Origin of the sequence: Streptomyces sp. CBMA291 (genome assembly GCF_014596525.1) — a bacterium.
Taxonomy (GTDB): domain Bacteria; phylum Actinomycetota; class Actinomycetes; order Streptomycetales; family Streptomycetaceae; genus Streptomyces.
The window spans coordinates 1-47,873 of record NZ_MSJP01000042.1 but is presented as its reverse complement, the minus strand read 5'-3'; the positions used below and the strand labels follow the sequence as shown (position 1 = coordinate 47,873).

The 47,873-nt window shown below is 71.6% G+C and carries 41 protein-coding genes, 2 pseudogenes and 1 riboswitch; of the genes and pseudogenes, 28 read left to right on the top strand and 15 right to left on the bottom strand.

What is annotated here, in order from left to right; genetic code table 11:
- The first annotated feature begins 166 nt into the window (after window positions 1-166).
- The 4 genes from BU197_RS11965 (at window position 167) to BU197_RS11950 (ending at window position 3,918) form a co-directional block, all read left to right on the top strand.
- Window positions 167-544, top strand: coding sequence for a hypothetical protein (locus BU197_RS11965; protein WP_188268229.1), 378 nt, complete (start codon window positions 167-169; stop codon window positions 542-544).
- Window positions 541-1,932, top strand: a complete 1,392-nt coding sequence (locus tag BU197_RS11960; RefSeq protein ID WP_188268228.1) for a hypothetical protein — start codon at window positions 541-543, stop codon at window positions 1,930-1,932. The genes BU197_RS11965 and BU197_RS11960 overlap by 4 nt, the downstream gene beginning before the upstream one ends.
- Window positions 1,932-2,252 carry a hypothetical protein gene (locus BU197_RS11955; protein ID WP_188268227.1) on the top strand — a complete coding sequence of 107 codons (321 nt, stop codon included), beginning with the start codon at window positions 1,932-1,934 and terminating at the stop codon, window positions 2,250-2,252. Before BU197_RS11960 ends, BU197_RS11955 begins: the two co-directional genes overlap by 1 nt.
- Before the next feature lie 424 nt (window positions 2,253-2,676).
- The gene (locus tag BU197_RS11950) at window positions 2,677-3,918 is read left to right on the top strand and encodes a DUF4365 domain-containing protein (protein WP_188268226.1); all 1,242 of its coding nucleotides are present in this window, start codon (window positions 2,677-2,679) and stop codon (window positions 3,916-3,918) included.
- A gap of 330 nt (window positions 3,919-4,248) precedes the next feature.
- Here the strand turns inward: BU197_RS11950 and BU197_RS11945 are convergent, their stop codons facing one another.
- Window positions 4,249-4,575, bottom strand: a complete 327-nt coding sequence (locus BU197_RS11945) for a hypothetical protein (RefSeq protein WP_188268225.1) — start codon at window positions 4,573-4,575, stop codon at window positions 4,249-4,251.
- Complete coding sequence (locus BU197_RS11940) at window positions 4,572-5,789, bottom strand: Shedu anti-phage system protein SduA domain-containing protein (RefSeq protein ID WP_188268224.1); 1,218 nt, start codon at window positions 5,787-5,789, stop codon at window positions 4,572-4,574. Before BU197_RS11940 ends, BU197_RS11945 begins: the two co-directional genes overlap by 4 nt.
- Window positions 5,790-6,320: 531 nt before the next feature.
- Between BU197_RS11940 and BU197_RS11935 the strand changes: the two genes are divergently transcribed.
- From BU197_RS11935 to BU197_RS11925, 3 genes are all read left to right on the top strand, one after another.
- Window positions 6,321-6,986, top strand: a complete 666-nt coding sequence (locus tag BU197_RS11935; protein WP_188268223.1) for a hypothetical protein — start codon at window positions 6,321-6,323, stop codon at window positions 6,984-6,986.
- 127 nt (window positions 6,987-7,113) lie between these two features.
- The gene (locus BU197_RS11930) at window positions 7,114-7,827 is read left to right on the top strand and encodes a PE-PGRS family protein (RefSeq protein WP_411158477.1); all 714 of its coding nucleotides are present in this window, start codon (window positions 7,114-7,116) and stop codon (window positions 7,825-7,827) included.
- A gap of 106 nt (window positions 7,828-7,933) precedes the next feature.
- Window positions 7,934-8,674, top strand: a complete 741-nt coding sequence (locus BU197_RS11925) for a hypothetical protein (RefSeq protein WP_188268221.1) — start codon at window positions 7,934-7,936, stop codon at window positions 8,672-8,674.
- A 20-nt stretch (window positions 8,675-8,694) separates the two neighbouring features.
- Here BU197_RS11925 and BU197_RS11920 read toward each other — a convergent pair whose 3' ends face one another.
- Both BU197_RS11920 and BU197_RS11915 read right to left on the bottom strand, forming a co-directional pair.
- On the bottom strand, window positions 8,695-9,114 hold the full coding sequence (locus BU197_RS11920) for a VOC family protein (protein ID WP_188268220.1): 420 nt from the start codon (window positions 9,112-9,114) through the stop codon (window positions 8,695-8,697).
- 34 nt (window positions 9,115-9,148) lie between these two features.
- Window positions 9,149-9,799 (bottom strand): CatB-related O-acetyltransferase, encoded by a 651-nt coding sequence (locus tag BU197_RS11915; protein ID WP_188268219.1) that lies wholly within the window; start codon window positions 9,797-9,799, stop codon window positions 9,149-9,151.
- 624 nt (window positions 9,800-10,423) lie between these two features.
- Here BU197_RS11915 and cseB point away from each other — a divergent pair.
- The 5 genes from cseB to BU197_RS11890 all read left to right on the top strand — a co-directional run bounded on the left by cseB (window position 10,424) and on the right by BU197_RS11890 (window position 16,628).
- The gene (gene cseB / locus BU197_RS11910) at window positions 10,424-11,089 is read left to right on the top strand and encodes a two-component system response regulator CseB (protein ID WP_411158478.1); all 666 of its coding nucleotides are present in this window, start codon (window positions 10,424-10,426) and stop codon (window positions 11,087-11,089) included.
- A complete protein-coding gene (locus BU197_RS11905; protein ID WP_317452225.1) occupies window positions 11,086-12,381 on the top strand; it encodes a HAMP domain-containing sensor histidine kinase in 1,296 nt (431 codons plus the stop codon). Before cseB ends, BU197_RS11905 begins: the two co-directional genes overlap by 4 nt.
- 239 nt (window positions 12,382-12,620) lie before the next feature.
- The gene (locus BU197_RS11900) at window positions 12,621-12,875 is read left to right on the top strand and encodes a hypothetical protein (RefSeq protein ID WP_188268217.1); all 255 of its coding nucleotides are present in this window, start codon (window positions 12,621-12,623) and stop codon (window positions 12,873-12,875) included.
- 330 nt (window positions 12,876-13,205) lie between these two features.
- The gene (locus BU197_RS11895) at window positions 13,206-13,979 is read left to right on the top strand and encodes an ABC transporter ATP-binding protein (protein WP_188268216.1); all 774 of its coding nucleotides are present in this window, start codon (window positions 13,206-13,208) and stop codon (window positions 13,977-13,979) included.
- Between the two features lie 69 nt (window positions 13,980-14,048).
- Window positions 14,049-16,628, top strand: coding sequence for an ABC transporter permease (locus BU197_RS11890; RefSeq protein ID WP_188268215.1), 2,580 nt, complete (start codon window positions 14,049-14,051; stop codon window positions 16,626-16,628).
- Between the two features lie 225 nt (window positions 16,629-16,853).
- On the opposite strand, the pseudogene BU197_RS31465 reads toward BU197_RS11890, so the two are convergent.
- A pseudogene (locus BU197_RS31465) lies at window positions 16,854-17,177 on the bottom strand (aldo/keto reductase); the annotation flags it as partial.
- A 283-nt stretch (window positions 17,178-17,460) separates the two neighbouring features.
- Here BU197_RS31465 and BU197_RS11880 point away from each other — a divergent pair.
- The 9 genes from BU197_RS11880 to BU197_RS11840 all read left to right on the top strand — a co-directional run bounded on the left by BU197_RS11880 (window position 17,461) and on the right by BU197_RS11840 (window position 24,651).
- Window positions 17,461-17,862 carry a WXG100 family type VII secretion target gene (locus BU197_RS11880; protein WP_188268214.1) on the top strand — a complete coding sequence of 134 codons (402 nt, stop codon included), beginning with the start codon at window positions 17,461-17,463 and terminating at the stop codon, window positions 17,860-17,862.
- A 19-nt stretch (window positions 17,863-17,881) separates the two neighbouring features.
- The gene (locus tag BU197_RS11875; RefSeq protein ID WP_188268213.1) at window positions 17,882-18,187 is read left to right on the top strand and encodes a WXG100 family type VII secretion target; all 306 of its coding nucleotides are present in this window, start codon (window positions 17,882-17,884) and stop codon (window positions 18,185-18,187) included.
- Entirely contained in the window at window positions 18,187-19,956 is a 1,770-nt protein-coding gene (locus tag BU197_RS11870) for an RNase A-like domain-containing protein (protein ID WP_188268212.1), read from the top strand. Before BU197_RS11875 ends, BU197_RS11870 begins: the two co-directional genes overlap by 1 nt.
- 47 nt (window positions 19,957-20,003) lie before the next feature.
- The gene (locus tag BU197_RS11865; protein WP_188268211.1) at window positions 20,004-20,564 is read left to right on the top strand and encodes a hypothetical protein; all 561 of its coding nucleotides are present in this window, start codon (window positions 20,004-20,006) and stop codon (window positions 20,562-20,564) included.
- 60 nt (window positions 20,565-20,624) lie between these two features.
- Window positions 20,625-20,924 (top strand): RNase A-like domain-containing protein, encoded by a 300-nt coding sequence (locus BU197_RS11860; RefSeq protein ID WP_188268210.1) that lies wholly within the window; start codon window positions 20,625-20,627, stop codon window positions 20,922-20,924.
- 13 nt (window positions 20,925-20,937) lie between these two features.
- A complete protein-coding gene (locus BU197_RS11855) occupies window positions 20,938-21,594 on the top strand; it encodes a contact-dependent growth inhibition system immunity protein (protein ID WP_188268209.1) in 657 nt (218 codons plus the stop codon).
- A 348-nt stretch (window positions 21,595-21,942) separates the two neighbouring features.
- Entirely contained in the window at window positions 21,943-22,359 is a 417-nt protein-coding gene (locus BU197_RS11850) for a hypothetical protein (protein ID WP_188268208.1), read from the top strand.
- Window positions 22,360-22,819: 460 nt separating this feature from the next.
- A complete protein-coding gene (locus BU197_RS11845; RefSeq protein ID WP_188268232.1) occupies window positions 22,820-23,983 on the top strand; it encodes a hypothetical protein in 1,164 nt (387 codons plus the stop codon).
- On the top strand, window positions 23,980-24,651 hold the full coding sequence (locus BU197_RS11840) for a hypothetical protein (protein WP_188268234.1): 672 nt from the start codon (window positions 23,980-23,982) through the stop codon (window positions 24,649-24,651). Before BU197_RS11845 ends, BU197_RS11840 begins: the two co-directional genes overlap by 4 nt.
- Before the next feature lie 138 nt (window positions 24,652-24,789).
- On the opposite strand, the gene BU197_RS11835 is transcribed toward BU197_RS11840, so the two are convergent.
- Window positions 24,790-26,904 (bottom strand): tetratricopeptide repeat protein, encoded by a 2,115-nt coding sequence (locus BU197_RS11835; RefSeq protein WP_223183438.1) that lies wholly within the window; start codon window positions 26,902-26,904, stop codon window positions 24,790-24,792.
- A gap of 211 nt (window positions 26,905-27,115) precedes the next feature.
- Here BU197_RS11835 and BU197_RS11825 point away from each other — a divergent pair, with 211 nt between their 5' ends.
- Window positions 27,116-30,523 carry an AfsR/SARP family transcriptional regulator gene (locus BU197_RS11825; protein ID WP_317453384.1) on the top strand — a complete coding sequence of 1,136 codons (3,408 nt, stop codon included), beginning with the start codon at window positions 27,116-27,118 and terminating at the stop codon, window positions 30,521-30,523.
- 439 nt (window positions 30,524-30,962) lie between these two features.
- Here the strand turns inward: BU197_RS11825 and BU197_RS11820 are convergent, their stop codons facing one another.
- From BU197_RS11820 to BU197_RS11805, 4 genes are all read right to left on the bottom strand, one after another.
- A complete protein-coding gene (locus BU197_RS11820) occupies window positions 30,963-31,586 on the bottom strand; it encodes a hypothetical protein (RefSeq protein ID WP_188268207.1) in 624 nt (207 codons plus the stop codon).
- Window positions 31,573-32,871 (bottom strand): ABC transporter permease, encoded by a 1,299-nt coding sequence (locus tag BU197_RS11815; RefSeq protein WP_188268206.1) that lies wholly within the window; start codon window positions 32,869-32,871, stop codon window positions 31,573-31,575. The genes BU197_RS11820 and BU197_RS11815 overlap by 14 nt, the downstream gene beginning before the upstream one ends.
- Window positions 32,865-33,641, bottom strand: coding sequence for an ATP-binding cassette domain-containing protein (locus BU197_RS11810; protein ID WP_188268205.1), 777 nt, complete (start codon window positions 33,639-33,641; stop codon window positions 32,865-32,867). The genes BU197_RS11815 and BU197_RS11810 overlap by 7 nt, the downstream gene beginning before the upstream one ends.
- A 64-nt stretch (window positions 33,642-33,705) precedes the next feature.
- Complete coding sequence (locus BU197_RS11805) at window positions 33,706-34,032, bottom strand: hypothetical protein (RefSeq protein ID WP_188268204.1); 327 nt, start codon at window positions 34,030-34,032, stop codon at window positions 33,706-33,708.
- Window positions 34,033-34,618: 586 nt separating this feature from the next.
- Here BU197_RS11805 and BU197_RS11800 point away from each other — a divergent pair.
- The 5 genes from BU197_RS11800 to BU197_RS11780 all read left to right on the top strand — a co-directional run bounded on the left by BU197_RS11800 (window position 34,619) and on the right by BU197_RS11780 (window position 39,437).
- Window positions 34,619-37,207, top strand: coding sequence for an FG-GAP-like repeat-containing protein (locus tag BU197_RS11800; RefSeq protein ID WP_188268203.1), 2,589 nt, complete (start codon window positions 34,619-34,621; stop codon window positions 37,205-37,207).
- Between the two features lie 149 nt (window positions 37,208-37,356).
- Window positions 37,357-37,827 carry a MarR family transcriptional regulator gene (locus BU197_RS11795; protein WP_188268202.1) on the top strand — a complete coding sequence of 157 codons (471 nt, stop codon included), beginning with the start codon at window positions 37,357-37,359 and terminating at the stop codon, window positions 37,825-37,827.
- An 80-nt stretch (window positions 37,828-37,907) separates the two neighbouring features.
- Complete coding sequence (locus BU197_RS11790; protein ID WP_188268201.1) at window positions 37,908-38,318, top strand: VOC family protein; 411 nt, start codon at window positions 37,908-37,910, stop codon at window positions 38,316-38,318.
- An 8-nt stretch (window positions 38,319-38,326) separates the two neighbouring features.
- Window positions 38,327-38,785 carry a helix-turn-helix transcriptional regulator gene (locus BU197_RS11785; protein WP_188268200.1) on the top strand — a complete coding sequence of 153 codons (459 nt, stop codon included), beginning with the start codon at window positions 38,327-38,329 and terminating at the stop codon, window positions 38,783-38,785.
- A gap of 10 nt (window positions 38,786-38,795) precedes the next feature.
- Window positions 38,796-39,437, top strand: a complete 642-nt coding sequence (locus tag BU197_RS11780) for a glyoxalase (RefSeq protein WP_188268199.1) — start codon at window positions 38,796-38,798, stop codon at window positions 39,435-39,437.
- Between the two features lie 180 nt (window positions 39,438-39,617).
- Here the strand turns inward: BU197_RS11780 and BU197_RS11775 are convergent, their stop codons facing one another.
- From BU197_RS11775 to cobN, 5 genes are all read right to left on the bottom strand, one after another.
- Window positions 39,618-39,977: a hypothetical protein gene (locus BU197_RS11775; protein WP_188268198.1), complete on the bottom strand. Its 360-nt coding sequence runs from the start codon at window positions 39,975-39,977 to the stop codon at window positions 39,618-39,620.
- A gap of 140 nt (window positions 39,978-40,117) precedes the next feature.
- Complete coding sequence (locus tag BU197_RS11770) at window positions 40,118-40,474, bottom strand: GntR family transcriptional regulator (protein WP_188268197.1); 357 nt, start codon at window positions 40,472-40,474, stop codon at window positions 40,118-40,120.
- A 2-nt stretch (window positions 40,475-40,476) separates the two neighbouring features.
- The gene (locus BU197_RS11765; protein ID WP_188268196.1) at window positions 40,477-41,436 is read right to left on the bottom strand and encodes a DUF1648 domain-containing protein; all 960 of its coding nucleotides are present in this window, start codon (window positions 41,434-41,436) and stop codon (window positions 40,477-40,479) included.
- A 152-nt stretch (window positions 41,437-41,588) separates the two neighbouring features.
- Window positions 41,589-42,458 (bottom strand): alpha/beta fold hydrolase, encoded by an 870-nt coding sequence (locus BU197_RS11760; RefSeq protein ID WP_188268195.1) that lies wholly within the window; start codon window positions 42,456-42,458, stop codon window positions 41,589-41,591.
- 264 nt (window positions 42,459-42,722) lie between these two features.
- Window positions 42,723-46,388 (bottom strand): cobaltochelatase subunit CobN, encoded by a 3,666-nt coding sequence (cobN, locus tag BU197_RS11755; protein ID WP_188268194.1) that lies wholly within the window; start codon window positions 46,386-46,388, stop codon window positions 42,723-42,725.
- A 38-nt stretch (window positions 46,389-46,426) separates the two neighbouring features.
- Window positions 46,427-46,566: riboswitch (cobalamin riboswitch) on the bottom strand.
- Between the two features lie 584 nt (window positions 46,567-47,150).
- Between cobN and BU197_RS11750 the strand changes: the two are divergent.
- Window positions 47,151-47,873, top strand: a pseudogene (locus tag BU197_RS11750) (cobalamin biosynthesis protein CobG); the annotation flags it as partial.

The following is a 47,873-nucleotide window of genomic DNA, read 5'->3' as shown; positions in this document are numbered from 1 at the left end:
GCGCTGCCTGACCGGCAGCAACGGCTCGATCCGCCCCCACAGATCATCCGACACCACCCACGGAGGCCCCTTCCCCTTCCCCATAACCCGCTCAACGAGCAACCGAGGAAGGAGACATGGGTTCAACGAAGCTTTCTGTTAGCTCCTCTTAGGCGGCCCGACCGCCATGCGGCTCAACCAGCTTCCCGTGGATCAGGGCGGTGCCACCACGGGCGGAACGCTCGACTACAACACGGATTCCATCAACGGGAACGCGAACCTGCTGATCGAGATCGCGGGCTTCCTCCACGAAGGCAGGCCTGACGGTGATCTCGGAACCATGGCGCGCGCCCCGAGATCCCCTGCCGAAGTCGCCGCTCGAGTAGAGCGTTTCGGTCGGTTCGCCAACGATCAGTTCCTGGACACGGTCGCGCTTCTCGCCGCGCTCGCCACCCGTCTCAAGACCACTGGGACCGACTTCGTCGCCGTGGACGACGCCCATACCCGTCGCTTCCTCGACAACGTCCTGAGCGATGGCCAGTACGTGGCCCCGGGGGCGAAGTGACCGGCCTGAGCTACCGCAAGGACGTCGAGTTCCTCGAAGGCTGCAACCCCGCCCTCGTCGAGCGGAACGCCGACGAGTTCAAGCGCCTCCACGACATGCTGGTCGAGGTCGACGCACCGACCGAGCGCGCGGAGAAGCGGACGCACTGGCACAGCGAAGGCAGTCAGCACTACGTGTCTCGGCTCGCCGAGGCACGCAAACTCATGCAGCACATCGCCGAGGGCTACGGGCACGCAGCCGGCGCCCTGCGAAGCTATGCGTGGGCGCTGGAGACGGCCAAGAGTCACTACTCGGACGGCAAGGCCAACGAGCGCAGCCTTGCCGCCCTTATCGGCACCAAGGGCACCGCGATCACACGTGCGGCACAGGACGCCGAACCCATGCGCCAATGGGAGGACATGCGAGCCACCACAGGTGTCCTCGACTTCCTCGCCGAACTCACCATGGACGTCGACGACATCCGGGAAGAGGCGAATAGGCTCCACGATGCGGCGGGGGGCGCGTTCCACCTCGCTCGGACGACCGAGAAGGAAGCCCGTGACCTGTGCGTCCATGGACTGAAGCGGGCGTACGAGCTACTGCCCGAATTCCGCATGGGCTCCGTCCAGCGCGTGGACATCGTGGCGGCCATCGCGTCCCTGAGGAGCGAGGCCACGGAGGCCAGCGGCAATCCCCTCACACACCTGCCCGGTAGCCCACCGAAGCAGGACTACGCCGGAGGGATCGGCACCACCCCGGTCTCGCCGATACTTCACGACATCCGGACGCGGTTGTCCGCGCTGCCGGACGCAGAGGACAGCTACTGGAGTCCACCGTCGTCGAGCCAGGACCGGAAGGACTGGATCAGCGCGAACAAGGAGATCATTCAAGCCGCAGCGAAGAACTCCGGATTGCCGGCGGACGTGGTCGCCGGGATCGCTTGGCAGGAGATCGGTGGACAGCCCGGCATTCTCGACGACCTCACGGACACGATCCGCGAGCAGGCCGACGCGCCCTGGGGGCTGAGCCCGGTCGCCCCGGAGAACCTCCCGTGGCGCCTCGGCGGAACCCCGGACGAAACGTCCTTCGGCCCCATCGCCATCCAGGTGCGCCGCGGAGCCGAAGTGCTCGGCTACGACCCCCAGAACATGACCGAACAGCAGCGAGCCATCGTGGAGGAGTCCCTCCAGGACCCGGGGCAGAACATCTTCATCGCGGCGGAGTACCTGGCCCAGCTCAAGGCCGAGAGCGAGTTCGCCGACGTTCCCCCCGAGCAGATGACGCCCGAGCAGCGCCAGGAACTGGCGGCACGGTACAACGGTGGACCGTACTGGCAGGGCGATGACGCCCAGGCCTACGGACGGGCCTTCACCAGGAACCTCGACGAAGCCAAGGGAGCTCTCCAGTGATGTCCGATCGGCCCGACGCCGCTGGGGCGGCCGGTGATGACGGCTGCCTGCGGTGGGTCATGGCGGTCCCGCTGGTGCTCCTCCACGCCATCGCCGCATGGTTCGTGTACACGGCTCTCACGATCCGGCCCGCAGGCAGCTGGGACGACGAAGCACAGGCCGGGATCGAGTTGTCCTGTGTCCTCGCCATCGCCGCGAGCGGACTCGCCCTGCTGATCACTCTGCTTCCGTCGATCCGTCGCGCCATGGGCCCCTGGTGGCTCGCTCCACCGCTCCTCCTGGGCGCGGTCGCGACCGTCCGGTGGGCAGTCGGGGTGTGAGGACGGGGTCCGCGTCTCGTGCCCCAAGCGTGCCCTTCAGGATGGACAACAGCGGTCGACACGGGTGCCCAAGAGCTTGTGGGATGAGCGCCACCAGAGCATGTTCCCGCAGGTCAGAAGCGGGATGATCGAGCTGGGCGGCGGTGATTCCCAAGCTTATAGCGCTGGTTCGATTCCCGTCATCCGCTCTTCTACGAAGCCCCAGGTCAGGGACCTGGGCCTTCGTCGTTGTCCAGACCTCTCTAGGCGCGTTGCACCACCTCCGCACCGCGATCCCCCCTGCCCGCAGGCTGACATCGCTACCCCAGCGGCTCGACTGCCCACCCAGCCCCGGGGTGCGATGTCAGATGGGTGATGCAAGGTGACCGATGGCGGTGCCAGCACGGTCCGCCAGAGCAGACGAGAATCCTCTGGAGAGAGTGACATGCCGAAGATCCCCAAAGGGCGGCGCGTGGGGCAGGCCGCAGTGAACGCGCTGCGCACGCTGCTTGAGGAGCATGATCACATCGTTCAGGAGATATCAGGGCAGAACGACTTCGGCGAGGATCTCTACGTCACCTTCACCGATGAGGGCGCCATCACGAGCGACACGATCAAGGTTCAGGTTAAGGGCGGGGAAAGCTGGCGCCGAGGAAACGGCTACGCAGTACCTGTCGACCGACACGGAGACACCTGGGCAGAGGGGAACATCCCTGTCTACTGCGTGGTGTACGACCCCGACACCAAGAACCTGTACTGGGCGAACGCCACCCAACAACTACGCCGCTTCGGCCTCTTCAATCCCCCCCGCTTCATCGGCATCAGCCCCAACGCGGTGCTGAACGACAGCACCATGGACTCCTTCATAGCCCAGGCGCGCCGCTATGTCGGGCGCTACCGGGGTCGACAGGCTTTCCTCACCCACCTCGGGGAAATGTCCGGAACGGAATTTGACCCAGCAGATCACGTCCAGCACTTCGTCAACGGCGATGACGATGACCTCATTTTCTGGAAGCGTCCGGGTGACAGGCTGGCGACGCTGCTGCTCAGCGCTCGGGATTGGGAGCCGGCCTGGGTCACCCTGGAGTCGCTGATGCGCTCCGAGATCCCGATACCAGAGGAATTGAGCAACAGCGAGCCGGACCTCGATCTGTGGACCGCAGAGGAGCTGGAGTTGAACCGGTCCGAGACTATGTGGGTGGCTGCGTGCTTCATGTCCGCCCGGCAGGCTGACCAGGGTCCAGAGGATGGCCTCGTCGAACGCGCCGAGTGCAGTGGGTGCCCCAGTTGCACCGGAGAGGAACCCGAGGAGCACGGCAGGATCGAAGCCGACGTCATCCACACATACGTGCTCGATCGCATTCTCGACCGCATCGAAGCCGAACCAGACCTCATGCAACGCTCGATCCAGGCGATGCGAGAGGAGCTCGATCTGGAACCGGGCCTGGTCGCCGAACTCGGCTTCCTCGAAACCGAGCCGCGTGTCGTCCGCCAGGTGAACAGGCTCAGCAGGGCTACCACCGAGTCAGTGGAGGACATCGAGCCGGAGGCGTACCGGCTGGCCGTCCTCTACCTCATCCATACCATCTACGTTGGCGGCCCTTCACTTCCTCTCGAAGAACAGGTCCGAATCGTCTGGCGTATCCCCGAATCGACGACCTCCATGTCGCGGGAAGGTGCCCAATAGCCCACACCTGCTCTGCCAAGCAGAGGGCACATCCAGAGGCCTTGCTATGGGCATGCACGCCTGACGTCGATGCCAGAGGCCACACTGAGACCACGTCCGTGCCACAAGCTGCCAGTTGGAGCGGTTAACAGCGGTCACCAGCAGCCCCGGGAAGACGGCACCCACCTTGCCGTAACCAACCGTTTCCGCAGGTCAGCTGCTGAATGAAGACTCGAGCGCCGGGTGATTCCCAAGCTTATAGCGCGGGTTCGATTCCCGTCATCCGCTCTTCTACAAAGCCTCAGGTCAGGGACCTGGGGCTTTGTTGTTGTCCATTCTCCGAGCGACGCGTCAGCCGCGCTTCTGACGCAGGTGGCGGGAGGCAGCAAGGCATGAGGACAGCCATGTCGCCTCATTGCGATCGACGATCAGGTCGCCGACGGTGATCACTCCGCCCATCACGCTGCCGACCCGTACTGAGTGGTCGCCGACGCGAAACATCTGCCAGTCGGCGTCGCTGTGCCAAAACCGGGCGGTCTTCTCTCCCCGGCGCTGGGCAAAGACGAGCTCTTCTCCGTGCTCGTTGAGGAAGTAGCCGACGTAGTCCTTGCCTGTAATCACGCCACCGCACAGGCGGGCGAGGAGTTGTTCGATCCCAGGTCGGTTGTCTTCGGTCATGCCGTGGGCTCCTCGGTCAGGTCCTGATTCTGCTGCGCCGATGCGAGGGCCAGCATCCGGGCTGCTGACTCCAGCAGGGTCTCGTACGTGATCACTTCAATGCGTGCCGTGTGTGTGTTGTAGGTGCGGAGTGTCTCCGCGATGTCCTGGGGGGTGATGCCCCCACTGACAAATCGCGGGTGCCCGATCACAACCGTTGCCGAGGCTCTACGGGTATCGACTCCATGGTCCGCGAGGATGGCCTTGCGGTTCTCGTCCATGGTGCGGAGGTAGTTCTGCGCCTGCGACACCGCGTGGTGGGCCGCGGCACCCAACATGAGGTGGCCGCTGCGGCGAATCACCAGATCCTTGATGTTGGCACGCTTGAGTTCCACCACGTGAAGAGACCCATCACCACGCAGAAGCGGGATATCCAGAATCGCGTCTTCGGTGTACTGCCGACGTGCCAGTTCTGCCACATAGGCACCGCCGAAGATCCATTCCTGATTCTTCAGACGGGCGTGAAGGGCGCTCTCCGAACTCGTATCGTCCTCCACCACAGCACGCAGAGCGTCGAGACCCGCTCGCCGGGCCTTCAGCTCCAGCAACTGAGCGAGCAACCCCGCGTCGGCATCCGCGAGGAAGTCGCCCACCATCCGCGCTGCCTCGGTCGAGGCCGGTCGCGGCAGGTTCCTCAGGACCAGCTCCATGTGCCCGTACTGCTGGAGTCGCCTCCTCTCTCGAGTGGGCAGCCGAATCCCACCCTCCCCTGTACCGAGGCCCAAGTGGTCCACGGACAGGGCTATACCGCGAAAGAGGTCCCGTGCATCGGCCACCGTCGCCTCGGGGTTGTCCTTGGAGAGGGCGTCCAGAACAGCCACCGCTCGATCGGCGCCCATGGCCACCAGCCTGCGCATGCCTTCCTCGCTACGATGCCGAGCATCCTCGTCGTAGTAGTTCTCCAGGATTTCAAGGAACAGTTCGCCGCCGGCGTATGCGGCGAAGCGCTGGAACCGCTGCGCAAGAGCGAAGTTTCCGATCAGGAGCGATTCTTGGGCAACGTCTTCCAAGGCGTTCACCAACGGCCTGCCCTTGCCGTACCCGGTCCCGCCGAAGGCAGGACCCATGACGCTCAGCACTGCGTCGATGCGCTCCCGCACGCTCGGGTGCTCAGTGAGCTCCCGAGCCCCGCTGACCATCTGCCAGAGCGTGAAACCGGAACGGAATGTCGTCATGCGGTGACCTTAGGGGGAGGCACTGAAAACGGCGCCGGGTTGAGTAGATCGTGGCCGGACCGGCTCGAACAATCGAATCTCCGCAGGGTGGGGCCCTCCGCACTCCGCGCCCCAACCATGTCCCTGGGAGCGGTGAACAGCAGCCCCAGGTCCAAGACCTGAGGTTCCGCTGTTGTCCCGATCTGATGTCTCGCCCCGGCAGGAGGTGGTCACCGAGGCACCCGCGCGGCACCCAAGAGGGCGTGCCGCTACGTGCCACTAGAGACGGTGAACAGCAGTCAGCCGAGGACAGGACGAAGCGGCTCAGCCGCAGCCAGCGCAGAACGCTCGCGCAGGTGAGAGGCCATAAGTGGGCCCAAGTGCCGGGTGATTCCCAAGCTTGCAGCGCAGGTTCGATTCCCGTCATCCGCCTGGCTCGGCCGGTCCGGCGACGAAGCCGTCTTCCGTACCCTCCCTCACCCTCTCGGCCCCGGCCCGGGACGCGCTCTCGTCGCCTTCCCCCACCCCCGGCCGTCTCACTAGCGTGTACCCATGGACGAGTTCACCTGGGTGGGGGTGCGGGACCGGGTGCTCCGGCTTGCCGAACACCCGGAAGCCGGCGAGGTCTTCGGTGTGCTGGGGCATGGCTTTCGCCTTGGGACGGTCATGGACGAGGCGCAGCTCCGGGCGCTGGAAGCGGACCTGGGCGTCGGTCTGCCCGCGCAGTACCGCGGCTTTCTCCTACAGGTCGGAGCAGGTGGGGCCGGCCCCCACTACGGTCTGGTGACACCGTCCTTGGGCGACGACGGGTGGCAGTGGCGTGGCATCGGGCTCGCGCTCTCCACCCAGCCGACCACCGCCGAATACGCCGGACGGCCCTTCAAGGCTGAGGCGTTGCGGGACGATTTCGACGCGTTCGGCGCTCAGGAGCCCGAGGCGGAATCCTTCGCGACCGACGAGGAGTTCTTTCACGCCCACACCGCCTGGATGGCGCGCTACGAGGAGCTGCACGACGCGCAGGGAGCGGGCGCGGTGTTCCTCAGCGAGCAGGGATGCGGCTATACGTCGCTGCTGGTGATGACGGGCCCGTATCGAGGTGCCATCTGGGAGGATCTACGACCGATGGACCGGGGCATCGAGCCGACCGGGCACGACTTCGCGCACTGGTACCGAAGCTGGCTTGAGCGTACCGAGCGACAACTCGGTGTCCTGGGATAGCGGTCCCTTCAGGCTCAGCCGACCGCCCCCCGACCTCGCCCTTCCCCAGCTTGTGGCGCAAGTTCGCGATTCCCGCCGTCCGCCCACGGGCCGAGGCCGATCCCCAAGGAAACCACCCCCGGGCACAATGGGCGTCGTGGACGAGACCGAGAGCCGACCGCAGCCCCCGACGCCCGTGGATCTGGGGGCGGCGGTCGCCGTGCTCGCGCAGTTCCTCGACCAGCAGCCACTGACGGCGGCGATCGCCGCCCTGGAGCACCGGCTTCACGGGGCCGACGCCCGGCACGCGGCTGTCGCCGCCGCTGATGGTGGTGTCGGCGCCGAGCTTCTCGTCTCCGCGCTCACCGTCCGCGAAAGCCTCGGGCGGCTCAATGACCTCATCCATGCCGCAGGGATCATGCTCACCGTCCCTCATGTGCTCGATGAAGGCGAGACGATCGTCAAGCGGCCTTCCCTGGGAGCGGGCAACGACCCGAGTCGGCCGTACGATCTCGAAACCGACCAGCGGGTGGCGGAGTTCAAACTCGCCCGGTGGCGTGGCGCAGACGCCGCCCGCAAGCGCCAGACCTTCAAGGACCTGGCGATGCTCGCTGCCGACCGCTCCGGTCGGCAGGCCGATCTCTACGTCGTCGGCCCCGAACCCATCCGCTTTCTGCGCTCCAGCAACTCCACCGCCGCCTGGGCCCTTGACCGTTCACCCGGGGCGCTACGCACCTTCCACAGCGCCTTCGGGTCACCGGACGTCCCGATCCACGAGTTCACGGCCACGCACGCCCGGCACGTCCGCATCACCGACCTGCGCGGCATCCTCCCTCCGGCGGTCACGAGCCTGCTCCAGTGACATCCCGGGCCGGACGCTCCGCGGATCCCCGTCGATCTCCGCGGATCCCCGCCCGTCTCCTCAATCGCCCCCTGCAAGGCACGCCCCGTGGCTAGCGTGGGGTCCCATGACCGATGCCACGCCCTCCGGGGTGGACCTCGTGACGCGGCTGGACCGTCTGGAGTTACGTTTCCACTCGTCCGCCCCCCTCGTCGCGTCCGGCGCTCACGGCGATCCCGCGCGGCTCGACTGGAACTGCCGCGCCGTCCTGCCCCTGCGGGAACCGGGCGACGAGGAGGCCCTGGCGGAGAACGCGCGGCTGCTGGCCCCCGGTGTCTCGCTGGGCCTGTCGTCCCGGGGTGCGTACCAGGAGCTGACGATCCTCGACATGTCCGGCCTCACGCTGGACCTGTGGCGCATCGACGGCATCCTCGAATCGCTGGACTCGCGCGACGCGGGCTACGAGCACTTCGCCCCGCTCTTCGAGCAGACCGGTGAACTCGGTCTGCACCCCGAGCTGGAGGAAAGCCTCGTCAACGGCGACCAGGTCGTCATCATCGACCAGGTCCGGATCGCCCCCGCGTGGCGGGGACTCGGCGGCGTCGGCCGGTTGTTGATCGGCCACCTGCTCCGCTGGGTGGCCGGTCAGGCGGCGATCGTCGCGACCCATCCCTACCCGATCGACCTCCCGGACGGCGACCGGGACGACGCCGCGCGGGAGGCCCGGGAGAAGGCCGTCGTCCAACGCACCTGGCAGTCCCTGGGGTTCACGCCCTTCCGCGAGGACCTGTGGGTGATGCGCCCGCACGCGCGCGATCACGACGATGCCGTCGAGCGTCTGGAGACCGCGTTCGCCCCGTACCTCTGAATCCTCGTACTGTCGAGAACCTATCCTCGTGATTCTCCCGCCTCCCGTCTCTCCGGTGCCAGCGTGCGCAGTACGTCGAACTCGTTGCCCTCCGGGTCGGCCATCACCACCCAGCTGCGGCCGGGGCCCTGGCCCACGTCCACTCGGGTGGCGCCCAGGGCGAGCAGGCGGGTCACCTCGCCCTCGGTGCTGTCGTCGATCGGGCTGACGTCGAGGTGCAGCCGGTTCTTCACTGTCTTGCCCTCGGGCACCCGGAGGAAGACCAGGGTGGGGGCCGACTGGCGGGCCCGTACGTCCTCCACCGTCGGCGTCCACGAGCCGATCTCCACCGCGTCCTCCGACCGGTCGATCACCGTGAAGCCCAGCACCTCGCACCAGAACGCCGCGAGCCGCTCGGGGTCGTGGCAGTCGACGGCCAGTTCGGTCCATCTGCTTGTCATATCGCTCCTTGGGAGGGAAAACGGTGGAAGGCTTCTACGCCCGCGCCGGGGCCGCCTTCTCCAGGTCGTCGACGCTGCCGGACATCAGGGTGCGGACATGGGCGGTGATGTGCTCGGCGGGCCAGTCCCACCAGGCCACCGCGAGGAGCCGGGCGATGTCCCCGTCCGCGTACCGGGTACGGATGAGCCGGGCCGGGTTGCCGCCGACGACGCCGTAGTCCGGGACGTCCGAGACGACCACGGCGCCCGTCGCGACGATCGCGCCGTGGCCGATGCGCACGCCGGGCATCACCGTGACACCGTGGCCGAACCACACATCGTTGCCGACGACGGTGTCACCGCGCACCGGCAGCCCCGTCAGCAGGTCGAAGTGATCGGCCCACGAACCGCCCAGAATGGGGAAGGGGAAGGTCGAAGGGCCGTCCATACGGTGGTTGGCACCGTTCATGACGAACCGCACGCCCGTGCCCAGCGCGCAGAACTTCCCGATGACCAGCTTCTCCGGCCCGTAGTGGTAGAGCACATTGCGCGTCTCGAACGCGGTCGGATCATCCGGGTCGTCGTAGTACGAGTACTCCCCGACCTCGATCAACGGCGAGGTGACCAGCGGCTTCAGCTGGACCACCCGGGGCTGGCCGGGCATGGGGTGCAGCATGGTCGGGTCGGCGGGGACCAGTGGACTCATCTCTATGCCTCCTCGGACTCATCCGTGTTTTCTCTTCGACGTACGAGATCCCTGTACGGGGGCCCGCTCGGGTGGTCCTTGGCCTCTGTCCTCCGACCCGGGGCCAGGCTCGGGTCAGCCTGGACGCGAGCGGGCACTGTCGACAAGCGCTTTTCCTGGCCACCCCGTGTATCCACCCCGTGTATCCATCGCGTGTCGGGCAGCGCTCGGGACCGTATCGGAGGGGAGCCGGGAGGGCGGGCCGTGCGGGACTTTCGGGGGAGGGCGCACCTGGTCTCATCTGGTCTCACCTGGGGTTTCTCTTGGGTTCGAGGGTGGCGGCGGCGGTTTCCCGGGGTGGCGGCGGCACGGAGGGGTGTCCGCTCTCTGCCGTATTGTTCCGGTCGTGGCGTGGCCGCGCCCGCGACCGGTGTACGGGGGCCAGGGTCCTCCGCCCCCCTCGCACGAACAGGAGCCGCCCTCTTGTCCTCGCCCGACTCCCCCGAGCCCCCCACCCCATCCGGATCAACCGGCTCAACCGGCCCATCCGCCTCAACCACCCCGACCGGCTCGGCCGATTCCTCCGCCTCCCCCGCCTCCACCGCCTCCACCGCGCGCGTGCTCCTCGTCGAGGACGACGATCTGATGCGCCGGTCCTTCGCCGTCGCCCTGGAGCGTTACGGCTACGAGGTGCGGGTCGCCGCCGACGGGCTCGCCGGGCTCGAAGCCTTCCGTGAGCACCCCTTCGACCTGCTGATCCTCGACGTGATGCTGCCCGGACTCGACGGGATCGGGCTGTGCCGCCGGGTCCGGGAGACCAGCCTGATCCCCGTACTGATGATGTCGGCCCGGGGCGACGGGCTCGATGTCGTCGCGGGTCTTGAGGCGGGCGCCGACGACTACGTCGTCAAGCCGGTGGAGACGTACGTCCTGGTGGCCCGGATGCGTTCGCTGCTGCGGCGCGCCACGTACGCGCCCGCCGCCCGGGGTGGTCAGGCCACCGGCGGGGACCGGCCCGGCGACCAGGACGTGCTGGAGTTCGGGGACCTGCGGATCGACACCGCCGGTATGGAGGTCTTCGTCGCGGGCCACCCGGTCGCCCTCACCCCGACCGAACTCAAGCTCCTCCTGGAGTTCGCCGCCCACCCCGGCGTCGTCCTGGAACGCCACACCCTGCTGCGGGACGTCTGGGAGTACGGCTGGGACGGCGACAGCCGCGTCGTCGACCTGTGCGTCCAGCGGCTGCGCCGGAAACTGGGCCGCGACCGGATCGAGACGGTCCGGGGCTTCGGATACAAGCTCCGGCGGTGACCGTGCCCGCCACCCGTCGGCCCCGGCCCCGGCCGCCCCGGCCTTCGCCCCCGCGCCGGCCCCGCCGCACCTCGCTGCGCTGGAAGATCGCCGCGCTCGCCGCCGCCACCGCCCTGCTCGTGGTCGCGGCGGTCGGCGTCCTCGTCCATCTGTGGACCGCGCACGACATCCGCTGGCGCGGCGAGGCACGGGCGTTCAACACCGTGTACGCGGCCATGGACGTCTACCGGCGCACCGGTGTCCTCACCGACGGCGCCCTCCTCGATCCCGACGACCTGCCCGCCGCCCTGCGCGACCCGGCCGACGCCGCCCGGCACACCGCCTACGATCCGCACGTCGAGGGAAACGTGGGGCCGAGCGCCTGGGCCGCCCAGCGGACCGGCGGACCCGGCAGCCCCGTCCTCGCCGTGCAGATCAACCTCGGCCCCGACCACGCCAACCTCTCCCGGCTCGACGCGGCCATGGTCGTCGCCTCGCTCCTCGCGCTCGCGGCGGCCACCCCCCTGGCCGTGTACGGCGCCGGGCTCCTCGCCCGCCGACTCGGCCACGTCGCCGAGACGGCGGCCCGGATCTCCGCCGGGGACCTCGACGCCCGCTCGGGGCCCACCAAGGGCGACGACGAGGTCGCGGACATCGCCGCCACCGTCGACCGGATGGCCGACACCCTCGCCCAGCGACTGCGCACCGAGCGCCGGTTCACCGCCGACGTGGCACATGAACTCCGCACCCCCGTCGGCGGGTTGCTGGCCGCCACCGACCTCCTGCCGCACGGGGAGACCGAGGACCTGCTGCGGGCCCGGATCCGCGACCTGCGCGCCCTCGTCGAGGACCTCCTGGAGATCTCCCGGCTCGACGCGGGCGCCGAACAGCCGGTCCACGCCCGGGTCCCGCTCGCCGCCGTGGTGACCGACGCCGTGGCCCGTACGGGGTTCGAGGCGGAAGTCGTCGACGTCACCGGCCAGGGCCCGACGCGGACCGTGGAGACCGACCCCCGCCGCCTGGAGCGGATCATCGGCAATCTCGTCGTCAACGCCCACCGGCACGGCGGCGCCCCCGTCCGGGTCACCGTCGACGGGCGGACGGTCGTCGTCCGCGACCACGGCCCCGGCTTCCCCGCCGACCTCCTCGCGCACGGCCCGCGCCGCTTCCACACCGGCGCCCGGGAACGCGGTACGGGCCACGGCCTCGGACTCACCATCGCCTTCGGCCAGGCCCGCGTCCTCGGCGCCGACCTCCGGCTGTCCAACGCACCGGACGGCGGCGCCGTCGCCACCCTGCGGCTGCCCGGCTGAGGTGAGGGGGGCGGATCCGTCGTCCGGTCGGTACACGGTGGACGGTGGAGGTCGGAGGTCGGAGGTCGGAGGGCCGTGCACGGTGGACGGTGGAGGTCGGAGGGCGGTACACGGTGGAGGTCGGTACACAGTGGAGCGGCCCCCGATACACCGTGGCCCAGGCCCCGATACGTTCCTCCGGCACTCTTCGACGTACACCCGGAGCGCACCCTGAGCGCACCCGAACCGAGGAGGTCACCATGAACCCGACCGACCGCACGGCCCCCGCGAGCCGCACGCGGACCGTCTTCCTCCAAGCCGTCCGGGGCATCGGCGGGCTCACCGCCCTCGTGTCCCTGCTGCTGATCGTCGGCGCCCTCACCGCGAACACGGCGGCGGGCGAATCGGGCCAGCCCGCCGGGGTGCTCGGCGTCATCGGCCTGTTCCTCGGCGGAACGCTGCTGGCTGTCGGCGTACTCACCCGCCTCGTCCTCGGCCAGGCCGACCGCCGGTAGGGCCCGCCGTGAGAGCCCACGGTCCCGGCCGGTAGGGCCCGCCGTGAGAACCCGGCGCCCCGCCGGCAGGGCCCGCCGCCCCCGCCCGTAACAGCCGGACGCACGCGCCCCTCCTGCCTCCAGGGCCTCCCCCACTTGGGGAGGCCCTTCTCGCGCACCCCGTCTCCCCACCCCCGTACCCCCACATCCCCACCCCCACATCCCCGCCCCCCTCTCCCCCGTCGCACGACCGGTACACACCCGAGCGGGCGTCGATACGTGGTCGCCCAGGTGCCGATACGTTCCCCCGGCACGCTGCTCGTGCGCTTTCCGTACGAGCAGAGGAGCACCATGTCCGCCGACCTTCTGTCGCCGCCCCCGATGACCGGCATCGCGGCCGCCACCACCGACCTGTCCAAGGTCTACGGCGAGGGCGACACCCGGGTCGTCGCCCTGGACCGGGTCGACATCGCCTTCCGGGAAGGCGAGTTCACCGCGATCATGGGCCCCTCCGGCTGCGGCAAGTCGACCCTGATGCACTGCGCCGCCGGGCTCGACTCGCCCACCTCCGGCTCCGTACGCATCGGCACCACCGAACTCGGCGGCCTCAGGGACCGACAGCTCACCCAACTGCGCAGGGACCGCGTCGGGTTCATCTTCCAGGCGTTCAACCTGCTGCCGACGCTCACCGCCCTGGAGAACATCACCCTGCCGCTGGACATCGCCGGGCGCCGCCCCGACCGGGAGTGGCTGGACCGCGTCGTCTCCATGGTCGGCCTCGCCGGGCGTCTGGACCACCGGCCCGCGCAGCTCTCCGGCGGCCAGCAGCAGCGCGTCGCCGTCGCCCGCGCCCTGGCCTCCCGCCCGGCGATCGTCTTCGGCGACGAGCCCACCGGCAACCTCGACTCGCGCGCGGGCGCCGAAGTCCTCGGCTTCCTGCGGGACTCGGTGCGCGCACTGGGCCAGACCGTCGTCATGGTCACCCACGACCCCGTCGCCGCCGGATACGCCGACCGCGTGGTGTTCCTGTCGGACGGACGCCTCGTCGAGGAGATGGCCCGCCCCACCCCGGACCGCGTCCTCGACCTGATGAAGAGCCTGGGAGCGCGGTCCCACGACGGCTGAGCCGCCCGTCCCGGCCGCCGCGCCCCGTATCCCGCCCCGGACACTCCCCCAAGGCCCTGGAAGACCCCCATGCTGAGAACAACCCTGCGCAACCTCCTGGCCCACAAGGCCCGGCTGGTCATGACCGTGCTCGCCGTCTGTCTGGGGGTCGCGTTCGTCAGCGGCACCCTCGTCTTCGCGGACACCACCGCCGCCGCCCAGCGCGCCGCCTCGTCGAAGAGCTTCGCCGGGATCGCCGTCACCGTCACCGAGAAGGCACCCGAGCCCGGCGCCCAGGACGGGCCGCCGGTGAGCGTGCTCGACGACGCGCTCGCCGCGAAGCTGGCCCGGGTGCCCGGCGTCGCCGCCGTACGCCCCTCGGTCGACGGCTCGGCGACCCTGAACGCGGCCGACGGCACCCCGCTGCGCGCCGGGCACGCCTGGTCGAACCTGGCCGCCGCGTACGTACCCGGCGAGAACGGCAAGGACGGCGAGGACGGCGAGGACGGTCGCCATCCGCTGGCGGAAGGCCGCGCCCCCACCCGCGCGGGCGAGATCGCCGTCGACACCGGTACCGCCGAAGCGGGCGGGCTCCACATCGGCGACACCGTCACGCTGGCCACGGACGGCCCGGTCATGACCGCGCGGCTCGTCGGCCTCGTGACCACCGAGGACACCCGGGTCACGGCGGGCGGCACCCTCGTCCTCTTCGACAAGGCGACCGCGCAGAAGCTGTTCTCGACCCCCGGCCACTACACCGGCATCGACCTGTCCGCCACGCCCGGCACCGGCGCGCACACACTCGCCGACCGGGTCACGGCCGTCCTCCCCGCCGACCGCGCCGAGGCCACCACGGGCCAGGCGCAGGCCGCCCAGCAGGCCGTCCTCGTCGACACCCTGACCCGGGGCTACCAGAAGATCCCGATGGTCTTCGCCGGAGTCTCCCTCTTCATCGGCTCCTTCCTCATCGTCAACACCTTCACCATGGCGGTGGCCCGCCGGAGCCGCGAGACGGCCCTGCTGCGGGCGATCGGCGCCACGCGCCGCCAGATCTCCCGCTCGGTGCTCCTGGAAGCGTCCGTGGTCGGCCTCATCGCGTCGGCGGTCGGGTTCCTCCTCGGTCTCGGCATCGCGGCGGCCCTTCCCCACGTCCTCGGCACCGACGGGAACACGCTGCCCACCGGCCCCCTGGAGATCGGCCCGCGCTCGGTCGCGGCGGCGCTCGGCGTGGGCGTCGGCGTCACCGTCCTCGCCGCCTGGCTGCCCTCGCGGCGGGCCGCGCGGACCGCGCCCGTGGAGGCGATGCGTACGGCCGAACAGCCGCCCGCCGCCCAGCGGTTCCGGCTGCGGGGCGCCGTCGGTCTCGGGCTCCTCGTGCTCGGCGTGGCCTGGCTGGTCTCGCTCAGCGACGCGAAGGACGCCTCCGAGGAGAACCTGCGGAACGCCCTGACCGGCTGCGGTCTGCTCGTCGCCGCCCTGATCGCGCTCGCGCCGCTGCTCGCGCCGCCGGTGATCCGGCTGTCCGGACGGCTGACCGGCCGCCTCGGCGTCACCGGCCGCCTCGCCCGCGAGAACGCCCTGCGCGACCCGCGCCGCACCGCCGCCACCGCCGCCACCCTGCTCCTCAGCACCGGCCTCGTCACCGGGCTCGCGGTCATCGGGACCTCCACCGGTCAGGCACTCGACCGGCAGGCGGCGGCCGGTCTCGGCGCGGACTACGTCGTCGGCACCCGCTCCACCATGACGGGCATCGACCCCGACGCCGTACGCCGCCTCGCCGGGACCGAGGGGGTGCGGACCGCCACGGCGATCACGGACTCCACCGTCTTCACCGGCGCGGGCGTACGACAGATCTCCGGCGTCGACCCCGCCACCGTCCGCGACACCATGAAGCTCGACTTCGTCTCCGGCTCCGTCGAGGGCCTGGCCCCCGGCCGGATCGCCCTCTCCAGCTCCCTCGCGCGGGAGCACGGAGTGACGACCGGCGGGCTGCTCGACGTAAGCCTGGGCCGCGCAGGCGAGTTGGCCAAGTACGAGATCATCGGCGTCTACCAGGACAACCCGGTCGCCCGCGACGCCCTCGGCGACCGCACCGAGGTCGCGGAACACAGCTTCCTGCCCGGCTCGGTCCAGCGCGTCCTGCTGCGCACCGACGGCACGACGAGCAAGGCCCTGGAGACCCGGCTGCGCACCGCCGTGGGCGAGAACCCGCTGCTCACGGTGCAGGACCGCGACCAACTCGTCCGGGAAGCCGCGGGCACCATGGGCGACCTGCTGAACGTGATGTACGGGATGCTCGGCATCGGTGTCGTCATCAGCGGGCTCGGCATCGTCAACACCCTCGCCATGTCGGTCGCCGAACGCACCCGGGAGATCGGCGTCCTGCGCGCACTCGGCATGGACCGCTCCGGCGTCCGCCGCATGATCCGCCTGGAGGCCCTGACGGTCGCGGGCTTCGGCACCCTCCTCGGCCTGGCGGACGGCCTGTTCGGCGCCTGGGCGGTCGGCTCCCTCGCCAACGGCGCGATCGACCAGTACACCCTGGTCCTCCCCTGGGGAACCCTCCTCCTCGTCTGCCTCCTCTCCCTCGCCATCGGCACCCTCGCCGCCGCCGTCCCGGCCCGCCGGGCGGCATCCCTGAGCCCGCTGGAGGCGGTCGCGGTCGTGTGAAGGAGCCGGGACCGAGGCCCCCGACCGGCGATCCGCCGTGCCACACCGTGCCGGTAGAGGCGGTCGACGGCGGTCGACACGGGTTCGCCCGGGCCGTCCACCACATCCCGCCCGACGGACGTGTCCGCAGGCCGTAGCCCATCCATCGGGCCTCTTGAATCGATGAAGCCCCAGGTCGGCGACCTGGGGCTTCATCGACGCCGACGGCGCGGCGGCGATCGAGGAGGTGCCGGGGATCGCGGGGACCACCGGTGACCGGGCCATCGTCCAGGCGGGTTCGACCTGGGCCGGGGTGGCTCCGTGCCGGGCTGCGATCCGGGCGAGCGGTTCGGCCGACTCGGGGCGGCCCAAGGGTTCCAGGGAGAAGAAGGGCACGAACGCGATGCCCTGCCGGGAGCAGGCGTCGAGGACGTCCGGGTCCCGGCGGTGGAAGAGGCCGTACATGTTCTGCCCCGCCGCCACCGGAGCGATCCACTGCGCCCGGGCGAGTCGGCCGGTGGTGGTGTCGCTGAGGCCCAGGTGCCGGATGTCCCCGATCCTCGGGACCACGCGCAGCGGAGGCGAACAACTGGCAGCTCGGTGCCATGGCGACGAGAGGCACCGTGACGCCGCTGGGCACGGCCGAGCCGGTACGGCGCGCGGGCGCCCTCGGCGAGCGGGTGAGGCCCGGCGGGCGCCGCCGGGCCGTCCGGCGGTGCTGCCGCGGGCCCTTCGATCCGCCGCATCCCGGCTGTCTCGCAGCCCCGCGCCCCGATCGGCATCGGTCGCGCCCTAGGGTGGACAGCCGCACGCGGGTACGCGCGGGCGAAGGCACGGCGAGCGGGGGCTCAGGATGCGGAACGCCGATCTGGACGTCTCGGGGGACGACCTCGGCAGGCTGGCCGGCGACCTCGACGCCATGCAGCGCCATCTGGAGCGGCAGACCCGCCGTATGGACGAGGTCGTCGACAGGATCGCCGCCGGCTGGCAGGGGCCCACCGCCACCGCGTACCGCTCCCTGCACCGCGGTGTCGCCGAGGACGCCGTGCGCATCCGGCAGGTGATGGTCCTCCTCGAAGCGGCCGTGCGTGCCTCGCGCGACGGCTTCACCGAGCAGGAACTCGACACCCTGGCCCGGATCCGGCGGATGCAGGAGAGCGAGGACGTCTCCGCCGCGGCCCGAGCCCTCACCGCGCCCGACCGGGCCGCCGGAGCGGACGCCGACCAGCCACAGAGCCGCATTCTGGACATCTGAACCACGGGGGAACAGCACCATGCCGGACGAAGACCGCATCACCGTCGACTTCGCCACCCTGCAACGCCTTTCGGGAGACCTGGAGGACATCCTCCGCGTCCTCAACGAGAAGCTGGACGGTCTGTACGGGCGGGCCGCCAAGGTCGTCCTCGGCTGGGACGGCGAGGCCCGTGAGGCCTTCATCGACGAGCTGGACAAGTGGAGCCGCTCCGCCGGTGACCTGAAGGCCAGTCAGGCCTGGCTCCACGAGGTCGTGACCAAGGGGCACCTCAACTACGCCGCGGCCAACAGGTCCGTGCTCGAAGGCTGGGGAGGCGGCGCCTGATGGCCGGCCCGTCCACCGCCGCCCAGTCGCCGGGCGGCAGCGGCACCATCGACGTCAAGCCGAGCGACCTCTGGTCGGTCTCCGGGCGGGTCGCCGCGCAACAGGACTTCCTGGTGCGCGGGGCCCACAAGCTCCTGTCGGAGCTGCGCGAGTACCCCGACGCCGGAGGCGCCGGCACCGAGGCCCGGAAGTTCGCCCAGGCGTACAAGAAGATCGGCGACCGCTGGCTGGAGGTCTGGGGCAAGTCCGTGGTCAGCGTCGGCGGTGTCGCCGTCGGATTCACCGAGACGGCCAACGCCTACACCCGGGCGGACGCGGCGGCCAACCCCAAGCCCGGGGTCGCCCCCGAGCAGCGCCCCCGCCCCGCGGTCATCGACACGGCCCCGAAGTTCGGCTCGACACCCGACATCAAGTGGGGTGACGACGACGGCGGCGACGACATCCTGCGCGGTGCGATGGAACTCATTCCCGAGATCGTCCGGGACGTCCTCCAGCCGCTGTGCAAGCACGTGTTCCGGGTCGGCAGGGTGGCGGACGTCCACCCCTTCCCGCAGCAGCACTACCTCAACTCGCTGTGCCACAGCTGGATGAACGTCTCCATCTGCGCGTCCTTGGGGGCGGACCAGCTCACCCAGGCCGTCGGCGCCATCACCAACCACCAGCAGGCCGACTGGGAGGCCGCCATGCGGACCTTCTGTAGCGCCCTCTGGGGCGGGACCGCGTGGGGAAAGCAGCGGGACGGCTACCAGTGGGGGCAGACCGCGAACTCCGGACCGGGCACGCCCCGTCTTCCCACGGGCAGCGAGCCCGTCCTGGCCGTACTCAAGGACACGGCCGACGGCATCGCCACCATCCTCCGCGAGTACGCCGAAGCCGCCGTCGACCTGAACCACGACGTCGCGGAGGAACTCAAGCGCGCCATGCTGAAGGCCGCCAAGGAGATCATCGAGGACCTGGAGAAGCCCAAGAACCCCAAGGACCTCCTCGGCAAGGTCACCTCGGTCATCGGCAAGGGCGCGGGCCTGCTCCTGTCGTTCGACGTCAAGACCGTGCTCAACATCGACACGGCCAGACTGAACCGGATCGTCAACACGTACACGGGCATCCTGGACGGGCTGACCACCCGCGTGGAGGCGCTGAAGGGACCGCTGGACGAGGCGTACCTGAGCGCTCCCAAGTTCGAGGCCGGCGTCGCCCGTGCGCACGGCTTCGGCACGCGGGCCCTGGAGGAGTTCAAGGACTCGCAGGTCTGGCTGAGGATCGACTCGAACGGCGACTACGACCTGAACCTCGCCGCCAACGAGTACATGGGGGACGGCCACACCCTGGACAAGCACGTCGGCAAGACGGACGAGCAGCTCGCCCAGCGCCTGCGCGACCAGCAGTCGGGCGGTCCGACGGCGGCCTGGCCGCACGGCAAGCCGATGCCCAGCGGCTCTTCCGCCTTCCCCGACTACCAGCGGGCGGAGGAACTGACCGAGTACAACCTCAACAAGAACAAGGCGGACATCCAGGCATGGATCACGGGCCCGCCTCCGCCGTCCGACGGCGACGTCAAGTCGTTCTACGGGACGGCGCCCCCCGGCGAGACCAGCGGCCGCAGCGTGAGCAAGCAGCCGGTGGACCCGAACGACCCGCTGTCCGGGTACAAGCAGGGCGGTATCAACGCCAAGGCGTACGACGTGACCGGCATCGACACGCGGATCAGGTACGACAGTAACCGCACCCCGCCGTTCACCGTCATGACGTCGATGCCCTCCAAGTCCTAGGGCGTGACCCGCCCTGGGCCCCGCCCGCCGAGAAAGGCCAGCACCACATGTCCGTCGACCAGACCTCCTGGGAAGCCGCGGTACGCCACCTGTACGAGGACGCGTACCCCTACGACGCCACCGGCCCGCGTCGCCACGAGAACTGGGTCCTCGACGTCCTCGCGCTGATGGCCCGGGCGGTCCCGGATCCGCGGGGCTGGGCCGGTCTCGACGAGGCCGCACGGGCCCCGGAGCGCGAGGAGTTCCCCGCGTACCCCTTCGCCGTCCATCCCCCGGAGTACGTCGCGCGTCGCCTCAAGGAGATCGACCGGAAGAGTGCCGAGAACCTGCTCCTGGCCCTCACCGACGACCGCTGCACCCTGTCCAGCCTGAGGCGCTTCACGGAGAGCGAGGAGGAACTGCGGAACATGGCACGGACGATCCTCGCGCGTTACGGGGACGACGCCACCTTCCACACCAACGTCGGCAGGGGCGACACCCCCGGCGCGCTCGACTTCACCGCGGAGGGCTTCGCGTACAGCCCGCTGAGCGTCCACTCGGAGGACTGCGGCCTGGTCGTCGTCTCCGACACCGAAGTGGGCGTGTTCTGGAACTTCTCCGACTACTGATCCGGCTGCCGTCGGCCCGTACAAGCACAGCACCCGACCAGGTGCTTCGAGAGGAGCCCCGTGCTCACCCGTTCCGCTTCCTATCCCGACCGGGAGACCGCCCGGTGGGCCACCCAGCAGGTGGTGACCGCCAACGAGCAGGCCATCCACCGCTGGCTCGCGCAGGGCACCCGGGCCCGTCTCGCCATCGAGGCCGCCTGGCCCTCCCGCGAGGAACCCGTGGGCCGGGTCCAGCTCGAAGGCGACCTCCTGGCCGGGCACGGACCCGTCGACGTCCGCGCGGCGCGCGTGGTGCTGCGCCGAGAGCCGTCGAACCCGCACGGCTTCGTCGTCCACACGACCGTTCCGTTCTACCTGTAGAGGCCGCCCGCACATGTCCACGAAGCCCCTCGAACACGACCGCAGGTACGGCGAGCTGGACCAGGTGATGCGCGCGTACCTGGGGCAGCCGGCCGACGACACCCCGGAGCGGCGCAGCCGGGCCCTCGACGCCTACCTCCGGCACACCTGGCACACCCGCCCCTCGGCCATCGCGGAGGCGGAGCGCCAGCTGCGCGAGTACAGCCGCAACCCCCCGGGGCCCATCCGGCGGGAGCTGGGCGAGTTCTACGCCGTCCCGGACACCGGGATGCCCCAGTCGGAGATCGGTGGCTGGCTGACGGTACTGGCCGATCGGCTGAAGGCGAGCATCGAGGAGGGCGACGTCCCGGAGCCCGCGTCCCCGCAGACGCGCTGGGAGTGGCACGCGCGCTTTCCCGAGACCGCGCAACTGCTCGGCGGCTGGTTCTCGCAGGACATCGTCGACGAGTTCCCCGACCACGACGCCGCCGTCGCCGACTACGCCGCCACCACCCACCGCCAGCTGGTCGCACGCCTCGTGGGCGAGCTCCACGAACTGCTCGCCCTCCCCCTGGACGAGGCCGACTACGCCCTGGCCGCCGCCGAACTCGGCATGGAGGTCGGCCCGCCCGAACCGTTCTCCTACGGCGCCTGGTTCCAGTCGGTGGCGACGACGCTGTCCGACGTCTGACCCGCTCGCGGACTCCGGCTCCCGGCCCCTTCCACGCGGAGAACGGGCGGCTGCCGGCCCCCATGCCCGGCCGGGCATGGGGTGCAGCACGGCCGGGCCGGCGGGGACCAGCGGACTCAGCTGTCTCTCCTCGGGTTCGTCCCCGTGCTCTCGGGCTCGGCCGTCTCTCCTGGGGCCGGCCCGCGCCTTCTCCGCTCCCCGCGCGGGGCACAGCCCGGACGCGTACGGGCGCTGTCGACAACCGCTTTCCCGGGCCGTCGGCGCGCCCCGAGCCCGTCGGACCCCTGTGGCGTTCCCCCCTGCGGCCCTAGGGTGTTGCCCGTAGGACACCGACCCAGGGAGCCCCGCATGGACCCGATCACGGTAGCTGCCCTCACCGCCCTGGCCGGCAGTGTCGCCGGGGACTTCGGGCATCAGGCGTGGCAGGGGCTCACCGCCCTGGTGCGGCGGCCGTTTCGGCGGGGAGCGGCGGGGGACGGGGAAGTCGTCGGCGTCAGTTCGGGTGAGCTGGAGGTCGCCGAGCTGGAGAGCGACCCGGCCGATCCGCTGCGTGCCCAGGCCCTCGCGACCGCCCTCGGCGTACGGGCCGCCCTGGACGGGGAGTTCCGTGCCTCGCTGGAGGAGTGGTGGCGGGACACCCAGAGCGGTACGCCCGACGCCGAGGTGCACAACAGCATCAGCGGCGGAACCCAGTACGGTCCTGTCATCCAGGGCCGTGACTTCTCGGGTCTCACCTTCGACACGTCCAAGGACGAGGGGCACTGACGGCCGGGTCCGTCCTCCCCCCTCCTTCTCTTCCCCTCCTCCCCTTTCCCTTCCTCTCGTCGGGCGTTCCGAGTCCCCGCGCGTGACCATCACCGCGCGGCGCGTCGGCCCGTAGCCCGTACCGTCGAGCCGCCCGGAGACCGGCACCTGGAGCCCGGCAGGGGTCTCCGCGTGCCCGGAACCCCGTCCGTACGCATCGCGCTCCGGGCGCCTGCTCCCCACCCGTACCGGTGTCACAGCCATGCCCTCGGCCGGTCGGAAACCCGCAAGGTTCCCTCAAGGCTTCGTCGAGCCTTCCGTCTCCCCCTACGGGAATTCCCTCGACAGAAGCATTTCCGGGCACTCAGAGAGAGGCCATCGGGGGGCCACCATGTCCGCGTTGAGTACGACCACTGCGAGCAGGTTCGAAGCCGCCGCCCCCAAGGAAGGCACTGCCGAGTCACGGCAGTGGCTGACCTTGGTGGGCCGCAAGAAGGTACTGGCGGTGATCCATACAGTGACGTACGGGAAACGACTGCTCGACGTTCTCTCCTTGCTGGAAGCCGACTTCCGGGTCCAGGTCTTCTTCACGGCGCCGCCGCACGACTTCGGTGACGGCGTGGCGGCCTTCCTGGCACGGCTGGGAAGCGTGGTGCTCCCCTGGGAGCAGGCGACCCACATGACCTTCGATCTCGCCCTCGCCGCGGGTCCGCGCGGCGTGGAGCACATCGACGCCCCGCTGATCACCCTTCCGCACGGGGCGAACTACCTGAAGAGAATCACCGAGGGGCCGCACGCGGGCGTCGCGGGGCTGCGCAGACAGGACCTCCTGCCCGGCGGGCGGCTTCCCGCCGCCGTGGGCGTGCCGCACCACGCCGATCTGAGCGAGCTGGCACGCAACTGCCCGGAGGCCCACCCGCTGGCCCATGTGATCGGCGACCCCGTACACGACCGGATCACCGCCAGCCTGCCGCTGCGCGCCGCGTACCGCCGCGCGCTCGGGCTCGGTCACGGGCGGAAACTCGTCGTCGCGGTCTCCACCTGGGGAGCCCACTCCGCCTTCGGCCGGTTCGACGCGCTGCTGCCCCGGCTGATCGGCGAACTGCCGCCGGACCGCTACCGTACGGCGCTGCTCGTCCACCCCAACGTATGGGCCGGCCACGGCGCCTACCAGGTCCGATCGTGGCTGGCGCACTGCGACCACCGGGGCATCGGAATCGTGCCGCCCGAGGCCGACTGGCGCAGCATCCTCATCGCGGCCGACTGGATCATCGGCGACCACGGCTCGGTCACCCTCTACGGAACGCTCACCGGCGCACCGATGCTGCTGGCCACCTCGCCCGAGCAGGAGATCAATCCCTCGTCGCCGGCCGCGGCCCTGGCCGCCCACGCCCCGGCGCTCTCCCCCACCCATCCCCTGGCCGACCAACTCGCCTACGCCGCCGAGGAGTACCGTCCCGAGGACTACGCCCCGATCCGGTCGCGCATCACCTCGGAGCCCGGCCGGTTCAACCGGAACATGCGCAGGCTGATGTACGACCTCCTGGGGATGGGCCAGCCCGCGCACGAACCCGTCACCCTCCCGCTGCCCGAACCGCCTCCGCCGGGCGCATGGGACCCGGCGCGCGGGGAGGCCTCGGCGTGAAGCGCTTCGTCGTGGTCGAGGCGGGCCTCTTCCCGAAAGTCCTGCGGGCCCGCTGCGCGGGCATGACGCTCAGCGTGCGGCTGAGCCCCGCAGAACGTCTCCCCTGCCCGCCGGTCGCGGCCCCGGGCCCTTCCGTCGCGGCTGGTCGCCCGTCGGACGTGGCCGCGGGCCCCGTCGTCACGCCCCTCGCCGTCAGCCCCTCTGTCCTCGTCGGCCCTTCCGTCGTCGACGAACACCTCGTGGTCGACGTGGACGCCTGCCGGAGCGGCTCCCTTCTGGAGTGCGCCGACGTGCTTCAGGGCAGCCGGGCCCATCCGGTCGCGCGCGCACTGCGCCGACTCTCCGACCTCACCGCCGCCCACCCGACGTGCGGTCTCGCCGCCGTGCCCCTCGCCGTGGACGGGGCCGGAGGCGCGAGCGGCTGGGCCCTCGCCCACGGCTCCGACCGGCCCGTGGTCCTCATCCCGCACTGGCCCCATCAGGCCCACGGGTTCCACCAGCACCATGGACCCGTCCGGCACCACTGGCCCCATTGGTCTTCGAGGCCCCAGCGGTCACGCCGGAGCCTCGAAGACCACACCCTGCTGCCGTCGTGCGTGCACGCCTGGCTGGTGGCGGGGCGCTCGCTGCGGGAGTGGCCACACGCCACCGTCGCACGGGCCGCCTGACCCGTACGACCGGAGTCTTCAACCGCGCCGCCCGAACCGTACGACCAGGGTCCTCGCCCGCGCCGCCCGAACCGTACGGCCGGAGTCCGACCCGCACGACTGGGCCCCTCGGGCCCGGTTACCCGTCTCAAGCCCTGTTCACCCACCCCCGTCGAGCCTGCGGGCATCGGCGGGGCTCGTGGTCTCGAAGAGGGTGCGGGCGCGGGCGCGGAATTCCGCCGCCCTCGTCCCGTCTCCCTGTTCCGTCGCGCTGTCGCTCAGCATCTCCAGCGTGCGGGCCTGCCAGAAGGCCGCTCCCGAGCCGGTGAAGACGGCCAGGGCCTCGTGCATCCTCGCCATGCCCGCCGCGTAGTCACCCGTGCGGACGACGGCGCGGCCCAGGAAGGCGAGGGCGCGGGCGGCGTCGTGGGGGTCGTCGACCTCGATCATCGTGGCGTGGGCCCGGGTGAAACAGTCGACGGCCTCGTCCGGGGTGCCGGCCGCGAGGGCGATCTCCCCGAGGGTGGTCCGGGCGAGGGCCGCGCCGCGCGGGTAGCCGCACTCCTCCCATACGGCGATGGCCTGGTTCAGGTGGGTCGCCGCCTCGGCGGGCCGTCCGGCCTCGCGGTGGCACGCGCCGATGCCGAGGAGCGCCTGCCCCTCGTCCCGCCGGTCTCCGGCAGCGCGCGCGGCCTGGAGGGACTGCCGGTACCAGTCGACGGCCTCGTCCGTCCGGCCCGCGGCTCCCAGGCCGATGGCGCCGGAGTTGAGCATCTGCCGTTCGGCTTCCCCGTTCCCGGCCTGCCGGGCGGCCTCCAGACCGATCGTGTGGGCCTGGATCCAGTCGCTGTAGTGGCGCAGGCGCAGGAAGAGGGGCCAGAGGGCGTCCACGAGCATCCAACTCGTGTCGTACCACCCCTTGTCGGAGGCGAGCCGTACGGCGTCGAGCAGCTGGGCGCGGTGGGTGTCGAGCCAGCCGAGTGCTCCGACGTCGTCCGCGAACGGCGGCGGGAGCACCGGCTCGTACCGGTAGCATCTCGGGAGGGTGAACTGCACCGGAGTCAGCCTCTTCTGCGCCTCCGTGGCCGTGTGCAGGCACCAGTCGCAGAAACGGCGCAGCGCCTCCTCGCGTACGGCGTCCGAGTCGTCCTCCATGGCACGTTCCTGCGCGTGGATCCGCAGCAGGTCGTGGAACCGGCAGGTCTCCGGGCCGACGTCCTCCACGAGGTTCGCCTCGACCAGCTCGTCGAGACGCCGTTCCGCCCACTCCAGCGACTCTCCGCAGGATGCCGCCGCGATCATCGCGTCGAAGTGGTGTACGGGAAGCAGGCCGAGCGTTCTGTACAGGCGTGCGGCCTCCGCGCTCAGTACCGCGTACGACGCGTCCAGGGCCTTGCGCACCGATGTCGCTCCCTCCACTTCGAGCGCGGCGAGTCGGCCGCCGCCCGTACCCCGCGCGAGGGCGTCCGCGAGCGCCCCCACCTTCTGTCTCGGCCGGGTCGCGAGCCGGGCCGACGCCAGGCAGACGGCGAGAGGGAGGCCCGCGCAGAGGTCCACCAGCCGGTGGACCGAGGGGAGTTCGACCTTGACGCGATCCGCGCCGATCCCCCTGGTCAGCAACTCGACTCCGGCGTCCCGGCCGAGCGCGTCGAGCTGGTGGAACCCCGCTCCCTGCATGCGGAGCCCGGTCAGTCTGCGGCGGCTGGTGACGACCACGAGCCCGTTCGGCCCGCCGAGCAGCAGCGGCCGTACCTGGGTGGCCGTGAACGAGTTGTCCAGCATGATCGCGATGCGCCGGTCGGCGGTGAGGGACCGCCACAGGGAGGCCAGTTCGACCGCGTCCGCAGGCGGTGGCCCGGCACCCAGGGCCCGCAGGAACTGGCCGAGGATCTCGGTGGGACCCACCGGTTCGTCCGAGGAGTGCCCCCGCAGGTCCGCGTACAACTGCCCGTCGGGGAACTCCTCGCTCAGCGAGCGGAGCCAGCGGGACACCAGGGTCGTCTTCCCTATTCCGGCGGGGCCGCTGACGACGATGAGCGACGATCCCGCCGCGCGCAGACCGTCGAGCGCGGCGAGGTCGTCCTTCCGGTCGGTGAAGTTCGCCGGTACGGGCAGCAGCTGGCGCGGAGACGCGGGACGCGCGGGGGCCGTCGGCGCCGGATGGACATGAATGCCGCCGTGCACCTCACGGGCCTGGACGGTGGGGCCGTACAGTCGCGCCTCGCCGCTGATCTCATTTCCGTGGGGCCCTTGCGAGGCCATGCTCGAAGTCATCTGTCCGCCTCGGAGATCGATTACCCATTTCCCGAACTCACCCGGCTTCTACCCAGGCTTATGGGAAGTCGACCATCGGTCGAACACCAGCCGGGACAGGATCTTGCCAAGCAGCCTCCCCGCTATGGAGAAATTCCTCGGGGGATGCGATGCTCGACGCCCATCCCACGGACCAGCGGGGGCGCGGGTGGAAATCCAGATTCTCGGACCGGTGGGGCTGCGCCTGAACGGGCTTTGGCTGGCACTCGGTTCGGACAAAGAACGGCTCTTATTAGCCGCACTCGCTCTTGACGCGGGGCGGCCCGTCGCCATCGACGAACTGATGGAAAGGCTGTGGGACGGCGATCCTCCCGCACGCGCTCGCGAGAACACGCACACCTACGTCTCACGTATCCGACGACGGCTGAAGGTCGCCGGTTCGGGTCCCGGAGTGCCCACCATCGACGGGAAGGCACACACCTACACCCTCTGGACCGGGGACGCCTCGGTGGACCGGCAGCGGTTCCGGCACTTCGTCGACGCGGCGTTCGCCGGCGAGGGTGACGCACATGTGGTGGACCTGCTCTCCCGGGCGGAGGATCTGTGGCAGGGCGAGGCGCTCGCGGGACTTCCCGGCTTCTGGGCGGCCACCGTGCGGAGCACGCTCGCCGAGTCCCGGCTGAGCGCCACCGCCTCGCGCATCGCCGCCGGGCTGCGGCTCGGCCGGTTCGCGGAGCAGGTCGGCGAACTCTCCGCGCTCGTCGCGCGGAACTCCGGTGACGAGACCCTGATCGGACAGCTGATGCTCGCGTACTACGGCAGCGGGCGCTACGGGGACGCTCTCCAGCTCCATCAGCGGGTCCGGCAGTCACTGATGGTGGAGTACGGAGCCGTTCCCGGGGCCGAGTTGGAGCTGATCCACCGGGGTGTACTGGACCGCGTACCGGCGCTTGAGCTGGCGCACGGGGGTGGCCCCGGGAGGGCGGGCGTCCGGGGCGGGAGGGCGGGCGAGGGCATCGGCCGGGGCGGGGGCTTCGGCCGGGGCGAGAGCGAAGGCCGGGGTGAAGGCGTCGGCCGGGGTGAAGGCGTCGGCCGGGGCAAGGGCGATGGGCTTCCGGCCCACCCTCCGTCGGCCCACCCGCCATCGCCCGCGCCAGCCGCCCCGGGCCCCCGGCTCTCACCGGCGTACCCGCCGGCGGTGTCCCCGGCGGCCCGGCACGCAGGGGGTGGGCAGGGGGTGCGGAGCCTGCCCCAGCAGCCGGTGCTCGTCGGACGGCGGGCCGAGTTGCGGGCGCTGACCTCGGCGGTCTCCGGAGCGGGGGCGCACGGGGGTGCGGTCGTCGCCGTGGAGGCGGTCAGCGGCATGGCGGGGGTCGGGAAGACGGCGCTGGCCGTCGCCAGTGCCCATCTGCTCGCGGAGCGGTATCCGGACGGGCAGCTGTACATCGATCTGTGCGGGCATTCGGCCGCGAAGGAGCCGTTGACCACGCGGGCGGCGCTCGCGTCGCTGCTGCGGACGCTCGGGGCGCCGGCCGCCTCCCTCCCCTCGGACCTCGAAGGTCTGACCACCTTGTGGCGGACCATGCTGGCGGGGCGCCGGATGGTCATCGTCCTGGACGACGCGGCCGGGCCCGAGCAGGTCGTCCCGCTGCTGCCCAGCGGTTCGCCCTCGTTGACGATCATCACGAGCCGCCGTCATCTGACCGGGATCCCGCAGGCGCTCTCGGTGCCGCTCGACGCGCTGCCGAAGGAGGACGCCGTGGCGCTCTTCCGCAGCTTCGCGGGGGAGGAACGCACCCGTGACACGGCGGAGACCGCGCGAATCGTGGGCTTATGCGGCTTTTTACCACTGGCTATAGAGCTCGTGGCGCACCGGTTCCGAGCCCGGACGTCCTGGACGCTGACCATCCTCGCGGAGCGGCTCGCCCGAAGTCCCGAGCGGCTGACGGAGATTCGCAGTGCGGACCAGAAGCAGGAGATGGCGCGGGCCTTCGATCTCTCCTACCGCACGCTGACCCCGGTGCAGCAGACCACGTTCCGCTTCCTCGGGCTGCATCCGGGGCCGGAGTTCACCGCCGACGCGGCCGCCGCCCTGCTGGGTCTCCCGCAGGACACGACGGAGCGATTACTTGAAGGGCTCCTCGCGTGTCACCTGCTCGGGGAGCCCGTACCGGACCGCTATCGCTACCACGACCTTCTGCGTGAATACGCCCATGGCCTGTCCATGGCGGAGGACGACGAGCGGGAGCGCCGTCAGGCGCTGGCCCGCCTCACGGATTTCTATGTCGCGACCGCCGTGCTCGCGGATCGCGTGGCGTTTCCCCGCCGGATACGCCCGGCCCCGGCGCTGCCGCTCCCGCCGGCCCTCCCGTCCTTCCCGGACTCCGTCGCCGCGCGGTCCTGGCTGGCCGCCGAGCGGGGCAGCCTGTTGGCCGTCGACGCCCTCGCCCGGCGGGACGGCGCCTCCGGGACGGCCGCCCGGCTCGCCGGCTGCCTGGTGGAGTTCCTCCAGTCGGAGTGCCACTGGCAGGACGCGCGGAAGCTCCTGCGACGGGCGATCGCGCACTGGGACCGCACGGATGGCGACAGGACAGCGCTCTGCCGCGCGCTGATCGACCTGTCGGCGGTGCACGCGAGCCTCGGGGAGTACGCGGAGGCGGCGGAAGCGGGAGAACGCGCGCTCGAACTCGCGCGGACGCTGGGCCAGGAGCCCGCCGAGGCGGAGGCGCTGCGCGTCCTCGGCATGCTGAACTGGCATCTCGGCGAGATGCGGAAGGCCCTGGTCCTGCTCCAGAAGGCCTATGCCATCAAAATGCTTTCGGGAGATGTCTGGGACAAGGCACGCAGCCGCAACAACATCGCGGTGACGATGCTGCACCTCGGGGAACGCAGCCAGGCGATGGGGCATTTCCGCGGGGCGCTCGCGGGCCTTCGCGAGGTGGGTGACGAAATCACCTCCGCCAAGACCCTCAACAATATCGGTGAATTGCAGATGCAGGCCGGAGAGGTGGCATCGGCTCGCCGCTCCTTCGAGGAATCCCTCTCCTTCCTTGAGGCGGGCGGAAGCCGATTCGACCGTGCGACGGTGCGGAGAAACCTGGCCGTGGCCCTCACGGAGTCGGGTGAATCAGAAGAAGCACTTGTCATGCTCGGGGCAACCCTTTCGGAGTTCCTGTCCCTGGACGACCGCAGGGGTGTGGCCGACACCCTGGTCGGCATGGGCGAGGCCCACTGGCGGCTCGGGAGGGCCGAGGACTCCACCCGGAGCCTCCTTGAGGCGCTGGAGATCGCGCAGGACATCGGGACGGCTCGCCACGAGGTCCAAGCCCTGCGCCGCCTCGGACGCGCGGACTTCGCCGAGGGCCACCTGACCCTCGCGACGGACCGCCTGCGCACCGCCGTGGCCGTCGCCGCCCGCATGGACGACCTCGAAGAGGGGATACCCGCCCGGACCCTCCTGGCGGAGGTGCGACTCGCGGCGGGTGACATGAATGAGGCGTGCATGACATTACGAGAGGCGCTGGAATTGGTTCGCGATCGAGAGCCAGCCGATGCGCGCAGAATCAGCAAACGACTCACCGAAATAGAACACCTGGCCGACGCGAAGATATACCCCCATTCCCCCCGCCATACCAATTAAGGGAGCATATCCAATAGGCATATGCGTACGATGCCACATCGCCCGTTCGATTCTGCTAATCTGCGCCCTCCAAGATCCAATATCGAACACGGAGGGACCATCCGCACGTGCTCAACTTTCCGGCAGCCACCGCCGCCTTTTGCTGGGTGAGCTGCATCATGTACCTGGGCAGCCCTTTCGCCGCGACCATGCTGTAAGCAGGCACTCGAACAACCCACGCCGGCAGGAGCCCTCGGCACGAGCGAGCACCCACTCGCGCCGAGGGATTCCCCACGATCCGCCGGGCCCGCCCCCTCCTCGCCCCGGCCCCGGACACCCCCTCCTGCTCCGTCCGCAACGCCACCGCCGTCCGCGTCCCCGTGGCCCACACGGCAGGGAGCAGGGGGCCCGAGGTCGCCGCCCGGGTGCGGACGGGCGAAAGGCCTGGTCAGGCCCAGGGTCACCGGGGGCGGTACCGGCAGCCGCCCCGCAGGAGGGCCAGGCGCCAGGGAGTGGCGGCGGTCGCGGTGGTTCCGGAGGTCAGGGCGGCGGTCGCCAGAAGCCAACTCGCCAGGTCCCCGGCCGGGTTCGCCGTCCAGTCCCACCAGCCGAGCGGGTACCAGATCAGGAGCAGGGCCGAGGCCAGCGGGAGCGCCCAGCCGAGTTGGGGACCGAGCAGTCTGAGGGAGACCAGGGCGAGGCCGAACCAGATCAGCAGGGATCGTACGAAGACGGCTCCCTGGTCCGGCCCTGCGGCGAAGGTCTCGGTGGCGAATGAGAGGAAGCAGGTCCACAGCGTCAGCGCGCCGCAGTACACGGTGCGGAGGCGGTACGCGGCCCGCGTTCCGGTCTGCTCGTGCGCCGCCATCGCCCCGCCGAGCGCGGCCGTCAGGAAGACCGCCGACAGGAGCGGGAGTTCATGACGGTAGGGGATGCCCGCGGCGAGGCTCGCGCTCCCGAGGGAGGGCAGCGCGATACGGGCGCCGCCGAAGAGCGCGGACAGGACGGCGACGACCGCCGTCCCGGCGAGAACCGGTACGGCCCGGTGGAGGCGCGCGTAGCGCAGCAGGTCACCGCCGTACATCGGTCTCGCACCAGTCGTCCTCGCGGATCCGGGCGCGTTCCCCCGCGACCCACCTCCGCTGCTCCTCGGGCCTCATCCGCGCCGCCTGGCCGGCCTCGCGCTGCGCGGTGGCGACGCCGGTGAGGTGGAGTCCCTCGTCCGCGACGGCCGGGTCCTCTCCCGTGGCCCGGTACTCCAGCCACATGTGGAGGTTGTCGATGGCCTGCCACGCCCGCTGCTCCGAGCGCGGGGGCCTGCACCAGCCGACAGAGGTGGTGAACACACGATCGGCCATCGCGAAGGCGGCGGTACGCACATGCCCTTCCGTGATGTCGAAGCCCCGGTCTCCCCACGACGTGCGAAGCAGCCCGAACTCACGGAATTCGTCCGGCACTTCGACCCAGGGTTCACCGGTCCCGCCGAGCCGCTGGGCCATTCCGGTGAGTTCCGGCAGGTACTTCCGGTGCTCGGGCCAGACGCAGACCCGGGGGGACTTCCCGTCCGCGCGGGCGCAGAGCGGTTCGACCGCCGAGGCGGGGCGCTCCTCGCGCAGTTCGCCCGCGTAAGGGGCGGCGGTGAGCGCCGCGACGGCGCCGATGGCCGCGAGGAGGGCGATTCCTCTGGTCCGCGCGGGGAGATTCCGACGGGGCGCCCGGCGCTCGGCCTTCCTCGTCAGCGGCGGTGCGGTGACCGCCAGTACGGCGAGGGCGAGGGCCACGGCCAGACGGACCGCCAGCGGCAGGAGGCGCAGGTGCACGTCCGGCGGCCCGGCGAGGACGTTGAACTTGAACGGCAGCGACAGCATGCTGATGAAGCAACCCATCGCACAGACGACAGGGGTGAATCCGGGCGAGGGCCACCAGCGGCCGGCCAGATGGCCCACCGAGGCGAACACGACGAGGGTCGAGGCGCCGAGGAGCAGATAGGACGGCCACAGGAAGCCGGGCCCCGCCTCGCCGAGGGAGACGGCCGCCGCCGTGAGGCACCCGATGCCGTACGCGAGGAATCCCAGGGTGAGGGTGGCGGCCAGCCTGGCGGCCTCGACGCGCCAGCCGGGGCGGGCGGCCGCGAGCAGGAACTCGGGCATGCCCGCCTGGGAGGCCCGCCCGGCCTGCCAGGCGGAGACCCCGGCGAGGAGCGGCCCCAGGAAGAGCGTGACGATCTGGGCCGCGACGCTCGCCTCCGGCCAGACCCCGATCCAGTACCGGGAGCGCCCGAAGAGGACGGCCAGATCCACGGCGATCATCAGGGGGAAGGCGGTGAGCAGCGGGGACCTGCGGACCTCGATGCGGTAGGTGCTCAGCATGCCGCCACTCCGGTCGGTCCGCCCTTGCTCAGCACGGTCATGTAGCCGCGTTCCAGCGGGCTGTCCCCCGGCGCGGTCGCCGTCGCCCGGTCCGCGAGTTCCTGCGGTGTCCCCCGGTGCACCACCCGGCCGTCGCCGAGTACGAGGACGGTGTCGCAGGCGGCACCCACGTCCTCCACGAGATGCGTGCTGAGGACGACCGCCGCGCCCGCTCCGGCGAGGGAGCGGATGAGCGCGCGGAAGTCGAGCCGCTGCGCGGGATCGAGGCCCACCGTGGGCTCGTCGAGCAGGAGCAGGGAAGGCGAGCCGACGATGGCGGCGGCGATCCCGGCGCGCCGGAGCATGCCGCCGGAGAGCGACTTCATGCGGTCGCGGGCCCTGTCGGCGAGTCCGACGGCGTCCAGCGCTTCCCTGGTCGCCGGCCCGGCCTTCCCGGCGGGGACCTCGCGCAGCCACGCGCAGTAGCGGACGAAGTCGGTGACGGAGAAGGACGGGTAGTAGCCGAAGTCCTGGGGCAGGTAGCCGATGCGGCGCCGGGCCTGCCGGACGTCCCGTTCACCGGTGACCGGCCGCCCGAAGAGTTCGAGGCCTCCGCTTCGCGGCGGCGCGATCGTGGCGAGCGTGCGGAAGAGCGTCGTCTTGCCCGCCCCATTGGGCCCCAGCAGTCCGGTGATGCCCGGCCGGATGGTCAGGTCGAGGCCCTCGATGACGCGTCGGCCGCCGTATCCCTGTGTGAGTGCCGTCAGCCTGGCGACAGGAGCAATGGTCATGGTGAATCCCCTGGAGTACGCGATGGGCCCGCCGCACCGACGGGCCCACCACCACATGTGCGGACTACTGGTACACCTTGGTGCTGTTGATCTTGAAGGTGCACTCGTAGGAGTCGTACTTGCCTACGTAGCCGTTGGAGAGCTTGGTGTAGTGCTGGGTGTCGAGCTCGTAGTTGCAGTCGTAGTTCGTGAACCAGCCCTTGTACCGGGAGGTATCCGCGTCGTAGCAGTACCCGTGGCCGGACGTCGAGTACCAGTATCCTCGGCAACCCGCCTGCCACGTGCTCTCGTTGTAGGCGCTGGAGAGCGGCGCGGTAAGACCGATGGCCGCAACCGCCATCGCCGCGACGACAGCGCCCTTCGCCGCCTTGGTGCCGGATATACGAGCCACAAAGAAACTCATTTCCCCCCCTGGGGTACGAAGTTGCCGCCCCTGCCGAGGCGTTGACGCCAATGCGTCTCCCTTCATCCAAGGTGAAGCAAAGATCCGCTCCCTTCACCCTCAAGCTGTGGACCGCCTTCAGATCAGTCCGCTTTGGGGGGATCCAGATACTTTCATGCGGCCGATTTCCACCGAGCCATCGCTCACTTCTTCGACAAACGTGAAGCTGCTCACCTTGCAGCCGTCAGAAAGACACGTCAATGTGTCAGATCGCCTGTCCACGCCTCCGTCCGTTTCCGGCTCGGCGCCACGGACCTCGATCGTCCGGCTTCGACAGGTCCTCCCGCCGAAACGGCGAGGACGGCCCCGCCGCCCGCACCCGGGCCCCTCCCCGGGCCTTCGCCATCCGGGCTGGTCAGGGCAGCGATAGGTTCAGGGGCTCGTGGAGATCGTCGACGGCCGGTGGCCGCGGGCCGATGCCCTTCGGCTCGCGAGCGCCGGTCGGCACGGCTTCTTCCGATGCCCTCTCAGCAGCCAGGAAAGGCAGTCCTCTTCCATGTCCCGTACCGCATCCGGCTCCCGTAGAGCGAGGGGCGTGGCGACCGCTCTCGTTCTCGGGCTCGCCGCCACCGGGCTCTCGCTGACGCACGCGAGTGCCGCCGAGACCGTCTATCCCACTTTCGCCGCCGCCTTCGACAACGCGGGCATCGCCACCGAGGCCGATCCGGGTGCGGCGGACCTCGACGGGGCGGGCAACAGCCTGTCCGCGAACACGCTCGACGCCGCCGGGTGGACCCAGGGGGCCCGCGTCACCATAGCGGGCACCACCTACACCCGGCCCGCCGTGGCCCCCGGCCAGCCCGACAACATCGTCGCCGACGGCCAGCGGGTCCCCGTCACCGGTTCCGGCAACGCCCTCGGCTTCCTGCTCACGGCGACCGGCGGTGCGGTGTCCGGCTCCGGCACCGTGCACTACGTCGACGGTACGAGCCTCCCGTACGAGCTGAAGGACGTCGGCGACTGGAAGGACGCCGGCAAGAAGGTCTCCGCCGCCCTCGTCCTCGGCCGGTCGGCGCGCGAGACCGCGCCCGTGCAGCTCTTCGCGGTCACCGTGCCCCTCGCCGCGGGCAAGGCGGTCTCCTCGGTCACGCTGCCCGCCGCCTCCGGCGCCAAGCGTCTGCACGTCTTCTCGATGGCCGTCCGCAGCACTCCCGCAGCGCCCAATGGGGCTTCCTGGACCGGCAGTTGGTCCACCGCCTACACCGACGCGCGGTCCACCGCCATGGGGGCCGCCGAGACGCTGCCCGCCTACCCTGACTGGTCGAACCAGACCATGCGGATGGTCGTCAATCCACACACCGGCGGCAGCACCATCCGGCTGCGGTTCGCCAACACCTTCTCCCCCGAGCCGGTGAAGCTGGGCCACGTCACGGTCGCGCGGCAGTCCGCCGGGGCGGCGGCCGTCGCGACGCCGGTCACCGCGACGTTCGGCGGCAGCCAGCAGGCCACCCTCCCGGCGGGCGGCGAGATCGTCAGCGACCCGCTGCCCCTGAGCGTCACAGCGGGCGGAAACCTGCTGGTCAGCTACCACCTGCCCGGCACGGTGAAGGTGGCTCCGCACCACGCGTACGCCCTGACCACCTCGTACACCACCGCCCGGCTCGCCGGGGACCAGAGCGCCGTCGCGGCGGGCGCCGGCTTCGTCAAGAAGCTCTTCTTCTGGAGCCTGGTCAGCGGCGTCGACGTCGCCACCCCCGGTACCCCGGGGACCGTCGTCGCCCTCGGCGACTCCCAGACCGACGGCGCCCACAGCGAGTCCGACCTCAACCGGCGCTGGCCCGACTACTACGCGGCCTTCCTGAACGCCAAGCCCGGCGCCCCCGGCGTCCTCAACGCGGGCATCAACGGGAACCGCCTCACCAAGGACGTGGACGGCGGAGCGGGGCCCAGCGCGCTCACCCGGCTCGACCGTGACGTGTTCGCGCAGCCGAACGTGCGCGAGGTCGTCCTCTACGAGGGCGTCAACGACCTCCTGTTCGAGAACCCCTCGGCCGCCACGGTCATGAAGACCATCCGGTCGATCGCCACCGAGGCCCGCGCCCGGGGCATCCGCGTCACCGTCGCCACCATCCCGGGCTTCTCCGGCTATACGGTGAAGCCGTTCGTGCCCTTCCGTGTCCTCGACTCGCTCCGGCAGGAGGTCAACGAGGAGATCCGGGCCGCGGCCAAGCCCGGTGCGAACGGCGCGCCCGCCCTCATCGACGACGTCGTCGACTTCGACCTCGCCACGAAGGACCTGGACGACCCGTACGCCATCAAGCCCTCGCTCGCGAGCGTCGACAAGCTGCACTTCACCAGTGCGGGCACGGAGCTGCTCGCCCGCACGCTGGCCGACCGGACCGTCCTCACCCCGCTCGCCATGGGCGAGACCACGGCCGCCGACTTCGACGGCGACGGCGCGTCCGACCTGATCGCCCGGCACGACGCCACCGGCACCCTGAAGATGTGGCGGGGGCGGGCGAACGGCACCTTCGAGCCGCCGGTGGACGTCCCCGGCGACTGGCGGTACCACTCCCAGATCGTCGCCGCCGACTTCGACGGCGACGGCAAGGCCGACATCCTCGCGAGTTACGAGGGGCCGCTGACCGGCGAAGGGAGCGTCAACCAGAAGTCGCTCCGGCTGTGGAAGAACAAGGGCGACGGGACCTTCTTCGCGCCCACGCACGTCACCGGGGGCTGGAACTTCACCCAGACCGCCGCCGCCGACTTCGACCGCGACGGCAAGGCCGACCTGATCGCCCGCGACGCCGACGGCAACCTGAAGATCTGGGCCGGACGCGGGAACGGCACCTTCGAGGCCCCCCGCCAGGTCACCGACGGCTGGAACTACACCCAGACGGTGGCCGCCGACTTCAACGGCGACGGCAAAGCCGACATCATCGCCCGCGACCCCGCCACCGGCAAGCTGAAGCTCTGGCTGCACGGCCCGAACGGCGACTTCGACCTCCCCGTCGACGTCACGGGAGGGTGGCTCTTCTCCCAGACCACCGCCGCCGCCGACATCGACGGCGACGGCATGGCCGACCTCCTCGCCCGGGACGACGCCGACGGCCGGCTGCGCGCCTGGTCGGGCAAGGGCACCGGCAAGTTCGCGGCGCCCCGGGACGTGACCTTGGGCTGGTGACCCGAGGAAGCCGGCCCGCGCGAAGCCCCTTAGGGAAGCTCCCTCGTGTGGCCCTGGACCGCCGGTCCGGGGCCACACGCTTGACCTCAAGTCCACTTGAGTTCCTACGGTGTTCCCACTCTGCCGACCAGGAAAAACGGAGGTTCGTCATGACGGTGACGCTCAAGGAGTACACGAGGGAAGCGCTGGCCGGGCAGCCCATAGGGGCCTGGGCCGGGATGGCTAGCCGGCTCGTCGTCGGGGGGCTCAGGGAGCAGTTGGCGGTGGAGGGGCTCGCCCAGCCGCACTGGTGGACGCTCAACCACGTCGCGGGCTCGCCCGGCGTCTGGACCCGGCCCGTCCTGACCGCACGGCTCGCCACCTGGGATTTCCTCGGGACCGATTTCGAGCGGGTCTACGACGAACTCGTGGCGCGCGGCTGGCTGACCGAGGACGCCGGCACCGGGGCGATGACGCTGACCGAGGAGGGCGAGGAGGGGCGCGTACGGGCACGGGACCGCAACGCGCGGGTCCACCGGCAGGCGCACGAGGGCGTCGGCACGGACGACTTCGTGACCACGATCAACGTCCTGCGGCGCATCGTCGCCAACATGGGCGGCGAGGGCGATCTGCCCGGCTGAGACGCAGGCAGGAGGAGGCGTCCCGGGACCCGTCAGGAATCGAGAAGCGGGGGCCGGACACCGCCACTAGCGTGAGGCGCATGGACATCACCATTCACACCACCGTGCTCCCCCACGAGGACCCGGACGCCTCCCTCGCCTTCTACCGGGACGTTCTCGGGTTCGAGGTGCGCGGCGACGTCGGGCAGGGGCGGACCCGATGGGTCACCGTCGGGCCCGCCGGGCAGCCCGGCACCTCGATCCTGCTCGCACCCGTCGGCGCCGACCCGGGTGTCACCGAGGCCGAGCGGAAGACCATCGCCGAGATGATGGCCAAGGGCACCTACGGGTGGATCCTTCTCGCCACCCCCGACCTCGACGCGCTCTTCGAGGAGCTTCAGGGCAAGGACGCCGAGGTCGTGCAGGAGCCCACGGACCAGCCGTACGGGGTGCGCGACTGCGCGTTCCGCGACCCGGCGGGGAACCTCGTCCGCTTCCAGGAAGTCCGCTGAGGCCCGCCGTGTGCCATCCCGCGTGGACGAGCGCACGGACCGAGGCGCAGCACTTGGCCGACCTGGCACGGCTGCGGCGCGTCAAGGACCGGATCGACCGCGAGTACGCGCGTCCGCTGGACGTCGAGGCCCTCGCCCGGGGCGCGCACATGTCGGCGGGCCACCTCAGCCGCCGGTTCCGGCAGGCGTACGGCGAGTCCCCGTACGCGTATCTCATGACGCGGCGGGTCGAGCGGGCGATGGCGCTGCTCCAGCGGGGTGAGCTGAGCGTCACCGAGGTCTGTTTCGCCGTCGGCTGCTCCTCGCTCGGCACGTTCAGCACCCGCTTCACCGAGCTGGTCGGCGTCCCGCCGAGCGTCTACCGGCGGCAGGTCGCCGACGGGGTGGCGGGGCTGCCGTCGTGCGTGGCGAAACAGGTCACCCGACCGGTCAGGATTCGAGAAGCAGCGGCGGGCGAGCAGGCCTAGCGTGAACGTCATGAACAGCAAAGACAGTGCGGCCGGCGGGAACGCGCTCGCGGCCGTCACCCTCGAAGTGGACGATCTCCCGGCCGCCGAACGCTTCCACGCCGAAGCCGGTCTCGCCCCCTGGGTCCGGCTGCGCGCCTCGACCGCGCCGACCTCCGGTTTCCGGGGTTTCGCGCTCTCGCTCACCGTCTCCCAGCCGGGTGACGTCCGGCTCCTCTTCGACGCCGCCGTCGACGCCGGGGCCACCCCGCTCAAGCCGGTGTCCAAGTCCTTCTGGGGGTACGGCGGCGTCTTCCGGGCCCCCGACGGGACCGCCTGGAAGATCGCGACCTCCGCGAAGAAGGACACCGGGCCCGTCACCGGGAAGGTCGACCGCTTCGTGGTCCTCCTCGGCGCCTCGGACGTCGCCGCGAGCAAGTCCTTCTACGTCGGGCACGGGCTGGCCGTCGCCAAGAGCTTCGGGCGCAAGTACGCCGATTTCGAGGCGGGTGGCGGCATCGCGCAGCTCGCCCTCTACGGGCGCCGGGCGCTCGCCAAGGACCTCGGCGTCCCCGCCGACGGCGAGGGCGCGCACCGGATCGCCCTCGGCGGCTCCTCGGGAGGCGCCTTCACCGACCCGGACGGATTCGCCTGGGAGCCCGCCGACGCCTGAACCGGGGCGGCGGGCACCGGTCGGGCGTGGGCGGGCGGGTCAGGGGGAGGAAGGGGAGGGCAGGAGAGGGGCTGGAGAGATCGGGCCGGTTACGGCCCGGTGGTCGGTACGGCCCGGTGGTCGGTACGGCTCGGTGGTCGGTACGGCTCGGTGGTCGGTACGGCTCGGTGGCCGTACGGCTCAGTGGTCCGAGTAGCGGAAGTCGCCCACCGTCCAGGCGCTGACGTCGGCGAGCGCGACCCGGTACATGCCGCCGGTTTCCGGGATGCCCACCGTCCCTTGGAGGATGCGGGCGAGATGGAAGTGGAGATGGGTCGGCGGCCCTTCCTTCAGCGTGGAGGTGCGGAAGATTCCGGAGAACTCTCCCAGGCGGTCCGAGTCCGTCAGGACTTCCGAGACCCGTTCTCTCCACAGCGCTTCCGGGGCGAGCCGGCCGGTGAGGACCGCTCCTCCCACGACCACCGTCAGGGACATCTGATTGCTCCGCCCGGACTCCACCGTGGCGGCGATGTCAACGAGCAGTTCGTCAGGCTTCGACATGAAAGCCGATTCTAGAGGCCCGCCCCCGTTTTGCCTCGGGTGGACGTCCCCGCTCTCCGTACGGCTTCGGAGCCCCGCAGGCAGGAGTGGCCGCCGCCGGGTGCGGCCGCTCCTCGCTCCGCGCGTCCGGCGCGGCGCCCTCATTCCAGGCTGGTCCGCGCCAGGTCCAGGAACTCGGTGTCCGTGAGGCCCAGTTCGCGGGCCTGGGCCGCCGCCTCGCGGAGGTGGGAGACCAGGCGGGCGCGGTCGGGGGCGGTGGCGCCGGGGACGATGACGGCTCCTCGGCCCCGGCGCAGCTCGATCAGGCCCTCCTCGCGGAGCCGCTGGTAGCCCCGGAGGACGGTGTGGACGTTGACGCCGAGGGAGTCGGCGAGGTCCCGGGCGGCCGGAAGGCGCTCGCCGGGCGCGGCGGAGCCGTCGGCGAGGGCGCCCCGGACGCAGGCGGCGATCTGGTCGCCGAGGGGGACGGCGGATGCGGGGTCGACACGGAAGAGCACGGTCAGACCTTTCCACGACGCTCGGCGAGCGTGTTGAGGAGGGCGGCGGCGGTGCCCGCGTCGGGCACGGTGACCGCGAACTCCCGGCCGCTGGTCCGCCGTACCACCAGGGCTTCGCCGGTCCGGACGATCACGCCCGTGCGGTGGGCCCTGACCCGGTAGCCCCAGCCGCCGTACTGGGCGAGGACGGTCTTCGTGTCGAGGTCGCGGACGTCCGCCCCGGCGACCTCTTCGAGCGGGATGCGGACGCGCGGCCGGGTGAAGAGCGAGGACCGCACGGTGAGCCCGTGCCGGTCGACGGTGACCAGGACCCGGGCGAGGGCAAGCCCCGTCACTCCGACGACGAGCCCGAGCAGGGCGAACAGGGCGCCGGGCCAGGGGGCGAGGAGCAGGACGGCGGGGGTCGCGGCCAGGGAGAGCACCGCGAGGACGGTCAGCGGCCGGGAGGCGGCGGAGTGCGACCAGCGCGCGACCTCCCCGGCGCCGAGCGGGAGCCGGGGCCCGTCGGCTGCGGCGCGCGGGACGGCCCGCTCGTCGCGGGGGACGAGGCGGGTCAGGGCCCAGCCGAGGAGCCCGAGGGCCACGGCGGCGGCGAACACGAGCAGCAGACCGGCGGGGGAGGACTCCACCCGGGCCGGGTCGACGGCGTCCAGGTTGTCCCGTACGAGAAGGAGGAGCAGCGCGCCGGTGAAACCGGCCGTGGCCCAGGCGCCCCAGAGGGAGCCCCGGCGGGCCAGGGCCGTCCAGGTCGCGCCGAGCACGACGAGGAGGACGGTGCCGCCGATCGCGAAGGCGGTCCGGCCGGTGAAGCCGTCGGGGCGCCCGCCGTCCGGGCCGAAGTGGGTGGCGAGGGTCTCGGGGAGCCGGTCCCAGCGGAGGGCGAGGAACAGCAGGTACGTGGCGACGGTGAGCACGAAGGGCAGCGCGGTGAGCACACGGAGCCGGAGCGTGGAGCGGGTCATGGAACCTCCCTTGTTCGCACCAGGATAGAACAAGTTGTTCGTACTTTGCTAGAACAAGTCGAAGTCATCGGGGCGAGGGAGGCCGAGCCGCCTCGGAAGACGCCGGCGCGGCGCCGGTCGGAAGACCGCCGCCGCGCCGGGAACCCGACCCGCTACTCCCCCGCGAGCACCCCCCGCAGCGTCTCCGCGAACTCCGCCGGAACGCCCTGCTGGCCGTACTCGCCGCCCAGGAATCCGGCCCGGTGGCCGGGGAAGACCACCGGCGGGGTGCCGAGCCCCTCGGCGACGGCGACCGCCGCCCGCGCCGCGAACATCCCCTCGGACTCCCGGCCCCGCGCGAGGACGATCCGGGTCGGCGCGGAGCGCAGGGCGGCGAAGTCGGGCCGATAGGAGGTGCAGCCCAGCAGGTTCCGGCCGAACAGCGGATCGTCGCGCGTGCCGTCGTCCTCGGTGGACAGCCCGAACGCGGCCGGATCGGGCGCGGGCTCCTCGGCCCACTCCTCGGGGAACGGTCCTTCGCGGCCGGTCAGCACGATGAACTTGGCCATCGCCGGGCCCCAGCCGTCCCTCAGATAGGTGGTGTGGACGTCCGCGCACAGGCCGAGCACCGCCTCCCGGTCCGGCAGGACGGCGGCGGTCGGCGGCTCGTGCGCGACGAGGGTGTGGACGAGTTCACCCCGCGCGGCGACGAGGGCGAGCGCGTTGACGGCGCCGCCGCTGCTCGCGAAGACGTCCACGGGCCCGGCGCCGAGCGCCTCGATCAGCCGGGCCAGATCGTCGGCGTGCTCCTCGGGCAGGATCGCCGCCGCCCCGTCCGCGCAGGTGCTGCGCCCGATCCCGCGCGGGTCGTACGTGACGACCGTACGGTCCCCGAAGTGGGAGGCGAGCGTGGTGAACCCGGTCGCGTCCAGATGGGAGCTGATCAGCAGCAGCGGACGCGGGTCCGCCCCGGAGCCGGGGCGGACGTCGTAGCGCAGGACCGCGCCGACGGTCTCCAGGATCCGGGTGCCGGTCTCGGCCATGGTGTCCTCCTCGGTGACGAGCCAGTCGAGGAGGTTGACCGGGTCGCTACGAGAAAGTCATCGGGGACGGCTCGGCGAAGTCGTCGGCGCGTCGTCGGGGACGTCATCAGCCGGGACCGAAGCCCGCACGGGGCGGGCCGGAGACGAACGGGGAGGCGCACAGATCACCGCCGCGCGCCCCCGCCCCGCGCCCCCTCCCGGGTCCTCCTCCGGCTCCTCCGGCTCCTCCGGCTCCTCCGGCTCCTCCGGCTCCTCCAACTCGTTTTACTCGTCCTCCGAGGACCCCTCCAGATCCCCCTCCGTCTCCAGGAACACCTGCCGCAGCGCGGCCAGCGTCTCCGGGTCCGGCTTCTCCCACATGCCGCGCGACTCGGCTTCGAGGAGGCGTTCCGCGATGCCGTGCAGGGCCCAGGGGTTGGCCTCCTTCAGGAACTCCTGGTTCGCCGGGTCGAGGACGTACTCCTGGGCCAGCTTGTCGTACATCCAGTCGGCGACCACGCCCGTCGTGGCGTCGTAGCCGAAGAGGTAGTCGACGGTCGCCGCCAGCTCGAACGCGCCCTTGTAGCCGTGGCGGCGCATCGCCTCGATCCAGCGCGGGTTGACCACCCGCGCCCGGAACACCCGGGAGGTCTCCTCCACGAGCGTGCGGGTGCGGACGGTCTCCGGGCGGGTCGAGTCGCCGATGTACGCCTCCGGGGCCGTGCCCCGCAGCGCACGGACGGTCGCCACCATGCCGCCGTGGTACTGGAAGTAGTCGTCGGAGTCGGCGATGTCGTGCTCGCGGGTGTCCGTGTTCTTCGCCGCCACCGCGATCCGCTTGTACGCGGTCTCCATCTCGGCCCGCGCCGGGCGCCCTTCGAGCCCGCGCCCGTACGCGTACCCGCCCCACACCGTGTACACCTCGGCGAGGTCCGCGTCCGTACGCCAGTCCCGGGAGTCGATCAGCTGGAGGATGCCCGCGCCGTACGTGCCGGGGCGGGAGCCGAAGATACGGGTGGTGGCGCGCCGTTCGTCGCCGTGCTCGGCGAGGTCGGCCTGCGCGTGCGCCCGTACGTAGTTGTCCTCGGCCGACTCCTCCGCGAGCCCCGCCACCAGCCGTACGGCATCGTCGAGAAGCCCGATGACGTGCGGGAACGCGTCCCGGAAGAAGCCGGAGATGCGGAGCGTGACATCGACACGGGGGCGGCCCAGCTCGGCGAGCGGGACCGGTTCGAGGCCGTTGACCCGGCGGGAGGCCTCGTCCCACAGCGGGCGGACGCCGAGCAGCGCCAGCGCCTCGGCGACGTCGTCGCCCGCCGTGCGCATCGCGCTCGTCCCCCACAGGGAGAGGCCCACCGAGGTCGGCCAGGAGCCGTTGTCCGTGCGGTAGCGCTCCAGGAGGGAGTCGGCGAGCGCCTGCCCGGTCTCCCAGGCGAGCCGGGACGGCACGGCCTTCGGGTCGACCGAGTAGAAGTTCCGGCCGGTCGGCAGGACGTTGACCAGGCCCCGCAGCGGCGAACCCGAGGGGCCCGCCGGGACGAAACCGCCGTTCAGGGCGTGCACCGCGTGGGCGAGTTCGTCGGTGGTGGCCGCCAGCCTCGGCACGACCTGCTCGCAGGCGAACCGCAGCACCGCCGCCACCTGCGGACCGTGCTCCTCGGGGACCGCATCCACCGACCAGCCGGCCGCCTCCATCGCCTCGACCAGCTCGCGCGCCTTCGCCTCCGCCTCGTCGGCGGTCGTCCGGGTCGCCGCCGACTCGTCGAGCCCCAGCGCCTCCCGCAGACCGGGCAGCGCCTGCGTGCCGCCCCAGATCTGCCGGGCCCGCAGGATCGACAGGACCAGATTGACCCGCGCCGCGCCCTCCGGCGCGCCGCCGAGGACATGCAGACCGTCCCGGATCTGGGCGTCCTTGACCTCGCACAGCCAGCCGTCGACGTGCAGCAGGAAGTCGTCGAAGCCGTCGTCCCCCGGCCGCTCCTCCATGCCCAGGTCGTGGTCGAGCCGGGCCGCCTGGATCAGCGTCCAGATCTGGGCGCGGATCGCGGGCAGCTTCGCCGGGTCCATCGAGGAGATCTGCGCGTACTCGTCGAGCAGCTGCTCAAGGCGGGCGATGTCGCCGTACGAGTCGGCGCGGGCCATCGGCGGCACGAGGTGGTCGACGAGCGTGGCGTGCGCGCGCCGCTTGGCCTGGGTGCCCTCGCCCGGGTCGTTGACGAGGAACGGGTAGACCAGCGGCAGATCGCCGAGGGCCGCGTCGGGGCCGCAGGCGGCGGAGAGACCGGCGTTCTTGCCGGGCAGCCACTCCAGGTTGCCGTGCTTGCCCAGGTGGACCATGGCGTCGGCGCCGAAACCGCCGTCCTCGGCGCGGGCGGCGATCCAGCGGTACGCGGCCAGGTAGTGGTGCGAGGGCGGCAGGTCGGGGTCGTGGTAGATCGCGATCGGGTTCTCGCCGAAACCGCGCGGCGGCTGGATGAGGACCAGCAGGTTCCCGCGCCGCAGGGCCGCGAGGACGATGTCGCCCTCCGGGTTGCGGGAGCGGTCCAGGAACATCTCGCCCGGCGGCGGGCCCCAGTGCTCCTCCACCCGCTCGCGCAGCTCCGCCGGAAGCTCCCCGTACCAGCGCCGGTAGTCGGCGGCGGGGATGCGGACCGGGTTCTTCGCCAACTGCTCCTCGGTCAGCCAGTCCTGGTCGTGGCCGCCCGCCTCGATCAGGGCGTAGATCAGCTCGTCGCCCTCGCCGGAGACCACCCCGGGGATGTCCTCGGCGGGCCCGAAGTCGTACCCCTCGGCGATCAGCCGGCGCAGCAGCGCCACGGCGGAGGCGGGCGTGTCCAGACCGACCGCGTTGCCGATGCGGGAGTGCTTCGTCGGATACGCGGAGAGGACGAGCGCCAGCCGCTTCCCGGCGTTCGGCAGGTGCCGGAGGCGGGCGTGCCGCACCGCGATCCCGGCGACCCGGGCCGCCCGCTCGGCGTCGGCGACGTACGCGGGCAGCCCGTCCTCGTCGATCTCCTTGAAGGAGAACGGGACGGTGATCAGCCGCCCGTCGAACTCGGGCACCGCGACCTGACTGGCCGCGTCGAGCGGGGAGAGCCCCTCGTCGTTCTCCTCCCACGCCTGCCGGGAACCCGTCAGACACAGGGCCTGGAGGACCGGCACGTCGAGCGCGGCGAGCGCGCCCGCGTCCCAGGCCTCCTCGTCGCCGCCCGCCTGCGCCTCGGCGGGCCGGGTGCCGCCCGCCGCGAGGACGGTGGTGACGATCGCGTCGGCGGTACGGAGCCGGTCGAGCAGCTCCGGCTCGGGGGCCCGCAGGGACGCCACGTACAGCGGCAGCGCCTGCCCGCCCGCGTCCTCGACCGCCGCGCACAGGGCGTCGACGAAACCGGTGTTCCCGCTCATGTGGTGGGCGCGGTAGTAGAGCACCGCGATCGTGGGGCCCTCGGCGCTCCGCGCGGTGCGCTCCAGCGGGCCCCAGGTGGGGGCGGCGGCCGGCGCCTCGAAACCGTGGCCGGTGAGCAGCACGGTGTCGGAGAGGAACCGGGCCAGCTGCTCCAGGTTGGCGGGCCCGCCGTGGGCGAGGTAGGCGTGGGCCTCGGTGGCGACGCCGACGGGGACGGTGGAGGCCTCCATCAGCTGCGCGTCGGGAGCCTGCTCGCCGCTCAGGACGACCACCGGCTTCCCGGCGGCCCACACCGCCTCAAGCCCCTCGGGCCAGGACCGGAGCCCGCCGAGGAGCCGGACGACGACCAGGTCGACGCCGTCGAGGAGACCGGCGAGACCGTCGGACCCACCGGACCCACCGGAAGCACCGGAAGCACCGGACCCACCGGACCCACCGGAAGCACCGAGGGAGAGCCGGGAGGGATTGGCGAAGCGGTACTCCACCGGCCCCCCGGCCGCACGGGCACTGAGCAGGTCGGTGTCGGAGTGCGACAGCAGCAGGAGCATGGCTACGCAGGCCTTCCTCGGGGTTGTCCGCGCCCCGGGTGGTCGTATGGACGGCGGGAGTTCCTGACTCACCGCCCCCGAGGACACCCCCGGAACCGGCTCACAGTGGCGGGACCGCGCCGGATTCACACCGGGCTTCCTCCCCGGGGTCCTGGGACCCCATGCCGTTTGCATAGTAGATCGTGGGGGGTGGGAACGGGGGTGGGGTGGGGGTACCGCCTCCGCACGGGGGCGCGTTCCGGCCCCGCTCCCGGACTCCGCGCCGCACCTCTGCGCCCCGCTCCCGAACTCCGCGCCGCACCTCGGCACCCCGACCCCGGACCCCGCGCCGCACCCCGGCACCCCGCTCCCGGGCCCCACCCCGCACCCCGGCACCCCGTTCCCGGACTCCGCGCCGCACCTCGGCACCCCGACCCCGGACCCCGCGCCGCACCTCGGCATCCCGTTCCCGGACCCCGGCGCCCTGCTCACCCGGCCCCCGCCCCGCACCCCGGCACCCCGACCCCGGACCCCGCCCCGCACCCCGGCACCCCGCTCCCGGACCCCGGCGCCCTGCTCACCCGGCCCCCACCCCGCACCCCGGCACCCCGACCCCGGACTCCGCCCCGCACCCCGGCACCCCGCTCCCCCGGCCCCCGCCCCGCACCCCGGCGCCCCGCTCCCGCACCCCGGCGCCCCCGCTCTCCCCGCCCCGCCCGGTCCGAGGGCGAGGGTGAGGGCGAGGGTGGGCTCACCCCCGGGATCCGTCCCGTAGCCGTCTGTATGCTCGCCGCCATGCCGCCCACCCCGCTCCCGCCGTCCGAGCCGGGCGCGAGCCGTGCCCGGGACCGTGGTGACGCGTGCCCCGGGGCGCTGCGCCTGCACTCCGCCGACGACGGGCGTCTCGCCCGACTGCGCCTGCCCGCAGGACGCCTGACGCCACCTCAGATCGAGACGCTCGCCCACGCCGCCGAGACCCTCGGCGACGGGCGGGTCAGCATCACCTCGCGGGGGAACGCTGAGCTGCGCGGCCTCGGCGAGGAGTGCGGGGCCGCGCTGGCCGCGCTCCTGTCCGGGGCCGGTCTGCTGCCCTCCCCCACCCATGAACGCGTCCGCAACATCGTCGCCTCGCCCGGCGCGGGGCTCGACGGACTCGGCCGTGCCGACACGCAGTTGTGGGCCCGCGCACTCGACGCCGCCCTGTGCGCCGAGCCCCGGGCGGCGGCCCTCTCCGGCCGGTTCCTGTTCCTCCTGGACGACGGGCGCGGCGACGTCGCCGGGCTCGGCGGCGATGTGAGCTTGATCGCAGAAGGCGACGGCCGGGCCCTGCTGCTCCTCGGCGAGCAGGCGTTCCGGATCGGCACCGACGACGCCGTCCCGGCGGCCCTCGCCGCCGCCCTCGCGTTCCTCGACGCGGCCGGGGCCGCCGGAACCGGGGCCTGGCGTCCGCGCGAGCTGCCCGCCGGGCACGCCCCGGACGCGGCCGGGGCCCTCGCGGGGGCCGGG

Coding starts and splice junctions, on each gene's coding strand:
- BU197_RS11965 (WP_188268229.1), top strand. CDS start 167: ATGCGGCTCAACCAGCTTCCCGTGGATCAGGGCGGTGCCACCACGGGC.
- BU197_RS11955 (WP_188268227.1), top strand. CDS start 1,932: ATGTCCGATCGGCCCGACGCCGCTGGGGCGGCCGGTGATGACGGCTGC.
- BU197_RS11950 (WP_188268226.1), top strand. CDS start 2,677: ATGCCGAAGATCCCCAAAGGGCGGCGCGTGGGGCAGGCCGCAGTGAAC.
- BU197_RS11945 (WP_188268225.1), bottom strand. CDS start 4,575: ATGACCGAAGACAACCGACCTGGGATCGAACAACTCCTCGCCCGCCTG.
- BU197_RS11940 (WP_188268224.1), bottom strand. CDS start 5,789: ATGACGACATTCCGTTCCGGTTTCACGCTCTGGCAGATGGTCAGCGGG.
- BU197_RS11935 (WP_188268223.1), top strand. CDS start 6,321: ATGGACGAGTTCACCTGGGTGGGGGTGCGGGACCGGGTGCTCCGGCTT.
- BU197_RS11930 (WP_411158477.1), top strand. CDS start 7,114: ATGGGCGTCGTGGACGAGACCGAGAGCCGACCGCAGCCCCCGACGCCC.
- BU197_RS11925 (WP_188268221.1), top strand. CDS start 7,934: ATGACCGATGCCACGCCCTCCGGGGTGGACCTCGTGACGCGGCTGGAC.
- BU197_RS11920 (WP_188268220.1), bottom strand. CDS start 9,114: ATGACAAGCAGATGGACCGAACTGGCCGTCGACTGCCACGACCCCGAG.
- BU197_RS11915 (WP_188268219.1), bottom strand. CDS start 9,799: ATGAGTCCACTGGTCCCCGCCGACCCGACCATGCTGCACCCCATGCCC.
- cseB (WP_411158478.1), top strand. CDS start 10,424: ATGCGCCGGTCCTTCGCCGTCGCCCTGGAGCGTTACGGCTACGAGGTG.
- BU197_RS11900 (WP_188268217.1), top strand. CDS start 12,621: ATGAACCCGACCGACCGCACGGCCCCCGCGAGCCGCACGCGGACCGTC.
- BU197_RS11895 (WP_188268216.1), top strand. CDS start 13,206: ATGTCCGCCGACCTTCTGTCGCCGCCCCCGATGACCGGCATCGCGGCC.
- BU197_RS11890 (WP_188268215.1), top strand. CDS start 14,049: ATGCTGAGAACAACCCTGCGCAACCTCCTGGCCCACAAGGCCCGGCTG.
- BU197_RS11880 (WP_188268214.1), top strand. CDS start 17,461: ATGCGGAACGCCGATCTGGACGTCTCGGGGGACGACCTCGGCAGGCTG.
- BU197_RS11875 (WP_188268213.1), top strand. CDS start 17,882: ATGCCGGACGAAGACCGCATCACCGTCGACTTCGCCACCCTGCAACGC.
- BU197_RS11870 (WP_188268212.1), top strand. CDS start 18,187: ATGGCCGGCCCGTCCACCGCCGCCCAGTCGCCGGGCGGCAGCGGCACC.
- BU197_RS11865 (WP_188268211.1), top strand. CDS start 20,004: ATGTCCGTCGACCAGACCTCCTGGGAAGCCGCGGTACGCCACCTGTAC.
- BU197_RS11855 (WP_188268209.1), top strand. CDS start 20,938: ATGTCCACGAAGCCCCTCGAACACGACCGCAGGTACGGCGAGCTGGAC.
- BU197_RS11850 (WP_188268208.1), top strand. CDS start 21,943: ATGGACCCGATCACGGTAGCTGCCCTCACCGCCCTGGCCGGCAGTGTC.
- BU197_RS11835 (WP_223183438.1), bottom strand. CDS start 26,904: ATGACTTCGAGCATGGCCTCGCAAGGGCCCCACGGAAATGAGATCAGC.
- BU197_RS11820 (WP_188268207.1), bottom strand. CDS start 31,586: ATGTACGGCGGTGACCTGCTGCGCTACGCGCGCCTCCACCGGGCCGTA.
- BU197_RS11815 (WP_188268206.1), bottom strand. CDS start 32,871: ATGCTGAGCACCTACCGCATCGAGGTCCGCAGGTCCCCGCTGCTCACC.
- BU197_RS11810 (WP_188268205.1), bottom strand. CDS start 33,641: ATGACCATTGCTCCTGTCGCCAGGCTGACGGCACTCACACAGGGATAC.
- BU197_RS11795 (WP_188268202.1), top strand. CDS start 37,357: ATGACGGTGACGCTCAAGGAGTACACGAGGGAAGCGCTGGCCGGGCAG.
- BU197_RS11790 (WP_188268201.1), top strand. CDS start 37,908: ATGGACATCACCATTCACACCACCGTGCTCCCCCACGAGGACCCGGAC.
- BU197_RS11780 (WP_188268199.1), top strand. CDS start 38,796: ATGAACAGCAAAGACAGTGCGGCCGGCGGGAACGCGCTCGCGGCCGTC.
- BU197_RS11775 (WP_188268198.1), bottom strand. CDS start 39,977: ATGTCGAAGCCTGACGAACTGCTCGTTGACATCGCCGCCACGGTGGAG.
- BU197_RS11765 (WP_188268196.1), bottom strand. CDS start 41,436: ATGACCCGCTCCACGCTCCGGCTCCGTGTGCTCACCGCGCTGCCCTTC.
- BU197_RS11760 (WP_188268195.1), bottom strand. CDS start 42,458: ATGGCCGAGACCGGCACCCGGATCCTGGAGACCGTCGGCGCGGTCCTG.
- cobN (WP_188268194.1), bottom strand. CDS start 46,388: ATGCTCCTGCTGCTGTCGCACTCCGACACCGACCTGCTCAGTGCCCGT.